General features: G+C 54.2%; 39 protein-coding genes. 14 read left to right on the top strand and 25 right to left on the bottom strand.

Going from position 1 to position 55,077, the window contains the following annotated elements:
- On the top strand, positions 1 to 389 hold a 389-nt coding region (locus IT781_RS12090; RefSeq protein ID WP_194970410.1), incomplete at its 5' end, for a response regulator.
- A gap of 72 nt (positions 390 to 461) precedes the next feature.
- Here the strand turns inward: IT781_RS12090 and IT781_RS12085 are convergent.
- From IT781_RS12085 to IT781_RS12065, 5 genes are all read right to left on the bottom strand, one after another.
- Positions 462 to 1,643 (bottom strand): phosphoglycerate dehydrogenase, encoded by a 1,182-nt coding sequence (locus tag IT781_RS12085; protein ID WP_228779109.1) that lies wholly within the window; start codon positions 1,641 to 1,643, stop codon positions 462 to 464.
- Between the two features lie 136 nt (positions 1,644 to 1,779).
- Positions 1,780 to 2,292 (bottom strand): CDP-diacylglycerol--serine O-phosphatidyltransferase, encoded by a 513-nt coding sequence (gene pssA / locus IT781_RS12080; RefSeq protein ID WP_194970409.1) that lies wholly within the window; start codon positions 2,290 to 2,292, stop codon positions 1,780 to 1,782.
- 399 nt (positions 2,293 to 2,691) lie between these two features.
- A complete protein-coding gene (locus tag IT781_RS12075; protein WP_194970408.1) occupies positions 2,692 to 3,930 on the bottom strand; it encodes a glycosyltransferase in 1,239 nt (412 codons plus the stop codon).
- 125 nt (positions 3,931 to 4,055) lie between these two features.
- Positions 4,056 to 5,324, bottom strand: a complete 1,269-nt coding sequence (lplT, locus tag IT781_RS12070; RefSeq protein ID WP_228779108.1) for a lysophospholipid transporter LplT — start codon at positions 5,322 to 5,324, stop codon at positions 4,056 to 4,058.
- A gap of 118 nt (positions 5,325 to 5,442) precedes the next feature.
- Positions 5,443 to 6,279, bottom strand: a complete 837-nt coding sequence (locus tag IT781_RS12065) for a UDP-2,3-diacylglucosamine diphosphatase (protein ID WP_194970407.1) — start codon at positions 6,277 to 6,279, stop codon at positions 5,443 to 5,445.
- 467 nt (positions 6,280 to 6,746) lie between these two features.
- Between IT781_RS12065 and uidA the strand changes: the two genes are divergently transcribed.
- A complete protein-coding gene (gene uidA / locus IT781_RS12060) occupies positions 6,747 to 8,594 on the top strand; it encodes a beta-glucuronidase (RefSeq protein ID WP_194970406.1) in 1,848 nt (615 codons plus the stop codon).
- A 24-nt stretch (positions 8,595 to 8,618) separates the two neighbouring features.
- Here uidA and IT781_RS12055 read toward each other — a convergent pair whose 3' ends face one another.
- The 10 genes from IT781_RS12055 to IT781_RS12010 form a co-directional block, all read right to left on the bottom strand.
- Complete coding sequence (locus IT781_RS12055) at positions 8,619 to 9,665, bottom strand: prepilin-type N-terminal cleavage/methylation domain-containing protein (RefSeq protein WP_194970405.1); 1,047 nt, start codon at positions 9,663 to 9,665, stop codon at positions 8,619 to 8,621.
- 12 nt (positions 9,666 to 9,677) lie between these two features.
- Positions 9,678 to 10,895 (bottom strand): PilX N-terminal domain-containing pilus assembly protein, encoded by a 1,218-nt coding sequence (locus IT781_RS12050; protein ID WP_194970404.1) that lies wholly within the window; start codon positions 10,893 to 10,895, stop codon positions 9,678 to 9,680.
- A gap of 24 nt (positions 10,896 to 10,919) precedes the next feature.
- A complete protein-coding gene (locus tag IT781_RS12045) occupies positions 10,920 to 11,744 on the bottom strand; it encodes a PilW family protein (RefSeq protein ID WP_194970403.1) in 825 nt (274 codons plus the stop codon).
- A complete protein-coding gene (locus IT781_RS12040; protein WP_194970402.1) occupies positions 11,735 to 12,226 on the bottom strand; it encodes a GspH/FimT family protein in 492 nt (163 codons plus the stop codon). The genes IT781_RS12045 and IT781_RS12040 overlap by 10 nt, the downstream gene beginning before the upstream one ends.
- 486 nt (positions 12,227 to 12,712) lie before the next feature.
- Positions 12,713 to 12,958 (bottom strand): hypothetical protein, encoded by a 246-nt coding sequence (locus IT781_RS12035; protein ID WP_194970401.1) that lies wholly within the window; start codon positions 12,956 to 12,958, stop codon positions 12,713 to 12,715.
- A gap of 197 nt (positions 12,959 to 13,155) precedes the next feature.
- A complete protein-coding gene (locus IT781_RS12030; RefSeq protein WP_194970400.1) occupies positions 13,156 to 14,592 on the bottom strand; it encodes an efflux transporter outer membrane subunit in 1,437 nt (478 codons plus the stop codon).
- Positions 14,582 to 20,497 carry a non-ribosomal peptide synthetase gene (locus tag IT781_RS12025; RefSeq protein WP_194970399.1) on the bottom strand — a complete coding sequence of 1,972 codons (5,916 nt, stop codon included), beginning with the start codon at positions 20,495 to 20,497 and terminating at the stop codon, positions 14,582 to 14,584. Before IT781_RS12025 ends, IT781_RS12030 begins: the two co-directional genes overlap by 11 nt.
- Before the next feature lie 279 nt (positions 20,498 to 20,776).
- The gene (locus tag IT781_RS12020) at positions 20,777 to 21,319 is read right to left on the bottom strand and encodes an FcoT family thioesterase (RefSeq protein ID WP_228779107.1); all 543 of its coding nucleotides are present in this window, start codon (positions 21,317 to 21,319) and stop codon (positions 20,777 to 20,779) included.
- A complete protein-coding gene (locus IT781_RS12015; RefSeq protein ID WP_194970398.1) occupies positions 21,316 to 22,221 on the bottom strand; it encodes a TauD/TfdA family dioxygenase in 906 nt (301 codons plus the stop codon). The genes IT781_RS12020 and IT781_RS12015 overlap by 4 nt, the downstream gene beginning before the upstream one ends.
- Positions 22,222 to 22,263: 42 nt before the next feature.
- Positions 22,264 to 23,838 (bottom strand): fatty acid--CoA ligase, encoded by a 1,575-nt coding sequence (locus IT781_RS12010; RefSeq protein ID WP_194970397.1) that lies wholly within the window; start codon positions 23,836 to 23,838, stop codon positions 22,264 to 22,266.
- A 1,013-nt stretch (positions 23,839 to 24,851) separates the two neighbouring features.
- Here IT781_RS12010 and IT781_RS12005 point away from each other — a divergent pair.
- The 6 genes from IT781_RS12005 to IT781_RS11980 all read left to right on the top strand — a co-directional run bounded on the left by IT781_RS12005 (position 24,852) and on the right by IT781_RS11980 (position 33,674).
- Positions 24,852 to 25,805: an HlyD family secretion protein gene (locus IT781_RS12005; RefSeq protein ID WP_228779106.1), complete on the top strand. Its 954-nt coding sequence runs from the start codon at positions 24,852 to 24,854 to the stop codon at positions 25,803 to 25,805.
- Positions 25,806 to 25,811: 6 nt separating this feature from the next.
- Positions 25,812 to 27,443, top strand: a complete 1,632-nt coding sequence (locus tag IT781_RS12000; RefSeq protein ID WP_194970395.1) for a DHA2 family efflux MFS transporter permease subunit — start codon at positions 25,812 to 25,814, stop codon at positions 27,441 to 27,443.
- A gap of 719 nt (positions 27,444 to 28,162) precedes the next feature.
- The gene (locus tag IT781_RS11995) at positions 28,163 to 30,106 is read left to right on the top strand and encodes a hypothetical protein (protein ID WP_194970394.1); all 1,944 of its coding nucleotides are present in this window, start codon (positions 28,163 to 28,165) and stop codon (positions 30,104 to 30,106) included.
- A gap of 20 nt (positions 30,107 to 30,126) precedes the next feature.
- Positions 30,127 to 31,980, top strand: a complete 1,854-nt coding sequence (locus IT781_RS22350; RefSeq protein WP_228779105.1) for a cytochrome P450 — start codon at positions 30,127 to 30,129, stop codon at positions 31,978 to 31,980.
- A gap of 67 nt (positions 31,981 to 32,047) precedes the next feature.
- A complete protein-coding gene (locus tag IT781_RS11985) occupies positions 32,048 to 33,061 on the top strand; it encodes an NAD-dependent epimerase/dehydratase family protein (protein ID WP_194970393.1) in 1,014 nt (337 codons plus the stop codon).
- A gap of 280 nt (positions 33,062 to 33,341) precedes the next feature.
- Positions 33,342 to 33,674, top strand: coding sequence for a hypothetical protein (locus IT781_RS11980; RefSeq protein WP_194970392.1), 333 nt, complete (start codon positions 33,342 to 33,344; stop codon positions 33,672 to 33,674).
- 155 nt (positions 33,675 to 33,829) lie between these two features.
- On the opposite strand, the gene IT781_RS11975 is transcribed toward IT781_RS11980, so the two are convergent.
- Positions 33,830 to 35,107: a glycosyltransferase gene (locus IT781_RS11975; RefSeq protein WP_228779111.1), complete on the bottom strand. Its 1,278-nt coding sequence runs from the start codon at positions 35,105 to 35,107 to the stop codon at positions 33,830 to 33,832.
- 8 nt (positions 35,108 to 35,115) lie between these two features.
- Positions 35,116 to 36,975 (bottom strand): hypothetical protein, encoded by a 1,860-nt coding sequence (locus IT781_RS11970; RefSeq protein WP_228779104.1) that lies wholly within the window; start codon positions 36,973 to 36,975, stop codon positions 35,116 to 35,118.
- Positions 36,976 to 38,377: 1,402 nt separating this feature from the next.
- Here IT781_RS11970 and IT781_RS11965 point away from each other — a divergent pair.
- On the top strand, positions 38,378 to 38,575 hold the full coding sequence (locus IT781_RS11965) for a hypothetical protein (RefSeq protein ID WP_194970390.1): 198 nt from the start codon (positions 38,378 to 38,380) through the stop codon (positions 38,573 to 38,575).
- 503 nt (positions 38,576 to 39,078) lie between these two features.
- On the opposite strand, the gene IT781_RS11960 is transcribed toward IT781_RS11965, so the two are convergent.
- Both IT781_RS11960 and IT781_RS11955 read right to left on the bottom strand, forming a co-directional pair.
- A complete protein-coding gene (locus IT781_RS11960; protein WP_194970389.1) occupies positions 39,079 to 40,761 on the bottom strand; it encodes a cation:proton antiporter family protein in 1,683 nt (560 codons plus the stop codon).
- A 262-nt stretch (positions 40,762 to 41,023) separates the two neighbouring features.
- The gene (locus tag IT781_RS11955; protein WP_194970388.1) at positions 41,024 to 41,287 is read right to left on the bottom strand and encodes a hypothetical protein; all 264 of its coding nucleotides are present in this window, start codon (positions 41,285 to 41,287) and stop codon (positions 41,024 to 41,026) included.
- A gap of 647 nt (positions 41,288 to 41,934) precedes the next feature.
- Here IT781_RS11955 and IT781_RS11950 point away from each other — a divergent pair.
- Complete coding sequence (locus IT781_RS11950; protein ID WP_228779103.1) at positions 41,935 to 42,270, top strand: DUF5132 domain-containing protein; 336 nt, start codon at positions 41,935 to 41,937, stop codon at positions 42,268 to 42,270.
- Entirely contained in the window at positions 42,267 to 42,809 is a 543-nt protein-coding gene (locus IT781_RS11945) for an HMA2 domain-containing protein (RefSeq protein WP_194970387.1), read from the top strand. Before IT781_RS11950 ends, IT781_RS11945 begins: the two co-directional genes overlap by 4 nt.
- A gap of 90 nt (positions 42,810 to 42,899) precedes the next feature.
- Here the strand turns inward: IT781_RS11945 and metK are convergent, their stop codons facing one another.
- The 3 genes from metK to IT781_RS11930 form a co-directional block, all read right to left on the bottom strand.
- A complete protein-coding gene (metK, locus tag IT781_RS11940) occupies positions 42,900 to 44,084 on the bottom strand; it encodes a methionine adenosyltransferase (RefSeq protein WP_194970386.1) in 1,185 nt (394 codons plus the stop codon).
- A complete protein-coding gene (locus IT781_RS11935) occupies positions 44,081 to 47,149 on the bottom strand; it encodes an HAD-IC family P-type ATPase (RefSeq protein ID WP_194970385.1) in 3,069 nt (1,022 codons plus the stop codon). The genes metK and IT781_RS11935 overlap by 4 nt, the downstream gene beginning before the upstream one ends.
- Positions 47,150 to 47,234: 85 nt before the next feature.
- Positions 47,235 to 47,645, bottom strand: a complete 411-nt coding sequence (locus tag IT781_RS11930) for an HMA2 domain-containing protein (protein WP_194970384.1) — start codon at positions 47,643 to 47,645, stop codon at positions 47,235 to 47,237.
- A 624-nt stretch (positions 47,646 to 48,269) separates the two neighbouring features.
- On the opposite strand from IT781_RS11930, the gene IT781_RS11925 reads away from it, so the two are divergent.
- Positions 48,270 to 48,767 carry a hypothetical protein gene (locus tag IT781_RS11925; protein ID WP_194970383.1) on the top strand — a complete coding sequence of 166 codons (498 nt, stop codon included), beginning with the start codon at positions 48,270 to 48,272 and terminating at the stop codon, positions 48,765 to 48,767.
- Positions 48,768 to 49,051: 284 nt separating this feature from the next.
- Here the strand turns inward: IT781_RS11925 and IT781_RS11920 are convergent, their stop codons facing one another.
- Together IT781_RS11920 and IT781_RS11915 are read right to left on the bottom strand one after the other, a co-directional pair.
- On the bottom strand, positions 49,052 to 49,405 hold the full coding sequence (locus tag IT781_RS11920; RefSeq protein ID WP_194970382.1) for a hypothetical protein: 354 nt from the start codon (positions 49,403 to 49,405) through the stop codon (positions 49,052 to 49,054).
- Entirely contained in the window at positions 49,381 to 49,614 is a 234-nt protein-coding gene (locus IT781_RS11915; RefSeq protein WP_194970381.1) for a hypothetical protein, read from the bottom strand. Before IT781_RS11915 ends, IT781_RS11920 begins: the two co-directional genes overlap by 25 nt.
- A gap of 665 nt (positions 49,615 to 50,279) precedes the next feature.
- Between IT781_RS11915 and IT781_RS11910 the strand changes: the two genes are divergently transcribed.
- The gene (locus tag IT781_RS11910; protein ID WP_194970380.1) at positions 50,280 to 50,741 is read left to right on the top strand and encodes a hypothetical protein; all 462 of its coding nucleotides are present in this window, start codon (positions 50,280 to 50,282) and stop codon (positions 50,739 to 50,741) included.
- A 47-nt stretch (positions 50,742 to 50,788) separates the two neighbouring features.
- Positions 50,789 to 53,662, top strand: a complete 2,874-nt coding sequence (locus tag IT781_RS22860) for a dockerin type I domain-containing protein (RefSeq protein WP_194970379.1) — start codon at positions 50,789 to 50,791, stop codon at positions 53,660 to 53,662.
- 132 nt (positions 53,663 to 53,794) lie between these two features.
- Here the strand turns inward: IT781_RS22860 and IT781_RS11900 are convergent, their stop codons facing one another.
- A complete protein-coding gene (locus IT781_RS11900) occupies positions 53,795 to 54,865 on the bottom strand; it encodes a Fic family protein (protein WP_228779102.1) in 1,071 nt (356 codons plus the stop codon).
- Between the last annotated feature and the right edge of the window lie 212 nt (positions 54,866 to 55,077).

Here is a 55,077-nt window from a genome sequence, read left to right as displayed (position 1 = left end):
ATGAAGGCCCGCTCCGCATTCTGGTAGTCGACGACAACCGCGATGCCGCCCAGAGCCTGTCCATGCTGCTGACCAGCGAAGGCCACGCTGTACGGTTGGCCTATGACGGTTACACGGCACTGGAAGTCGCTCTGGCTGAACGGCCGCAGATTATGCTGCTTGACATCGGCCTGCCCGGCATGGATGGCTACGCGGTCGCGCGGGCGCTCAGGCAAGATCCCGCCCTGAAAAGGATGCAACTGATCGCATTGAGCGGCTACGGGCGGCAAGGTGATCATGAACAGGCGAAAACAGCCGGATTCAACGGTTACCTGACCAAGCCGGTCGATTTTGACGAACTACAGGGCGCCTTGACCCAACCATCATTTCCCGACCATATACCCAGCTAAGTCCGTCTTTGCACCGCGAATGGATCACGGCAAAATCTTTAGGCAAAAAATTGAATATTTGCGCAAAACTTTTCAAATCGCCCGCACTGAAAGCACTCCCTGGATGGAACTTAGCCGAGCAAGGGCTTCCATCGGGACTTTATCGTTTATATCGAGCAACGAATAAGCATAATCCCCGCGAGACTTATTCAACATATCAACAATATTAATCCTGTTCTCTGCCAGAACCGCAGTAATCTGACTGACCATGCCGGGGACGTTTTTGTTAGCAATCGCAAGCCGAAAGCCATCGTTAAGAGGCAAATTGACATCCGGAAAATTGACCGAATTGCGAATATTGCCGTTTTCCAAGAAGTCACGCACCTGTTGAGAAACCATAACGGAGCAATTATCCTCTGCTTCAGCGGTCGATGCGCCCAGATGCGGCAATACGATTGTTCGCGGATGATTCAACAAGGCCCGCGATGGAAAATCCGAAACATAAGCATGAAGTTTAGAAGATTCCAGCGCCGCCAGGACGGCAGTTTCCTCGACTATTGCGGCTCGCGAGAAATTCAGCAAAGTCGCTTTGGGCTTCATCTTATCGATGCATAACTCATTAATAAGCTGTCGGGTATGATCATTCAGCGGTACGTGCAGACTGACAAAATCCGAGCCTGACAACAGCTCGTCCAAGCTGCCGGCAGGAATGGCATCTGCCGAGAGTCGCCATGCACTTTCCACAGTAATCTGGGGATCGAACCCCACTACTTTCAAACCGAGAGCCGTAGCGGCATTGCTCACTTTTACGCCAATGGCGCCCAGTCCCACTACGCCCAATGTCTTATCGGCCAACTCGAATCCGGAGAAGCGCTTCTTGCCTTGCTCAACTAATGCATCAAGTGATTCCCCATCTCCATCGAGATTTTTTGCGAAATACCAGGCCTCGGCAATATTGCGCGCCGCCAGCAACAGGCCGGCGATAGTCAGTTCAGTCACGGCATTTGCATTGGCGCCTGGTGTGTTGAATACGGGAATGCCTCGCTTTGAATATTCGGAAACAGGAATATTGTTAATGCCAGCACCCGCTCTGCCCACGGCTTTAACGGTCTCGGGTATGGGAACATCATACAGATCTTGAGAGCGCAGCAGAATCGCATCAGGACGTTCAATCTCCGGCCCGACTTCATAGCGTTCAGCCGGAAATTTTTCCAGACCGCTGCTTGACAAGGCGTTATAGGTTTTGATCTTGAATATGGGTGAATAGTGATTCATCGTAAAACCCTGCAAATACTATTGAACTCGGATATCGTTTATTGGAATCGGTCCGCACCTCAACCCCTGCACCCAATAATATTTCTTTAGCTAAATTATTTGCCCAGAAAAATAGGCAAAAACAGCCCTGCTCGCTTCAAAATATTCGAGAGACCTTAATGGTGGAAACCATTAATAAACCTTGGATCAATATAATGATTGGCCAAAAATTCAAGCTGACCGGATTATTGCTGTAAATCAAAAAAAGAATGGGGAACAAAACGCCATTGACAGTAATAGGCACGCCTTCGAAGCCGGGCGCATCGGAAACATTGTATCTGGCCAGTCTAAGCATGCCGCAAGTGATGAAAAACACTGATAAGGCAGATATCAATATTCCCGGCGTATTCAATGAATAAAAAAGCAGCATGGGCGCAAGGCCGAATGAAACCAAATCCGACATTGAATCGATTTGTCTTCCGAAAAGATTTTTCTGATGCAATAAACCGGCTATTTTTCCATCCAGTACATCGAAAATCACCGCTAAAAACAACAATGAAGCGCTTATATTGAAGTCGCCTTCGATCGACATCGTGATGGACAGTATTCCGCACGATAAATTGGCAATAGTGAAGATATCAGCTAGTTTCAACAGTTTTAATATGTTCATATCAACCTATAACATGCCCGACAAATAGCGCTACACTATTGCCTTTTGAATTGATTCACTGCGCCAGAAAAGTCGCCCTGATGCTGAACGGCTCAATAGCGGCGCCACCGGATTGTCTGAGAACTTATAAGCAATAGTAAATCGGCTTTGTGACAGTTTGATGAAGCATTCCCGACTTCCGGCCGGATTTTCATTTAAGGCGATGATTGAGATATGGTTGAATAACCTCAATTCGGTTTAAGCCTCATGAAGAAAGGGTAGTCGACCGATCCAATATGCGCGTAGGTGCGAATTCACTTGTGCCCTTTAGGGTATTCGCACTCAACAAAAACCTATTGCCTTTTGGGAAGCCTGCATGCGTCCCGGGTCGAATGAATTCGACCCTACAGTTGCATACCATCAGTTACGGAATTTGAAGCTATAGTAAGAAGCGAGGCCGGCAGCGTATGAACGGCGCTGACTGTCAGCTCCCGATGCCAGCGTAATTGCCGCCCACTGATTCTTGGTAAGCGATAAAGGCGGAAGACGGTCCTCGAGCAACGTATCGACAATCGTTGCCGAAGCAGCAGGTTGGGCAAAACGCAGGGCATTGGCTTTCATTCGGCTCAACCTGGCAGGGTCCTCCAGCAAGCGCTCCAGTTTGAAAGGCAGCGTCGTCAAATCGTTACACTTGACGGCAATACCTTCTTCCAGCAGATGATCGCTGTTTCTTTCCTCCTGTCCGGGAATGGGAGAAACCACGCACATGGGCAACCCGCAGGCGATAGCCTCGGAGGCCGTCATGCCGCCGGGCTTGCCGATAAAAATATCGGCCATCTTCATCAGCTTGTGCATTTCGCCGCTGTAACCCAGAACCTTGAATCTTGAGCTTCGGCTGTCGACCAATTGCAGAATACGCTGTTTCAGTTCGTCGTTGCGCCCACAGACGACCACTGTCTGCGCATCGCTATTCAGATTAAGCATCCGCTCCACCATGAACTCGGCCGGCCCCACGCCAAGGGCGCCCGCCGACAGGAGCAGAACCGGTTTTTCCGGGTTCAATCCGAAACGAAGCCTTTCTTCTTCGCGGTTGATGGGCAGCTGAAAAACGGGATCTATGGGTATGCCGGACACCGTAATCCTCTCACTGGGAATCCCGAGCATTTCAAGGTACGCCCTGGTTTCATCGATGGCGACAAAGTAGCGATGGAATGAGCGCGACAGCCACATGGCATGAAAATCGAAATCCGTGACCACAATGGATAAATGCGCCTGCAGCTGGTTGGTCGCGATCAAATGGGAAATGATGCCGGCTGGCATGTAATGCGTGCAGACCGTGATATGCGGATTGAATTCCCGGATAAACCGCACCAGCGGCTTGGTATTGAGCCGGTCTATCATATGGCGCATTCTGTCTGTGTACCAGGGTTCATCGCTGGTTTTGTACCACCAGCCGAGAAAATTGGGCGCGGACCGTACCAGCGATGTGTAAAAGCTGGAATAGAAATCCCGGAACAGCTTGTTGGTGTACTGCAGCGCATCGTTGCTGATGACTTCGGCGACCCGATCGTCAGCGGCAAAAGACTTCTCCAAGGCTTCGGCCGCTTTAATGTGACCGGTCCCCGCACCTGCCGACATAATCAAAACCCGTTTCTTCATTTGTGTATAACGTACCTGCTTGAGTTATTTGAAAACTGGACAAGGTTGTCAATCACACGCACGTCAATTCCAATTGCTTTCGGGACTCGGATACAGCCCTGCCTGAAACAGGTTGACGCGCCTTTTTATCTGTCCTGATCGTGGCCATGTTTTTTGGTAAGCCAAGCCATCGTAATCGATACAAACAGCCCAAACACGACCACGATCGTATTCACCGAAAGTCCGGCCTTGATCATCAGCGCATAAGCGCCAAGCATCAATAAAATGCTTAGATTTTCGTTGAAGTTCTGCACGGCGATGGAGTGCCCGGAGCCCATCAACTGGTGCCCGCGGTGCTGCAGCAATGCGTTCATCGGTATCAAAAAACTGCCGGCCAGGGTCCCGATCAGTATCAGCATCAGCACCGCCAGCCGCCAATCGGTCACCCATATCATCGCCAATACAACGAATCCCATGGCTATCCCCAAGGGCAATACTTTCACGGCATGCTCCAACGGCACAGCCTTGGCCGCCACCACAGAACCGATAGCAAGGCCTACCGCGACGACTGCCGTCAATTGCGTTGCCTGCTCCAGATCAAGCTGCAGCGCTGCCGCAGACCAGGCAAGAATGATGAAACGCAAGCTTGTTCCCGCACCCCAGAACAGGGAGGTTACCGCGAGAGATACCTGCCCCAGCGGATCTTTCCACAGAAGCAGAAAAGTCCGCCAGAAATCAGCCAACAGGAACCCTGGCGTTCGTTTCGATAAAGTATGCTCAATAGGCAGTTTGGGAATGTAATAATTGAGTATCGCCGCCGTCAGATAAAGACCCAGTATGACAAAAATCGCGAACTCCGGAGCGGTATCGATACCGCCATTGAACTCAAGCCCGCCCAGCCTCTGGACAACCTGATCCTCGACACGATGACCAATCAATAAACCGCCAAAAATAGCGCCCGAAATGATGGCCGCCACGGTCAGACCTTCCATCCAGCCGTTGGCCCATACCAGTTTATCGGCAGGAAGATACTCGGTCAGGATGCCGTACTTGGCCGGCGAGTACAGCGCCGCGCCAATGCCGACGAAACCGTAAGCGAGCAACGGATGCAACCCCAGCAGCATGGCAGTGCAGCCTACTATCTTGATACTGTTGCTGATGAACATGACCTGCCCCTTCGGCAGCGCATCGGAGAATGCGCCGACAAAAGGTGCGAGCACGATAAAGGCGCAGACGAAAAATTGCTGTAATACAGGCGTTTGCCAGGAAGGCGCATCCAGATCCTTGAGCAACGCGATAGCGGCAAAGAGAAGCGCGTTATCCGCCAGCGATGAAAAAAACTGTGCCGCAAGAATGGTGTTGAAACCGCGGCTTATGGAATTATCTGCGCTGCGCGACTTTACGGAAACCACCATTATTGTACCCTGAATGGTTGAAGATTTATTTCATTGAGTCCATCGGCTGCAAACTTGAACCGGAACAAGCGATAAAGCCTATCCATAAACTTGCTGACTGCATTGATATTTATTGAATTCATTGTCGTTTGATGTTGTCGCGTTTAGCCATTAACCAGTTTATCTGTTTAGGCATATCAGCTTCCTGAGCTTCATTATAAGCAAGGGCCAGTTGAGTCTTGTGCCACTTCACCAGTTCCAGAGCGCCATTGGCGTGTTCCACTATAGCCGTGCAGCTTTCCACGAAATCACCTGTGTTGATATACAGAAATCCGTCTATCTGCTTGATTTCGGCATGGTGTATATGTCCACAGATAACGCCGTCCAGGTTCTGGTCTCTGAGCGTGCTGACGATGCTTTCTTCGTAATCTGAAATAAACTGAACCAAATTCTTGACTTTGAACTTCACGAAGGCGGCAAGAGAGAAGTGCGACTGTATGCCGAACCAACGCCTGGCCATTCGTAAAAAGCGGTTGATTTCAAGCAGAAGGTCGTATCCCACGCTGCCCAGCTTGGCAATCCACTTATGGTATCTGGCGATCGTGTCGTATTCGTCGCCGTGGACCACCAGGAATTGCTTCCCTGCGGACGTAACATGAACATCCGAATTTTTCACGATGATGTCGCCGAAAACATAATCGTGGTAGTCCCTTACGTTTTCGTCGTGATTGCCGGGTATGTAAATAATCTGGGTGCCATGCCGCGCTTTTCTCAGTACCTTCTGGATTACCGTATTATGGTCCCTGGGCCAGTACGATTTCTTGGAAAGTGCCCAAAAATCGATAATGTCGCCGACCAGGTAAAGCTTTTCGCTGTCGTTGTGCTTTAGGAAATCCAGCAAAACATCCGCCTGGCACTGGGTAGAGCCAAGGTGGAGATCAGAAATCCAGATGGTGCGATAGGAATGATTGTCCATAATAAAAATGTCAATGTTATGAGGCGCTCTGAGACTGCCCGCTTAACCGTAGCTCACAGAATTACCGTGGCTCGCCAGACAATATGTTGAACTGTTTTACAAGGTCATGATCGTGCATAAATCATCTCCAAAGGCAATGTTAGGATCAGGCAACACTATTCTCCCTAGTGAATGAAGGGTTACCCCCAGAAAGGTCTACATCTATGGAATGCTAACAAAAGGAAATGAAATTTATGTTACAAACATTGTGATGGCATTATTTAATGCTGAAAACCGGTGCACGACTGCCCGCAGCCAAATGCCTGTTAAAGTAAAGAATAAAATTGACGCGCGCGGAATGGGGCGGAGATGATTTGAAGAGGTTCTTCGTAAATCAGCTGCCAATTTTTACTGAATTAGCGAGCATACGATGACACCTTCACCCCATCAAAACACCATCCTGGCATGAGGCAAACTAAGGAGACAAAATGAAGGATCCGCTTTCGCACGGCAACGATACCGACCATAAAAAAGCAGCGCACAAGCCCGCCATACCCGGCAGCGGCGGCTTGCTTTACCCGCAGCAGAACCTGCTGCGCAACGTGCTGGATATTTCCGGGCTTTGGCAGTTCCAGCTCGACCCGAAGGAAGAAGGCGAAGCGCAGGCGTGGTTCAATGCCCTGCCCTCGCCGCGCATGATTCCGGTGCCATGCAGTTGGAACGACCTGTTCGATGATGCACGGGACTACCTGGGCCTCGCCTGGTACCGGCATGAGGGATACGTTCCGTCCTTCTGGCGTGGACAACGCGTGTTTCTGCGCGTAGGCTCGGCGAATTATGCTGCCAAGGTGTGGGTCAACGGCATTGCCGCTGCCGAACATTTCGGTGGACACCTGCCTTTCGCTGTCGAGATCACTGATCAATTGCTATGGGATCGAAAAAACATCATCGCCATCTTCATCGAGAACAGACAATTGCCCGAGCGCGTGCCGCCTGGGCCTGCGGCAGTGGGAGCCGGAGCGTTCGGAAGCCTGCCCCCATTCCCGGCGACAACGTACGACTTCTTCCCGTATGCAGGGCTGCACCGACCCGTGCTGCTCTACTCTGTCCCAGCCGCCGCGCACATCGATGACGTCACGGTCGTTACGACGCTCGACGGCGAGGACGGCGTCGTCAAAGTCACGGTGTCCGCCGGCGGATATGCCGGCAAGGGAAAGTTGCTGTTGAACGATAGCGAAGCCGAACTGAACTTCTGCGCCGGTTCGGCTGAAGCCAGTTTGCGCGTACCCTCGGCGCGGTTCTGGTGCCCAAAAGATCCGTACCTTTACCTTCTAACCGTTACGCTCACCGACGAAGACCAAACTATCGATGCCTACTCGCTCGACATCGGCATCCGCACCATTGCGGTGTGCGGGGATCAGTTGCTGCTGAACGGGCAGCCGATCAAACTGACAGGGTTCGGCAAGCATGAGGATTTCCCGCTCAGCGGCCGCGGACAGAACCTGCCCATGTGGGTGCGGGACTACGAACTGCTCAAATGGATCGGCGCCAACTCGTACCGGACCTCGCATTATCCCTACGCGGAGGAGGCCATGATGCTAGCCGACCGGCTCGGCGTACTGGTGATCAACGAGATTCCCGCCGTCGGCCTGAACTTCGGGGATGGGGAGGCGCTGAGCGCCAGCCGCCTTGTGCAATGTCGGCAGCAGCTGTGCGAACTGATCCTACGCGACAAGAACCACCCGAGCACGATCATCTGGAGCGTAGCGAACGAACCGGTGACAGGATCGGCGCTTGACGTATCGATGCCGGAAGCTGTCGCGGCAGGCACATCCTTCTTTCGCCAGCTCTACGACGATGCGCACAGGCTCGACGGGACACGGCCTGTTACGCTCGTCGGCTTGCAAGGCGGACCGACCGAGTGGCTCGGGCTGTTCGACATTGTCAGCATCAACCGCTACTACGGCTGGTACACCATGCCGGGTCAGCTCGACCGGGCAAAGCAGGAGCTGGAGCGCGAGCTGGATGCACTGCACGAGTCGCTGGGCAAACCCATCATCATGACCGAGTTCGGCGCCGACACCCTTCCCGGTGCGCACAATACTCCGCCGGAGATGTGGACGGAGGAGTATCAGGTCAAGCTACTGAGGCACTATCTCGATGCCGTGGCGAACCGGCCTTTTGTAGCCGGCATGCACGTGTGGGCCTTCGCCGATTTCAAGACCGGCCAGAACGTCATCCGCGCGGCCGCGATGAACTTCAAGGGCGTGTTCACCCGCGACAGGCGCCCCAAAATGGCTGCACATTTCCTGCGTTCGAGGTGGGCAGAAAGCTGATGGAAATACCGTTACCGTGCTGTTCTATAGTTCCTTGATGGTGACATTATAATTTTTCTCATTCCCTGTTATTTTTATAGGCAGGGTGACGTTGGCTTTGACGCAGGCAAGATCAGGCGGCAGATTGAGCGGTTTCAACAATGAGTTCAATTGGCCGGCCAGGCCTGGCAGCGGGATATCGGATAGCGCCAGATTGACGCTTAAGTCGAGGGCTTTTCCGCCTACGTCCAGCGAGACAATCGCCGGGTCCAGATCCTGTAGGCTGCAAATGTACGTGCCTTTTTTCGCCGCCAGATCAAGTACGCTGTTAAGGGCGATGACGGTGCAGACAGCCAGCGGCTTGGTGCTAAGCTTAAATTGGCTCCCCAGGGTAAGCGACTGGGCGCTTTCAAAAGAGCCGGTGACAATCGCGGCTGTCACAAGGCCTGTGCAGGCACCGCCGGTAGGCGGGGAGGACGGTACGGGATCCGGTACCGGCTCCGTGACCGGGTCCGGTATTGGTTCGGGTTCCGGATGAGGGTCGGAGGCTGGGTCCGGTATTGTTTCGGGTTCGGGTTCCGGTTCCGGTTCCGTTCCTGCTCCCGATCCTGACGTATACAATGCCAATGCCATGCCGGATTTCACCGGTTCGACGCCGGTGATGTACGAAGTCAACTGCACGGTTTGCTCGGCGCCTCGCGGGTCCGTCCAGATGACTTGGGCGTTGACTTGCTTGTAATTGGATTCATTGTCATCAATGCTGCCATTGCCGTTGCTGTCGCAAGAGGGGGACAAGTTGGCGCAGCTCATGACGGTCCAGGTGCGGGTAAAGGTGCCGTTGGCGCCGGCGTGGGTATCGCTGCCTGAAGCCATGCCTAAGTAAGCATCCTGATTGGAGAAACTGCGCAGTTCTTCGATTTTGTCTTGCGCCAGATTCAGGGCGTGGGTCTTCATGCGGCTGTCCCCGCTTTCCAGCATGGTGAGGCCTTGCAGCCGGGCTACGCCCAGCATCGCCACCGCGACGACCAAGGCCGCAATCAAGGCTTCCAACAAGCTGAAGCCCTGTTGCCCAGCAGGCTGTGTTCTTCTCATCGTGAATCTCCTCTAAAAGTCTTTCCAGGTGCCGGGGATGCGCGTCGCATCGTCCATGCCGGTATTGAATATGGTATTCAGGTCGCCAGCGTCTTCATAATCCACCTCGATGAATTCCGAGTTGGCATTGGGTTTGTCAACGCTGCCCTCCCAGATGACCGAGCCGTATACGGTTGCGCCGCCCCAGCCGTTAGAGGCGCAGTCGGTCGTCGACTCGAAATAGATGATGCCGTAAATCGTGACGCCGCCATTGAATTTCGGGCAGCCATTGGCACTGGGGACAATCAGCAGCACCGGCTGATTGGGGGCGCCTATCGTGGTGGAATCAACGCCCGTGCCGGTACAGTAACCGGCGATGTCGGCGCTATTGATCGGGCCTCCGTTGTTGATCACATAAATGGCGGGCGCTGACGTTGCAGGGCCGCAGGGAATATCGCTGGCATAAACGTGGCCCGCGGCGGTAGCCCGCTCGATGGCGTCTTCCAAGGGCATTTGGAACACGTAATTCCAGGCGCAATGCGTACCGGGACAGCCGGGAAACGTGCCGCGGTTGAAGGTCGTTGGAGCCCCTTCCTCGCCCGCATCCTTGATGCCGTTGCCATTGTCGTCATGCCAGGTGGTCACGTCCAGGTGGCCTTGCGGCAAGCAGGCGGAATCGGCGGCAGTGCCGCTGATCACCGCGTTATTGGCGCCGTTGAGCACAAACGTATCGGGCGTGCCGGTGGCTGCGCTGGTAATGCAGCCGGCGATCACCCAGGGCGGCGGCATGACCATACCGACATCGAACAAGCCGACAGGCGTTTGCTTAACGAAGGTTTCCGAGGTGGCGGCAATACTGTTGTCAGCGGCGCCCCGTGCGCTCGAGGTGACTTTGACCGAGTCGGCGCCTTTCGTGTAAGTCAGGGTATAGACATAGCTCTCCCCGGTCGATGAGCCGGTGACCGTCGTCAAGACCGCAGGACACCCGGCCGGCAGTGAGCCTGAGGAACAGGTGACGGTAGCGGGAATGTTATTGTTTTGCGCCCAGGCCACCGCATACTCCAGCCCGGCCTCGGCCGCCTCCTGGGCTTCGCGGGCCCGCAGATCGTTGCCGGTCATTTTTTGTTCCATCAGGCCGGTGCGCGCGGTGGTCAGCGCGACAATGCCCATGATTAACGCCAGCACCAGCACCACCAGTAAGGTAGCGGCGCCTTGCTGGCGGGCTTTTAACTCGAAATGTGGAAATTTCATGATCAATTTTGCAGAACGGGACGGTTAAGGCAGGGCCGCCAAGTATTTGTCGTTGCGCACCCGCACCTGCTCGGTGATGGTTTGGGTGACGGTTTGGTCATCGCGCAAGCGGCCGGACAGCGAAATGGCAACGTCACGCACATACAGGCAGGCGGGATCGGGGCTGCCATCGCGCGTGCAGGTGTTGCAGCTTTCGCCGCTATCGCACAGGTTATTGCCGTAATTGCCGGTTTTGCACCCCGAATCCGCGGTGGCAGGGTCTTGATCATCGCCATCACGGCAGCCGTCGCCATCGGTATCGGTCATCATGCTGCTGACATTCAAGGCGGCGGTCGTTAAGGTGAAAGTCAGGCCGGTAATTTCCACTTCCGCTTCGGTAATGGACTGCCAGTCGCCGTTGTCGCAATCTTCGTTGGTGTCGCCGCTGCGGCGCATTTCCAGGTTGCCATTGTTCAGACGAAAGCCGGCACGTTCATTGCTGTCGACGAACGGCGGACTGTCGTTATCGCGGTTGTAGGCGTAGACTAGGCAGGCGCCGCCGTTATAAACGGTCAGTTCGGTGCTAGCGCCGCCGGTCGCGGCATCAAAAAAAGGGTTGTTTTGCAGCGCGGCCAGATTAGTCGTGGGGTCAGAGGTCACGAAGCCGGCCCGACGGATATCGCGTTCCATGAGGTCCATCATGGCCCGCATGTCCTGGTTCAGGCGGCTGAGCTTAATGTTGTCGGCCTGGCCTTTGAGCGAGGTGATGAAAACGCTGAGGCCGGCGGCAACCACAATCAAGCCGATCAGCATGCCGATCAGCAATTCGATCAGCGTGACGCCGGTTTGCCGTTTCTGGATTAGGGGCATGCTTCGTAGCCTCCCATTGAGCCGCAGATATGTACCCGCCCCAGAGGCCTGACGATAACGCCGGCGCTAAAATCAGAGGACGTGAGCATGACCGTGCCGTCATTAAGGGCGATGCCGCGTGTCGGGTCAAAAGTGGTATAGGCAACGTCGCCGGCAAAACTGGCTGTGGTCAGGGTTGTCGAGGCAAACTCGCTGCCGCTGACGGTCTTGAGCAGCGTGTTGCTGCCGGCGGGATCGGCATGCAAGGTATAACTCCATGTACTGCCGGTGGTGAAGGTGACTCTGACTGGCCTATTGCGCTTAATGGCCTCGGCCCGCGCCCAGCGCAGATCGGCCAACACGGCTTCCGCCGCGTGGGTGATGCGTTGCTTGTCGAGAGTGGTTCTGAATGAAGGCACGGCCAGCGCCGCCAGGATGGCAATGATGGCGATAACGATCATGAGCTCAAGCGCCGTGAAGCCCGAGAACTTTAATTTTTTCATAGGTCAATTTTTTGTTTTTATATTGACCTAAGCATAGACAAATATCGGTTTTTTGCCAGGGTGTCTCAAGAAATTCATGCACTCGTCGGCCTGAAAACGATCCATTAATTGGCGCCGATGGTGCGCCAGAGAGTTGCTGAAATCAGCGCTTATGTAGGGGCGAGTTCACTTGTGCCCCTTGCGGGTATTCGCCTAGAGCGCCTACTGTTGGTAGGCGAAGTCGCCCCCACACTGTTGCTGGTCAAAATTCAGGGAAATTATTTCTCGCCTTATCCTCAGTCCGTTCCTCTGCCCTGGCGCTGGAGCCAGGGCAATCGCGCTATATCTTTTTTCCGAAGATCAGTGCGACGCGACTACGGTCCAAACGCCGGACGGGATATTCATCCCGTCCGTAACGTTCGGGCATGTTCCAAAAAGGCAGGCTTGCCAGTTTGTCCAGAACGTTTCAAACCGATTTCATGGCTTCGGTAAAACGTTCGGACGGGTTTAAAAAACCCGTCCGGCGGAAGTTTCAACATAGCGCGACTGCCGCTGGAGCGCCTTCAACTTGACAAAGCGCACAGTATTCCGCCGGAGATGTGGATGGAGGAATATCAGGTCGAATTCCTGAGACACTATCTCGATGCCGTGACGAATCGGCCTTTTGTAGCCGGCATGCACGTGTGGGCTTTCGCCGTTTTTAAGACCGGCCAGAACGTCATCCGCGACCGGCGCCCCAAGATGGCTGCGCATTTCCTGAGATCGCGGCGGATAAAAAATGATGGAAAGGCAATGAATTGATAGGTGGCGCGGTGGAAATCCGTTTCCACCAGATGATGTTCCTTAGCTCCCGCACCAAAACTGATTTTCAGGCCGCTGTTGTTTGCCTTGATATTTTCCTGGCTGAGAGCCAAGGCCTGACGACGATCGGCAACAGTCAGGCCATTTGCTTATGATGTCCCCTGAGCGATTTCTTCTAATGCCGATGCTGAGTTCGCGCCGCCTCCCAGCGCCTTGTAAAAGGCGATCAGATTCGTGGAAGTCTCTGCTTCGGAGCGAGCCAGCTCGATTTCGGCGGCGTAGAGGGCGCGCTGGGCATCCAGCACGTCCAAAAAGGTAATGACCCCTTCCTGATAACGCAGCTGGGACAGCCGGACAGATTCGCGCTGATCTGCCACGGCGCGGGCCAGGGTTTGCCGCCGCACCTCCTCCTTCAAATAGCGGGTCAGAGTAATTTCGGTCTCGCTCAGCGCTTCGAGCACGGTCTTTTCGTAGATCAGATAGGCTTCCTGCTGCTGCGCCTTGGTCAGATCGATGCCGGCCTGGATGCGGCCGAAATTGAGCAGCGGCTGTAGCAAATTGGCAGCCGTGCTGTAGGAAAAGGCCGCTGACTTGAACAGGGTTTCAACGTCGGTGCTGCGCAGCCCCAAAAAGGCTGACAGCGAGATTTTCGGGAACAATTCGGCAATAGCCGCGCCTTGCAGGGCAGTCGCAGCCGCGAGCCGGCGTTCGGCGACGTGAACGTCAGGCCGCCAGCGAATGGTTTCGGCCGGCGAAGTCAGCAGTTTTTGCGCCGATGCAACCGGCAGTGCGGCGGTTGCCTGCAACTCGCCGTCCAGCGTGCCGGGTTGCCTGCCGATCAGCACTTCCAGCTGCCTGAGTGTGGCAGTCACCCCGGCTTCCAGTGTGGGCAGCTGCGCCTCGGTGTTCTCGGCCTGGGCACGCGCCCTGACCACGTCATGTCGCGTGCCGACGCCTTCATTGAATAGTCTTTCGGTCAGCTTCAGCGTGTGCCGTTGCGCTTCCAGGTTCGAGCGCGTGATCCGCAGCTGGTTCTGCAGGTTGCGGTATTCCACGTAAGAACGCGCCAGTTCCGCCGTGAGCGTCACCAGCGCCTGGGCGTGCTCCTCCTCCGCCGCTTCCAGATCGGCGCTGGCTGCCTCCAGCTGACGCTGCAGGCGCCCGAACAAGTCGACTTCCCACAGGGCGTCGAAACCCAGCTCGAATATATTGAAACGGACGCCGCGCGCGTAGATGGGAGAGAGGTTCTGGTGACGCTGGCCGCCCGCTTTTATGCCAATCTGCGGAAACAGCTCCGCCCGGACCGAGCGCCGGTCGGCGCGGGCCTGATCGATGCGTGTCAATGCCATCTTGAGGTCCAGATTGTCGGTCAGCGCCAGTTCCATCAGCCGGTCAAGCTGGGGATCGCCGAAGCTCTTCCACCAGGTTCTCAGTTTTTCCGAGGTTGTGAATTTCAGATTCGGGCCGGTGTCCTTTTCGGCCTGCCAATGACCCGGTACGGCGAGCGAAGGCGGCCGGTAATCGGGCCCCATGGTGCATCCCGCCAGACTGCACAGCAGCAATAAATAGCCGGCCTTAAGCGCCATAGTAGTGCCCTTCCAGATGTTCCGGACCTAAACGGCATCCAGGCTTCAGTTCTTTCAGCCATTTCGAGCAATAAGGCTCGGCGACGACGGAGTAATGCCCGCCGCCGGCATGGATGATCCTGACCTCGTCGTAGTAGGCGTTCCAGCAGTCCGGTTCCAGCCAGCGCTCGCTCTCCTCGGCGATGATCAGCGTCGGCCGGTGCGGCAGTTTGCCGTGCGGATAGCGGTAATCGACGGCCAGCGACGTCTCGACCACATGCCACAGATCCAGAAAATAGTCGGCGGCAATGCCCATCGCCGCGTGCAGCAACTTTGCCAGTTCGGTTTTCCAGAGCGGATAAGGCTTGTCTTCCAGAATGGCTGTGATGAACGCCTCCTGGCCGGCCGGATCGATGCCGGCATTTTCGAGAATCATCCTGCAGAAGGCGATGACCGAAAGTTTGTCCATTTGCTTCGGCCAACTGGCAACGCCGCTGTCTATCAGCACCACATCTTCGACCACAATCCCGCTGTCTTGCAGCTGCCTGAGCATTTCGTAGACCACGGTTCCGCCGTAGCTGTGGGCATAAAGCCTGATTGCGCCGCGCGGCTTAATGCTTCTGATCTGCTCGATGTTGTGAGCGGCCATTTCCTCTACCGATCCGGCCGGCGCGCTGCCGGCGTAGCCTTTCATCTGCAGGCCGTACACTGGGCCGCAATCGCCGATCCGCGCCGCCAGCTGATGGTAACCGTCGCTTAAGCCCGGCATGCCCGGAATGATGAAGGTCGGAATGCTGTCGCGCAGACTGACGACATAAGGCGAGCCTGCCGGCTTGCCGTCGGCGTTGCCGATGCGATCGGCCAGTTCCCCCACGGTCGGGCATTGGATGATGTCGGCAATGCCGATGCGCGAGGACGGCAGCTGTTGATTGATTTTGTTCGCCAACTGTATCGACAGCAGGGAATGGCCGCCGAGTTCGAAAAAGTTGTCGTTGAGCCCGACGCGCGCAAGCCCCAGCACGTCTTCCCAGATGCCCGCCAGTTGCCTTTCGGCCGGGGTCTGCGGTGCGGCATAGTGCTCGCCGGCGTCGAATTCCACCGGCATCTGTTCCAGCTGCTTGCGGTCGATTTTGCCGTTGGCGGTCAGCGGCAGCGTGTCCAGACGGACGAATGCGGCCGGCACCATATAATCGGGCAGGCGGCGGCGCAATTGCTCGCGCAGTCCGTCGGCATCGATGGCTTCCAAATTGGTCGTGTAATAGGCCACCAGACGTTCGCCGCCGGTGCGGGGCCTTGCCACTATCGCGGCGGCGCTTTTTACCTCCGGCAGCGCGGCCAGCGCATTTTCGATCTCGCCCAGCTCGACCCGGAAGCCGCGAATTTTGACCTGATGGTCGGTTCTGCCCACATAGGCGACAGTGCCGTCCGGCAGCCAGCGCGCCAGATCGCCGGTTTTGTACAGCTTGCCGGGGGCGTAGGGGTTGTCGATAAACTTCTCGGCGGTCAGTTCCGGATTGTTCAGATAGCCCAGTGCCAGCCCCTCGCCGGCGATATGCAGTTCACCGGCCACGCCTATCGGCAGCAGCTCGAGGTATCTGCCCAGCACATACAGGCGGGTGTTGGCGATCGGTTTGCCGATGGTCAGGCGCTGCCCGGCGCCAAGCTCGGCGATCGCGGCATTGACGGTGTATTCGGTCGGGCCGTAGGCGTTGAATATCCGGACGCCGCGGTCCTGCACGGCTTGCAGCGTCGTCTCCGGCAAGGCCTCGCCGCCGAAGGAGATCAGGCGCAGCTGGCTGAACAGTTGCTGTTGCCGCTCCGGTTCCAGCGCGGCGATCACGCCGTAGAACTGCGGCGGGAGATTGAGTATCGTGACGCCGTTGTCGACGACGACCCGATAGAAACTGTCCACTTCGATATCGGCGTCTTGACGGATCACGATGCCGGCACCGGTCAGCAGGTAAGGAAAGATTTCCTCCACCGACATGTCGAAGCTCAATGAGGCAAACTGCAGGATTCTGTCCTGCTCGGTAATGCCGTATTTTACGGTCATCGCATGGCAAAGATTCACCAGCGACCGGTGAGCGATCACTACGCCCTTCGGGTTGCCGGTGCTGCCGGACGTGTAGATCACATAAGCCGGATGTTGCGGACCGGCCTCGCGGCGCAGTTCGGTGTTACGGGATACCTGGTCGGTCCAGGCGGGATCGTCCACGGCCACGGTCCGGCAGCCGCAGTCAGCCAATAAGCCGGACAGCCGCGGCTGCAGATGGGATTGGGTCAGCAAGAGGCTGACGCCGCCGTCGGTCAGCATGTAGCGGATTCTGTCCTCGCCGTTATGCGGATCGATGGGCAGGTAAGCGGCGCCGGCGCCCAGCACGCCCAGCACCGCAATAACCATGTCCGCGGATCGGTCCATGCATACCGCGACCAGCCGATCCGGCCCCATGCCTTGGGCCTGCAGATAGATCGCCAGACGCCGGCTGCGTTCCGCCAGGGCGCCATAGGACATTGGCCGGCCGGCGAAAATCAGGGCCGTGCTGTCCGGCGCCAGGGCCGCCCGGGCTTCGAACAGTTCATGGACGCAATGCGCTTTGGGAAATTCCTCGGCGGTATCGTTGAAGCCGTCCAGCAACAGGCTTATCTCCTGCTCCGGCAGGCAATCGTATTCATCGATGCGTCGGCCGGGATCTTCGATGATAGCCGTTATCAGGGTTTCCAGATAGCCGAGGTGGCGGCGGATCGTGGCGGCGTCGAACAGATTGCGCTGGTATTTCAGGTGCAGTTCCACCTTGTCGCGGAAATCGTAGACTTCCAGCATGTAGCTGTCCATCGTTTCCTGATACACGTCGTAGCTCAGCTCGACGTCGCCCAGCCGCTCTTCGGCTCCTAGTATGCCGTCGAAGATGTTCTGGTAGGTGAACGACACCGAAAACGGCACTTCGCTCGGGTTGAGCAGCGTGAGCCTCAACTCGCGCATTAACCGGATAAACGGGTAATTGGCGTGATCGAGTGCTTCGGCAAGGTTTGCGCCAATCTGTTTTACCAGTTGCAGAAAAGTATCGTCCGGGCGGACTTGGTTTCTGACGATCATCAGGTTGATGTAGCAGCCGATGGTGTTTTCATGGCGCTGCAAGGGCCTGCCGGCCACCGGCATGTTCACGGCGATATCGTCTTCCGCGCTCAGCCGGTGGATCAGGATATTGAAGACGCCCAGCAATAACGCCGACAAGTTCTGGTTCAGCATGGAGCCGAGATATTTCAGCGCGGACAGGGTTGCGCTGTTCAGCGTCAGCGTTTCGCAGCCCAGCCCTAAATCGGGCAAATCGGGTTGCGGCAGGGTATCGTAAGGCATGGCGATGGTCGCCGGCACGCCGGCCAGGCGGCTTTTCCACCAGGCCAGGTCGTCTTCGGCGCGCGCGCAGCTCAGATAGGCGCGCTCCCAGGCGATGAAGTCGAAAAAGGCCGTGTCGGGCGCCTGCGCGGCCGGATGACCGCCGGCGGCCAGGATCTGGTATTTGCCCCAGAGCTCGTTGGCAAACAACATGCCGGAAAACCCGTCGATGACGATGTGGTGTATGACGAAGAACACATAGTAGCGCTGGTCCGCCGGGCATTCTACGGTATACAACCGCAGCGGCGGATCGGTTTTCAGATTGAACGGCTGCTGCAGCAATTGGCGCAGGAACGGCGCCGCCTGTTCGCTTTCCGGCAGGGTCAGGTGCTCGATGACAAGGTTGTCGGCGGCTCTGCCTACCCTCTGGACGATGTCTTCGCCCGCTGCGTCCTTTTGGCATTCAAAGCGGCAGCGCAGCAACGGCCGCTCTTCCAGCACCGCGAGCAGAGCCATTCGCAAACAGTCGTGGTCCGCTGGGGCTTTGAGCCGGAAAATCAGCGGGACGTTGAAACCGGTGGACTCGGGAAAGGTTTCCTGAATATACCACAGGCCTTTCTGGGTTTCCGACAAGGGTTGCGGCGTCGTCGGCACGCTCGCCGCCGTTTGCGGCATTTCAGGCGCACTAGTGTCCGAGCTGCGCGTTTGCCGCGCCAGCATATCGAAAAATTCGCCGAAGTTTTTGGCGCCCATCGCCTGGGCGACCTTGATGTTCAAGCCCAGCCGTTCGTTCAGGCGCTTGATGAATTGCACCACCTGAATCGAATCGAAACCGTAATGGACGGGCGATAGCGAACGGTCGATGGCCGACAGCTCCTTGCCGAACACCTCGGCGACCAGACTCGCCAGCGCCGCCTCTGTATCGTCGTTCAAAGCGGCGGCTTGCATTGCCTGAGCGTTAGCCGCACTTGCTGATGGCTGAGTAAAAGCGGCGCCGGCATCGGCCGCCTGCTGTCCGCAATATTCTTCCAGCACAATGTGCGCATTGACGCCGCCGATCGCGTAACTGTTGAGCGCTACCCGGCGTGGCGCGGAGCCGTTTTGCCAATGGGTGGACTGGCTCTGCAGAATCAGGGTATGATCGGCCGGCAATTCGCGATTGAGCTCTCCGAGCCCGGCTATGCCCGGTATGGCCTGATGCTCCAGGGCCTTGACGGCCTTGATCAGCGAAGCCATGCCCGATGCGACCTCCGGATGGCCGATGCTGGGCTTGATGCTGCTGACAAACCAGTTTTTGCCGGGATTCGCGCTCAACAGCTGATAAGCGTCGCTGATTGCGGTCAGTTCCAGGGCATCGGCCAGCGTATTGCCGATGCCGTGGGCTTCCACATAATCTATCGTATCGGTGCCGACGCCGGTCTGGGCTATGCTGGCTGTTATGGCGTGCCTTAGCCCCTGCACGTTGGGGGCTTCCAGCGAATAGCCGCGACCGCCGTGGTGCACGGCGCTGCCTTTGATGATCGCCAGAATCCGGTTGCCGTCCGCCAGCGCCTGCTCCAGCGGTTTGAGAATGGCGACGCCCGCGCCTTCGCTGCGGACGAAACCGTCGGCTTCGTCACTGAAACTGCGCGTCCGGTTGCGGCTGCTCAGGAGTTGATCGTAAAGGCCATGCATGGCCATGGACGCGAATTCGCCGGCATCTATGAGGTTGACGGCGCCTACGATGGCCTGTTCGCATTCGCCGGAGCGGATGCTTTGCACGGCGCGGTGCAGCGCGACGTGGACGCTGGTGCAAAAGGTATTGATGACTTCGCTGGGTCCTTTCAAGTCGAATTGAAAGGATAGCTGGTTGGCGATGGGAACCCGATAGGGCTGGCCGCCGTTATCGCAGCAACCCAGGCGATCGACGAACGATTGGGCGGCTATGAAAACGCCGGTCATGGGCTCCGAGAGCATCCGCCCGGTAATTTCGTATTCGTTCTGTAGTTGCGCAATGAGCCGCTTCAGAAGTTGCAGTTGGCGGTCGGCAAGGTCGTTAGCCTCGGTATCTTCGGGCGGACTGCTTTCGTCGATGCGGCCGTATCCGAACGCAACTGCCGGCACGTATGGGTCCGGCTGCAGGCATTCGCCGGCCATGACTTTTTCCCATAACAATTCCGCGTTATCGGCGCCGGGAAATAATCCGGCCAATCCGACAATGGCTATCGGCTGCATCCGGCCAACGGACAGCGGGGCGCTGCCGATGCGCGGCGGCGCCGCCAAGGCGGCGTCCGGCGTTTCTTCCGGCGACATCGGCTCTAGCGGCAATACCTCGTCGATCAGATAATCGACCAGCAAATCCATCCTGGGATGATCGAATAACAAGGTCGTGCGCAGCGAACAAACCAGATTCGATTCCAGCCTGGACTTGAATCCCACCGCTTGCAGAGAATCCGTGCCCAGTTCGATAAAGCTTTGATTGGGTGTTATGTCTTCCGCACTGTCCATGCCGATAAAATTCGCCAGTAACTCGCGAATATAGGCGTTCAATATCGGCTTTCTTTGGGCTGGCTGGGCTTGTTGTAACGTAGTGATGATCGGGCTGGGATACATAACGGTTGCTGGTCTATTGAACTGGAAAACTAAGGCGTTGAAGGAACATAGAAAGTCGAGAACCCGCAAACGAACGAGGCCTACGCATAGCCGAAGACCCGGTGTTTTATCGCAGTTGCGGTGCAGGCGGCCGTCCTTCGACAAGCTCAGGACGAGCCCAGGACAAGCTCAGGACGAATGCGCCGCCGCAACAACAATCGTCGCCCGTTTTCCGCTCCTGAAATCGGGAGGGGACGAACCTGTTTCAGGTTTCGCGGAAAGCAGGCGATACTTCGGACTTTATGGCGCCATTACTGCGAGTGTCACTTCTCCTTTGCTTCTGCCGTTGGCGTCATCATGAAAACGGCAATAGGTTTTGATGAATGTGCATGTCGACGTCTTCTTGATGCTATTAATGCCGTAAGTACCGTAAAAATGCTTGGCGTTCAGCTGGCTTTGATAGCTCGAAGTGAGTTTTGCGATCAAGACGTTCGGCAGCTGCTTCTCGAAGAACGTGTCCATATCGTAATCATCCGATAATTCCGGTATCAACGCGTTTTTAATGCAATGTGCCAAATGCACATAACAAATCTGGTTGAAGCAGATATTGAACTCAACGGCGTTAAAATGCCCGGTGTCGTCGATATAACAGGACTCGGGAATCGAGAATTCTCCGTTCATGATCAGGCCTTGCGGATCAGAGCTGTCCGATTGCATAAACCAGGCCTGTTTCAGATAACGACTGTGGTTGAAATAAGGCTTTAACACCTCGGCCATAAAACCATCATCGATATCTGTAACGGTGACATTCTCCAGAGGGTCGACCATCCTTAACATGTTCATTGTTCTATCCCTACATAAAATGGCAGATCGTCGTAGATGCCGATGCGGTACATTCTGCTGTATTCGCCTGGCTTGGCCTTGGAACCTTTATGAACCAACGAACGGTTGTCCCAGATAATCATGTCGCCTTCCTCCCAGAAATGCGTATGCATGAATTTCGGCTGCTCGGCGAATTCGAACAGGGCCTTCATCACCCGCTGATTTTCTTCATAGGACAGTCCAACCAATCCGCTGGTAAAACCGCTGCTGATATAGAGGATTTTTTCGCCGGTCACCGGATGTTCAATGACGGCAGGGTGGGCTTGCGGCGGACATTCGGCTTTGAAGTTGGCGATGAGTTCGTCAATCGAACGGTCGAGATCACATGCCTGTACTTTGTAACGCGGCCAGGCTTCCTGCATCGCCATCCTGCCGTCCACATAGCGCCTCAAATCATCGGGGAGTTCGCGGTAGACGCGCGCCATATCGATATAAGAGGTTTCCCTAGCCGATTTAGGGAAGAATATAGGGCGTACCGAAGTAAAGGGCAGAGGATGTTTCTCGAAAGAACAATCCGTATGCCAATAGCGTCCTGTGCCGGAAACGCCGAATTTTTTGCCGTCTTCGTTGAGGTTGTTGGAAACGAAAATCTCGGGATAATCGGGGTGGTGATAATTCGCTTGGAAATAAACTTGAGGCCGGCCTACCGCTCTGGCGAAGTTGACTTGTTCCTGTTCGGTCATGTCAAGGCGCTGGCCGCGCATGACGACCACTTTATTACGGTAGATCAATTGCCGGAGCATTTCCGCTTCGGGACAGCCCGGGGTAAAGGTCGTAACATCCCATCCCCTGACTTCGGCGCCGATTTTCCCTGGTGCTGCTTCGGTGATGGTTACTCGATTTTCAGATACCACTGCATTCATGATTTATTATTCCTTTTATGATCTATATTGTGAATTTACTTACTAACTAACCTGCCTGTCCTGATCTTGCCAAAACGGCGCCCTCAGCACCCGTTTAAGGACTTTACCGCTTGGATTTCTCGGCAAGGCATCGACAAACGTAACCGATTTAGGCACTTTGAAATCCGCGATCCGGCTTCTGGCAAAATCGATCAACTCCCGTTGCTTGATTTCGCCGCCCTGGCGCGGCACGACAAAGGCTTTTACAACCTCCCCCCATTTCTCATCGGGAATCCCGATGACAGCGACTTCGGCGACCGCCTCATGCTCGCTGAGCACGGCTTCAATTTCGGCGGGGAACAGGTTTTCTCCCGCGTAGATGATCATGTCCTTGATCCTGTCGCAGACATAAACGTAGCCCTCCTCATCCCTATAGCCCACGTCGCCGGTATGTACCCAGCCACCGACCAGCGTTTGCGCGGTGGCGGATTCATTCTTCCAATAGCCCAGCATGTTGCTGGGCGATTTAATGCAGATTTCGCCGCTGCGTCCTGCCGGCAATAGCCGGCCTTGCCCGTCAATGATCTTGATCTCGACGCCGGGCAAAGGCCGGCCTGCGGCTTTCATCCTTGGACTGCCTTCCGGGCAATGATCGTCAGGACGCAGACACACGGCCATATTGCCGGTCTCGGTCAGCCCGTATATCTGGAAGAAGTCGCAGCCGAAGATTTCCATGGCCTTGCGCAGCAGCGGCGGGGCGATCGGCGAGCCGCCATAGAGCAGTCCTTTGAACGACGATAAATCGGTTTGCGCGCAGCTGGGTTCTTCCAGCATCAGTTGGATCATCGACGGCACCAGCACGGCTTTGGTGACTTGATGCCGCTCGATCAGCTGCAGGGCCTGCCAGGCGACGAAGGTGTCAACGATGACGCCGGCAGCGCCGACTGCATAACCCTGTATGGCCCACCAGAGCCCGCCTATGTGAAACTGCGGCAGAGCCAGCAGCAGGGTGTCGGCCGGATTCAGCGACATCCATGTATCGCCGGCCGCCCGCATGCCTTGCATCAGCCTGAAAAAGCTGTAATTCGCGAGCTGTACGCCTTTAGGCCGTCCTGTCGTGCCGCTGGAATACATTTGCACGGCCGCATCGTCGGCGCTGTATTCGCAATCAAATGGCGTGGCCGGTTTCGCGGTTTTCCAGTCCTCGTAAGCCGGCCAATCCGGATACCCTTCATTCAGGGCGATTATCGTCCGTATAGTGGTCAGCTGCGACGTCAGCGACTGCACTAACGGGAAAAACTCCTTCGCCACGAACAGCACTTCGGTTTCGCTGTCGTTCAGGATATAAAGTATCTCGGGCGAAGCCAGCCGCCAGTTCAGGTCGACCAGCACCGCTTTGATCTTGGCGCAGCCGAACAGAATCTCATAGTGAGCAATAGTATCCTTGCCGATTATCGCCACCCTGGAGCCAGGCTTGACGCCGGCTGCGATCAAGCCGTGGCCGACTTGATTACTGCTTAGATCAAGCTGCTGAAACGTCTGTCGATTGCTGCCCGCTATAAAGGCAACGGCATCCGGCCGCGCTTGGGCCTGTTGGATGCACATCTCGGCAAGGGTTTGAAACTCACTGGATTTCATGGATTAAAGACTCCTTCTTATCGGCCCGTACTGATGGGAAATTGACACTGTCTTCCAGATTGCAATTGCTATGCCAACCGATAATCCAACCCCGGCTGGCGAGACGGAAAAATAAGCCGCGTTCCAGGTTTGGCGGGGCTCGGCTCGATCTTATGCATTTCCTTCCGAGCATGAGCTGCGTAACTTCATCCAGAAGATTTTTGGCGTATTCATCGATTTCTATCGATATTCATCGATTTTTAGCCAAAAATTATGTTATATACCGCACTTGATATATGGGATTTGACCGATTAAATAATAATTATTATAAAAAACAATAAGTTATTATTTTACTAATATTCTGTATTGTGTTATTTGACCTGTTTCGCGGCTGACTTGGCCTATAGTAGAATGATGCCCGCTTCGGGTACGCGTAGATTCGCCGTTAAGGAAGCTTTCATATAAGGAATTGAGTTCGTCGCTTGCATCCCTTAACCCTCTGCATATTTCTACGTGTTGGCTGGTTGAATACCGAGTCGTTTCCGTTTTTACCCAAGTATTCTCAAAGCCGGAAATCAACCGGCTCGGGTTTGTCAGCCCCGGAATGTTTTCATCGAATGGCATGGTACTTGCAGGAGATCTATGTTATCTGACAGGTGCGCAACTTATCGGGTTGTTGTCGTCATTACAGTCAGGCAGCCTCTCCTCCGGGAGTTATTTGGGGACTTTGGATTTCTCTAAGTGCGCTTAAAACAACTTATAAATCTTTCAAAACGCAGGAAAAAACAGTGCAAAAAATGGGATTAAAAAATACGACCTCGGCAGAATGTCCGGCACCGGTTCAGGAGGCTTTATCCGCTTAATCGGCGGATAACTACTGTCGGCCAGGCATCCGTTTGCCGGGACTGGCCTATTGCTGTTTTTTGAACTACACACACCGTTTGATAAGGCACTGAAAGAACATGCGCTTTTCCCTTTTTCCGAGAACCCTCCTGATCCTCCTGATAATTGTGTCCGCTATTGCGGGCGGCACAATGTACTGGCTCAAAGCGATCCATCCCTTCGAAACCACCGACAACACCTACCTCAAATCGCACCTGAGCCTGGTCAGCCCCAAGGAGACGGGCTACGTCAAGGAAGTCCTGTTCGAGGACAATCAGAAAGTGATGCCGGGCGATCTGCTCGTTGTGATCGACGACCATGATTTCCAGGCCAAAGTCGCTCAGGCGGAAGCGCAAGTGTTGATAGAAACGGCGCACATCCATACGCTGGAAACCGAGAAACGCACGCAGAGCGCCAAAATCCGTCAGCAGGAAGCCAATATCGCCGCCGCGGAAGCCGATCTGGAGCGCGCCGCGAAAGATACGAAACGCTTCGGCAACCTGGCGGCGGAGGGAGCTGTTTCAGCCCAAACCCGCGATGCCGCCGAATCCGCCCTCAAGCAGGCGGCGGCTCAACGGGAGAAAACTCTCTCGGCACGGCTGGAAGCGGAGAGCGAACTGGCCTCATTGGAAGCGCGCATCGACGAAACCCGGGCCAAACTGAAGGCAGCCCAATCAGCCCTGGAGCTAGCCCGCATCGACCTGGCGAACACGCGCATAGTCGCCCCCATCGCCGGCGTCATCGGCAATCGCAGCGTGCAGGTCGGGCAACTGGTCAAGCCCGGCAGCGTGCTGGCCTACCTGATTCCGACCGACGGCCTGTTCGTGGAGGCCAATTTCAAGGAAACTCAAATCGGGCGCATGCAACCGGGCCAGCCGGTAGACATCCTGATCGACGCTTATCCCGACAGCCGGTTCGAAGGCATGGTGGACAGCTTCGCACCTGCTTCCGGTTCCGAATTCAGCTTGCTGCCGCCGGAAAACGCCACCGGCAATTTCACCAAGATCGTGCGGCGCGTGCCGGTCAAGATCCGCTTCAAACCCGGCACCGATCTGGGCCGCCTGAGGCCCGGCCTGTCCACGGTGGTCAAAGTCAGGGTCGGGTAAGCGATCATGGCAGCGGTAGTAAAGCCCTCCCCGCCCCAGTCGACGAGCGCCGGCGAAAAACTGCCTGAGATCGTCGCGGCCCCGGTCAACGTCGACGAGAAGACGGTCAGTCCCCAGCAATGGATAGGCTTTTTCGCCATGGTCCTGGGGATGTTCCTGGCGGTCCTGGATATCCAGATCGTCGCCAGTTCCCTGGAACAGATCCAGGCTGCGCTGTCGGCGACTCAAGATGAGATCACCTGGGTGCAGACCGCCTATCTGGTGGCGGAAGTGGTCATCATTCCGTTATCCGGCTGGCTCGGGCGGGCGCTGTCCATGCGCTACCTGTTCGCCCTGTCCAGCGGTGGCTTCACCGTGATGAGCCTCTTGTGCGCGTTCGCTTGGAACCTGCCGTCCATGATAGCGTTCCGCGCACTCCAGGGATTTTTCGGAGGCGCGATGATTCCATCGGTGTTCGCCGTCACCTACACCTTGTTTCCGCGCCGTCTTCAGCCCACGATGACAATCGTCGTCGCCATGGTGGTGACGGTCGCGCCCACGGCGGGCCCGGTGCTGGGCGGCTATCTCACCGAAGTGGCGTCCTGGAACACGATGTTCCTGATCAACCTGGTGCCGGGCATCCTGGTATCCGTGGCTACCGGGATGTTTCTGCGCGTGGACGAGCCGGACTGGGCGCTGCTGAAGCGGATCGACTTCCGCGGCATCCTGTATATCGTCGTGTTCCTCGGCAGCACGGAATTCGTGCTGGAGGAAGGCGTGCGCGAGGAATGGTTCGACAGTCGCGAGATCGTGTTCTTCACCTTAGTTGCGGCCGTCTCCGGCATCGCCATGTTCTATCGGGAACTGACCATCGAACACCCGATCGTGGACCTGTGGGCGTTCCGCAACCGCAATTTCGCCATAGGCTGCCTGTTCAGCTTCATTCTCGGCATCGGGCTTTACTCCATCATTTTCCTGATGCCGACCTATCTGACCACTGTCAAAGGGCTGAACAGCCTGCAGGTCGGCCAGTACATCATGGTCACCGGACTGTTTCAGTTCGCCTCCGCCTTCATCGCCGGCCGGGTTGCCAAAAAGCTTGGCCCGCGCCTGACGTTGGCCCTTGGGCTGTTCGGTTTCGGCCTCGGCACCCTGATAAACAGCAACCTGACCCATGAAGCCGGATACTGGGAATTCTTCTGGCCGCAGGCGCTCCGGGGCTTCTGCCTGATGTTCTGCTTCCTGCCCATCAATTACCTGACTTTCGGCACGCTGCCGCCGGAAGAAGTGAAAAACGCCAGCGGACTGTACAATCTCATGCGAAATCTGGGCGGAGCCATCGGCCTAGCACTCGCCAACACCCTCATGATCCGGCTGAACAAGGAACATTACGCCATATTGCGCGAAGCGGTGAAGCCCGGTTCGGCAACAGCTCAGGCCCTGTTGGGCAGTTTGCAGGAACGATTCAGCTATGCGTCACTGCCCGACAGTGATCTCGCCGCGCTGAAGCAGGTTTACGGTCTGGTGAGACGCGAAGCGGAAGTGCTTACCATCAATACCCTGTTCAATATCCTGGCCTTGATCTTCTTCCTGGCCTTATTGCTGATACCGCTGATTAGAACAGCGCCGGCGGCTTCTGGCGGCGCGGGCCGCCGTTGACCCTTCATCAGAAAAATAAGGAGATGCCTTTTATCCCGGCGTCATGGGCGCCCAGCCAGGAAAGTTATCATCCTGAAAAGCCCGCATAAAAACGATTCACTTCACCAATCGCTCAACATGGTTTGATGCGCAAGCCCTGGCGCATACTAAGGATCTGGTTAAAAAATAACTTTCCGATTTATTGATAAAATCAGTTCTTATGTAGGGGCGAATTCATTCACCTATGGCGACTCGTCAAAATTCAGGGAAGTTATTTCTCGCCGTATCCTAAACGAAACGTCTCCCTCCAAAGAGCCGGAATCTAAACCTGACATGCCCGGCAACTCTGTTGATCCAGCAGATATGCCAGGTCTTCAGGCTGGCCGATGATGTAAAAGTGTTGACAATGCGCCACATCAATTGTAAAAAACAACCTACGCCAATTCTATGTAGCTCCATTACTTTACTGTTCCGGCAAAGCGCCGGAGTGAAGGTGGCAATAAAAACAATAAATCAGTCATAAATCGTCTTAACTATACGCTTTAAATTGTATGTTGCGACAATGGGCTTCACTTTTGCCGAGAATGACATTGTCATTGAAAAACTGGAAAATCATATCCGCATAACCGGGTATTTTCTCCATTAATACAATCTAAGACCCCGTCGGGCGGCGCTTACCATCATCACCGCATTGCGAAGGACTGGCGTATTTGTAGAGTATTTACATAGCAGGAGGAGTGATGAGGTCGTATTTCAATTTATTCAGCGCGGGCACACTAGCGGTTACACTGACCGCTTTAAGCGCCTGTACAGAAACCGATTATTCGCGCGAAGCACCCGAAGCGAAGAAAAAACACAACTGGGCGCAAGAGAAAAAACTGCGTGAACAACAACAGGCGTCCTACTTAAACGATACAACAATCAGATCCATATCCACCGACGACGCCACCCGCGAACCCTGGTACAGCAATCGCCTGGGGTATGCCTGGTTTACTGACAGCCCTTTGGGTTTGAACGGAACCCCTTACGTATTATTGCGAGCCCTCATTGAGCTGTATCCGGAAATCTGGCACGGCGAAGGTTCGCTCGGAAACCTCGGCTTCGGGCCGCATCCGGACGACTATGATCCAACCACGGGAAAACTCTTGCCGGCCGAGCAGCGCCATCCTTTACCCTATGGACTGGTTACCGCCCAGGATCCAAACCTGCCTGAGGAGGAGAGAACCGACAATGTATTTTTCTCCTGCGCCGCCTGCCATACCGGACGGGTCTACGTAAAAGGCCGGGTTCGGCATTACGTCGGGGCGCCCAATACCGAAATTGAAGCGCAAGCTTATGCAGGCTTAATCTACAAGACAGGAAAAGCGATCCTGAAAATCGATAACTCCACCACGCCGGTGCAAGTGCAGGTCAACCCCGCAGAGGCTGTCAAAATTGCCGATTTTCTAAAGAACAAGATAGCGGCGGATCCCGCCTGGTTTTACGGCGGACGGACGGACGAAGAGCGTCATGCCAACATAGAGAAGGCCACGGTGCAGGTGGGCCGCGTTCTCAAGAACTTCAACAGGGCGCTTGGGACGTTGGCGCAATCTTCCGCCAAAACCGAACTCATGTATATTACGCTTGCCTCCAAATTATCTTATACAGAGAAAAACGGCCAGCAATCGCCAGGCATTTTCGGTCCGCGTCCCGGACGCATGGATGCTTTTGGCCTCGCGACGGGATTGGTGGCGCTGCATGCCAAGCGGGAAAGTTTCTTTGAACGCTTGCCCGGCAATCATCCGTTCTTTGAAGGATTGGAGAATCTCGAGGGCAGCGCCAAATACCAGGCGGCCGGCCAGAGACTGTTTGAAACCGCACCGCAATGGATGCCTCACGATCCCGCCCCCTCCGACATCAAAGCGCTTTGGAATCTGCATGACAACGCCTATGCGAATTGGGATGGAAACCAGGCAGAGGAAGCTCGGGTTATAGCCTCCGGAGTCTCCTCCGTCGGCGATCCATCCAAAGTCGATATTCGTATTCATGAAGCCATGAATCCTCTCATTAACGATTTGCCCCCTTCGCCCTACCCCTTCAATGTCAATCTCAAGCTGGCGGATCAAGGCAAACCCCTGTTTGAGAAAGAATGCGCGAGCGCTTGCCATTTCGCCGACAATCCCAAGATCTATAACGTCACAACCGATATGAATCGTGCGGCACAGATCTCTCCCACTGCCCGTCTCGGATTGCTGGAGCTCACCCGGGAAGCTTGTGAACGTTATGTGGAACAGGGGGGCAGTGACTGGTGCCGACCTAAACAGGGCAGCCGGGAAGCGGATGATGAGGCGTATTTCGTCACGCCTCGCGGCGACAAGGCCGGTTATAAGGCCAATGTGCTGCATGGCATCTGGGCCCAGGCACCCTACCTGCACAACGGCTCCGTGCCGACCCTCTGGCACCTTATGCGCCCGGCAGAACGGCCGACAACATTCATCCGGGGCAATATAAAATATGATGAAGCCCGTGTCGGCTTTGTCTGGAATAAAACTCCGAAGCCGGATGAATACGGCGAGGGCGACGCCGTACATTATGCCGAACATGACGCCAGCCTGCGTGGCAACTCGAATCAGGGGCATACCTTCGGCAGCCAATGGACCGATGACCAGGTACGGGCGGTCATCGAATATATGAAAACACTCTAGGCGCTGGCAAGGAGAACACTATGGCTCTTTGGAATTGGCATACGCTGATAAACAGCCCCGCCGCGTTTTTTAACACGGTAATTACGCTGGCAAAACGGATATGCACGGGAATAAGCTCTGCTGAAATGGGGAAAACGCCTGCGCAAACCGACGATAAGCCGGAAAATATCCCGACCGCGGGTTTTTTGGGAAAAATTGCCGCAGCGGAACAAAAAACCCCTTTAGTTCCCATGCCTGATCCGAATGATCCCCGCTACGATGCTGACCGCGCCGCTTATGAAGCGGACAAAAAAGCCTATGAAGCTGCACTCCAGGCGCGCGGCGCCGCAGTCGCCGGTATCATTGCCGCTGGCTTGAGAACCCAGCCTTATGACATGCTGCAGGAATTGCTGGACCAGCCAAAGGACGCGATGCCGTTTTTCAAGCCGGCTGTCGGTCCGGCCGTAGTGGTACGCCATGCTCACGTGATCAAATGCCTGGAACGCACGGATTTATTTACTGTGGATCCCTATGTCTTGGAGATGGTCAAGGCCAATGACGATAACGCCAGAAATCCCGAACTTTCGCCTCCCTTCATGCTGGGCACGGACAAAGATGAATGGTATCTCCCGGACGACGTTCTGTTGAGACGGGTCGTCTCCCGCCAGGATGAAAAAATCCTGACCGCGCTGGCAAGGCAGGAGGCGGAATACTGGACGCAGCGGGCGAAAGAAGAAGGCCGAGGCGAAATCGACATTGTACCGACCCTTGCGCGCTTCGTCCCCTTGCGCATCGTCAGCGATTATCTGGGGGTTCATTATTATTCCGCCGGCGAGCCTTCCTGCCTGCCCGGCCTGCGAGGCGGGGACACGTTTCATCTGGATGACGAACTGCGGCAGGTCTTCACCTTTCAGCAGATTCAGGAAGGCATCGTACCGACAGGCGACAATCTGTTCAACTGGGTGAAAGACGCCTTCCGCAATATCTTTAACAACTTCAACCCCGTAGACCCTTTGTTTGCCCAGTTTCGCCAGCAAGGCCTGCAAGCCACCGAATACCTGACCGCCTATATCCACGAACTGCTCAAATTCTACAAGGAGAAACTTCAGCGAGGCGAGCCGGTTCCCGACACCATGCTGACCCGTCTCCTGCAATTACAGTTGAATTTAGCCAGCGGTCAGGATACGGCGCTGGAGCAGGAAGTGCAGGACGCGCTTGGGTCTCTCCTGCCCTCCGGCGAATTAGGCAGACGGTTGTCCGACTCGCAGATCCGCGCCAATGTCTTCGGCACGGTTGTCGGCGGCGTCGTCAATCCGGAGGAAGCCAGCGCAAGGGTCATCGACGCGATCCTGTCCCTGAAGGATGGCAAGTATCCGGTGTTAAACGGCTCCACCTATCAGCGGGCGCTGGAAATGGCTCAAGTACCGGCGGGCAGCCCGCGGGAAACTGAAAGCCTCGGCATCCTGCGCAAGTATGCCCTGGAAGGGTTGCGCCTTGAACCGCAAGGGGAAGTGTTGATCAGGCGCTGCATCAAGGACAATACGGAACTTGACGGCATACCCATCCGCAAGGGAACTCTAGTTTTCGTCTCTCACGCGGCGGCGATGCGGGACCCGGAAGCCGTGCCCGATCCCCTGGCTTTTGATATTACCCGGGACGAGCGTCTTGCCGCTTACCATAAAGATCGGACGCGGGGCGACGAGGCGCCGCAAAGCACTCTTTATCTCCAGCACGGCTTTGGGCGGCATAAATGCCTCGGCCGCTACGCTTCGGAAATTACCCTCCAGGAAACGCTGCGGGCCATGCTGCGCTTAGGCAATCTGGAACGGCTTGGCCATCTGCAGATGGATGATCGAAACCTTTATGCTGTCAGTTTACGCGTGGGTTTTAGTTAACGATGAAGCGCTTACATTTATTGTTATTCAATCCTTTGACAATTAAACGCTCACAGGGAATTTCGACATGAATATACTTGTTACCGGAGCGACTGGCTTCCTTGGGTATCACGTTGTTAAGCTGCTTAACATCCGCAAGGAACGACCCCGCGTATTACTGCCTGCCGACATTGATCCCAATTTGCCGGCCCTGAAAGCCCTGAAAAAGCTCGACATTGAAGTGATTGAAGGCAACACGCATGACATGGCTTCACTGCAGGCCGCCTGTGCAGGCATCGATACGGCCTTGCATCTGGAATTTGCGATTGCGTTGGGCAGCGGCGAGCAGGCAGAACGGACTTTGTACGAAAAAAATGTAGTCGGCATGCGCAATTTGCTGGATGCCGCCGCACGTGCCGGTGTAGCGAATGTCGTAGTGAGCAGCAGTGTGCTTACCGTAGGCCTGAACCACAATCCGCTTCCGCTCGATGAGGGAGCCGATTGGGATCGTTACGCCATCTCCCTGCCCTATGCCCTGTCCCGACGTCAGGCCGAGCAGGAGGCGCTGGCTCGCTTCCCCGAGGGCATGCCCAAGGTTGTCGTGGTTAATCCTGCCTTTACATTAGGTCCCGAAGACTGGGTCGGAGCACCGGCAAACAAACTGATAATGAAAATGGCTAAACCCGGATTCCGCATTACCGCGCCGATCGGTTTCGGCATTCTCGACGTTCGCGATTACGCCGATGGCGTGCTGCGCGCCGCTGAGCGCGGTACCTCCGGCCAGCGCTACATTCTCAGCGGAGAGAATATGATGCCTGATCCGCTCGTAAGAAAAGTCGCAGAAACGGCCGGGATAAAACCGCCTGCCTGGCTGTTCTCCCTGCGCGCCTGGATGATTCGTCCCATTATCTCAGCATTGGCGCTATGGAGCAGACTCAGGGGCAAACCGGTCAAAGTAGCTCCCAGCCTGCTTGACCTATGGGGACGCTATGCCTGGTATGACGCCAGCCGCGCGCACGATGAACTCGGCTGGAAACCCCGCCCGTTGCAGGAATCGCTGCGCGATACCATTCAATGGATGAATGAGAACAGACCTGCATGAATATGCCCGCCTCGCCAGGTGTGCCCGGACTGTCCCTTTCCATTCTGTCGCGTTAGCCGAAAGGCGCCTGACTCAAGCAAGGCATTTCTCCGTCAAACGGATCGCAATGATCGGCTTCAAAGGATCATTAAAGCAACAAGAAATGGATTTGTCTTCGCATCGGATTACGTTAGAATTTTTCTATTCTTGCTGATAGTATTTTTATACGATCAACCCTCGCCCACTGCATTAACAGGCGAACTTAACTATTCCATAACGACAATCAATAATAAGGAATGAAATGAATAAGAAAATTTTAGTAATCACAGCGTCTTTATGCATCGGCTTATCGGCATGCAGTGGAGAGAAAGGCGATGAATATAAAGTTAAGTCCGCTTTTATCAATAGTTGCGTAAAACAGGAGAGTTCCTCACGTTCTGAAGAACAGGCCCAATCCTACTGTGATTGCGTAGCCGATTCGGTTTTCAGCAACAGGGACATTTCCGATGAAACCAAAAAGCTTATGTCGACTATGAGCGATAAGGACAGCAAGCTATATAAACAAAATGATGCGGCAATGGTCAGGGGCGCGCTTATGTCTTGCTACACCGCTAACTTTTACAAGAAAAAATAAGACTTAATATCTGATTTGCATATCCGGCCAGTACGCGCTGGGCCGCTATCTGCTGGTCCAATAACTGAGACACAGGCAGTGAAGCGAACACCGAGCTGGCCGGCTTTCCCGGGACAGGCATGATGCATGCTGCAAACGGTCCTCGAAACAACAAATCATACAGCCCCCCGACCCTGCGCTTCCGGGCTGCCGAGTGCGGCCACGGCGGCGCCTGTCAAACCTTTGAGAATGTTCCATTCGGCCTCGACAAGATGCACCACCTGCTCCCATTGCTCATCTTCTGCAGTATGATCGGCCAATACCCGCGCACGTAATGTCTCGTAACAGGCCAGTGCCGTAGCCGTCGAGCGCGGCATGGAAAACTCCTCAGCCGTATCAAGGGCGCGCTGCTTGAGCGCTTGTCTTTCAGTCTGGACCAGACCGGCGACCCATTGCAACGCAGAAACGAAAGCCGAGGCGCTCTCCTCACGCAGCAGCAGCCCGTTGCGCCGGTCCTTGACTATTTCCCGCACGCCGGGCGCATCCAGACCCACCACCGGCACGCCCGCGGCCATAGCCTCGGCCAGTACCATGCCCTGGGTTTCGCTCTTGGAAGAGAAAGCGAACACATCCATGGCGTGGTAGGCATCTGCCAATTGCCGGGATTCCAGGATGCCTGCCACATACAGGCGCGCGCTCAAGCCCTCGCGCTCGAAAATCGCCCGCACATCCGCTTCCGATGGGCCGGTGCCAACCAGCAGGAAACGGGCGCGAGGCTCCAGCTTAAGAAAGGCCGCTGCCGCCTCGGCCAGAAACACCAGATTCTTCTCCGGCGCCAGCCGACCCACATGTCCGACCACAAAGGCATTTTCGGGGATGCCCAGATTCTTGCGGAAGCCAGTCCCATCCCCCTGCGCGAAGTGCTCCACGTCTACACCGGTGGGCACTACAGCGATGGGCGTCTCGACGCCGCGCTCGCGCAGCAGTTCGGCGATGCTTTCGCTCGGACTGAACACCTGATCGCACAGGTTTGCGTAGCGGGTGGCCAGCTCGATGATAAAACGCCGCAAAGCCGGCGAGTTGCCGGGTACGTAATGGGTATACTGTTCGTACAATGTGTGGTGGGTGAAGACCAGCGGCAGTTTCCGGTAGCGCGCCACGCGCAGCGCCGTCATGCCCAGCAGGAATGAATGGTGGGCATGCACAAGGTCTGGCTGGAAGGCGTCCAGGGCCTCGGTAAGCAAACCCGGAACCGGCAGCGCGACGGAAAAATCGCTGCCGTTGAAGTTCTGGATGGCCGGCACGCGAACGACATCCGTCTCGTTCTGCGGCATGCCGTCGAACGCTGGCGCCACCACCAGCACGCGATGGCCGCAACGCCGGTACTCGGCGGTGAAAGCCTCTACCGAGCGAGCCACCCCGCCCACATGCGGCGTGTAGGTATTGGTCAGCATGACGATATTCATGCGCTCGCCTTTTCCAGTTCGACGGACACTGCGCCCGGTTCGGCAGTATAGGGAAGGAATCCGGGCATGCGCACCTGAATGGTTGGCGCCGCGCCATGCCAGGCGGCTTGCCAGGCGACGCTTACCCGCCCGGTATCTGCACTGCGCTCGACGCTGATTGAAACCGGGCCGAATGCTGTCGGCGCAGAGCCGAACGTCACCGGCGCGGTTCCGGCAAGCCATCGTTCCGGCACGCCCTGGCACAGGATCAGCGTTTCGCCCTCCTCGCGCACGAAGCAATGGCGCAGCATCAGCACCCAATCCGCCGCCGCCCAGACATGCTGGCCATCGCCCATGCAGCCGCCGCCCGTGCGCGGATGGATGGCCTCCGGCCACTGGCCGGTGGGCGAAGCTAACTTTGCGACTGCGTCCATCAGCGCCAGGTATCGCGGATCGCCGTTGCGCAGCAGTATCTGGGCCAGATGCAGAGTCAGGTAGGCATTGATGCCCGAATGGATCATGTCCTGAAAGAAGCCGCCCCTGACCAAGCAATTAGCCAGCAGGAATTCGACCGTATCGAGCAGGCGCACATCGTCCGGCGCGCAAAGTTGCGTCGGGTAGCCCACGGCAATCGAACCGATAGCCCCCGCATCCAGCCGGCGGTAGGGCGAGGCCGGTATGGCCGCCTGCCCCAACCGTCCGGCCACCTCGGCAAGGCTGCGGTCGACCGCCTCTTGGAATCGCTCCGCTTCGCTCAGAAACGTCGCGCGCCAGGACGCTTCACCCGTCAAGCCGCACAGTACCGCCGCTGAGCGCAAGCCGGCGATGCTCCAGAAATCGTCCCAATAGTAGTAGTCGTTGGGGCCCAGATGCTCGGCGGAAAAGCCTGCCGGCATCAGGCCCGCGTGCGGAGCATCCAGATTCTCGGACAAGCGCTTATGCACGATCCAGCGGGCGCCTTCCACGATGGACTTGCTCCATTCCGGCTTGGGCGCGCGGCCCGTGAATTCACAGAAACGGCGCATGATCCACAGCGCTTCGCCGTTGGAATCCCATTCCCCTTCCTGGGAACGGAAATAGCCCAGCACGGTTTGGCGGAGCGGAAAACGGTCCAGCGCGCGCTCGGCATGCTCGGTCAGGCCGGCACACAACAGCCCGTGAATAATGAAAGCGGCATCGCGGAACCAGAAGCGCTTGTAGGTATACGGGCCGGGATAAACGTCATCGATCGAGTGCAGGATCAGCGTGCGCAACGCCGCATCGTAAAGGAACTGAAAATGCGCATCGGGAATATGCAGCCGGCAATGACCGTGCAAGCTTTTTTCCCAAGTGTCGCCAGCTGAGCTTGCGATTTTCTGGGCGCTCTTCAGCGGCACACGGGCTCGGACAGTGCGCGGCCGGCCGGCTTCCAGCCTGAACAAAGCCGCCGCCGTGGCCATGCCCACCTTGCACGCGCCGCTTTGCTGATCCTCGATGTCTTGCAGATGGATATGCACATCGCCGGCCCGGTAGTCGGAGACATGATGCCGTTCAGCCGGGGCGTCGAATTCGACAGCGTGCTGGCCCTCGATGCTCCATACGGTGCGCTCGGGCGACAGATTGACTTTATGGATAAAGCTGATTCCCTCGGGATTGTACGGACGCAGGGCCAGCACCAGCCAGCCGCCGCTGTCTGACTGCGCGGTCAGCGATAATTCGCAGACCGGCTGAGCGGAACCCTGTGTGACCGCAGCATTGCTGATCAGCTCCAGCCCCGTTGCGCGGCTGGTCGTGACCACGGAGACGCCGTCGCTCAAGTCGAGGCGCTGCACGGTCACGCCTGCATCCTCGGCGCTAAGCCTTTCCTGACCGACATGGCCATCCGTGCGTGAAGGCAACAGCCAGCGCCCGTCGTCGGTCTCGATCCAGCCTTCCAGCGACCAGCCATCAAGCAGGGGCGTAAGCAGACCGCGCGGGTCGACGATAGGCAGGTCCGGGCAATCGGGCCGGCCGACAGCGGTCCAGTTCCGGTGCGTGAGATTGATATGGGTAATGGAAAACGCCCGCGGCACGAAGGCGTCGTCATGGGGATCGAACTGGCGTTCGATCCAGTAGGGCCACACCCAGTCCAGATTGTGCTGGATCACCCGGCTGTTGATAAGGCCGCGGGCATGGAACACCACCCCTGCCCGCAGCAGTTCGATGGGCTCGCCCACCTCTGAAGGCTGGGCAAAGCCGTGCAGGCGCGCCCACACGCTCATCGGGTCGAGAAAACCGCGGGAGCGAGCCGCGCGGCTGATCAAATAGCGCCAGGGCAACCATTTCAACCACATCAGTTACCTCCTTACCTTCATTGTTTGCATATACTTGGCCGAGGCTTGGCGGGCCAAACGATATTGATATAACCTGAATTTGGGATAAGGAAAGCGGACGGTTTTTGCAAAAACAGAAAAACGGATTCCGAAATCCATCTATTCCTCAAAAACCTCTCTTTATGAAGTTAACACACACTTTTGCGATGTAGATCATTTTTGCCAGATTTTATTCCGGCCTGGCAAGAAAAATAGCTATAGATTCGGTAATATGAAGTTTTAACTCCGTTTGGACTGCTAACGCCATAGCTCGCGGAGAATATGTTAAAACTTCAAGGGACAGGAGCAATCAGGAACGATGACAGCGTAGATTTACGCCCCGAAAGTACGCCGGATCAAGGTCAACGAGAATCAAGCCTCTATAGGTATGACGCGTCGATAGAATCAAGCAGAAGCCGACAACTAAGCCTCGGGGTTAACCAAACGATTAAGGCAACCCGGGCAATCTCGGCGTTTGCTTTCCCAAAATTCCCGAGGGCAGTCTCTTACCCGATGCCGATAACATAACACACAGCGATTTAACCGACGCTGATAACGGCAATACGCCCACCTCACCAGATAATCAAGACGATCAAATCGGGCTTTGTTTTCGATGGATTGCGCATATTGCTCGACATGTAATACAGCATAAAGACGCCGTGCTTGATCGATGAGAGTGTCATTGTCCATTTCTGATTACCTTCGAGTTTTTACTGACCATCCCTCTTGAGGAATGCGTATGATTGGCGGATTAAACAGGCTTACATGATCTTTATAACTCAAATATATTAAAAAAAATTGATTGTAAAATGACAGTTTTATGAACTAGCCAATTCTATTCTTAATCTTAATAGGATATTTCTAACAGAACGAACTCTTTACATTGAAAGAGTAAGTTTGCACATTGAAACAACTCAGACATTTTTAGTTTTATATTTAGGAGACAACAATGGCTGAAAAGACCTCTCACAAAGCCACTGAAAAAGCGACAGTTGATAATGCATCGGCAACTGGCGCTGGTAAAGAAGCCAGTATGGCATTGGCTGGCGTTAAAAAAGGCGCGGCAGCCGCTAAACAAGCAGTAAGTACAATTGCTTCATCACCTTCCAGGATATTGGATAGCACCGTTTATGGCGTCAGCTATTGACTCTCCTATGGAGCGGTATTTAGCGCTTTGATGGTTGTAAAAATGCTGCCTGCCGATGGCTTAGCGATCAAAGGTTTTCATGAAGGGGCGAAAGCGGCCCGCAAGGATTTCAAAACGCACGAGTATAAACATGCTGCTGAAAAAACAGTGTCGGAAAGCTAAACCCGAGTAAATCTTAAACACCTTATTCCCTGCCTGTTGGATACAGGCTGGGGATAAGATGATACTGTTATATTGACGAGGTAGATTTTAGCTTGGGCTTAAAATTAAATAACCTTAAACCCATTTTGGCGACAAATTGCCCGGCCCGCGTTTCGATTGCTTCCGTGCGATATTCTTTAACTGATGTTACGCAGTTGTAGGATCGAATGTACTTGTGCCCTTGGGTATTTGGCCCGGGATAAGCGCCCGTATGCCGACTTATGCAGTGCGAATAAACTCACAACTACACCGCATCGCTGTTCTATTTTGCTGCAAGCCGTCTTCTCATGCCCCTGGTTAGCTCATTCTCGATGAATAACGGCTTTTTCCGCCGCTTCCCGCTCCTGCAGCAGGGCTTCTTCCTCACCGTGGGCGAGGGCTATCATGTCAATGCCGGCCATGGGTGTGTGCGCGCTCTCGAGCATCTGCCAGTCCTCGACGGTATTGGCTTCGGGCTGGTTGCCCACTATTTGCCGGGCTAGCTGATTCCCGGCCTCAATCAGCGGATGAATGATAAAATCCGCGCCGAGCTGCTTCAATTGCTGTTCCTCTTCGGGGAGATACCCAATCGTGCCGATCTGCCCGGTATAGCCGTTTTTTCGGAGCTGGCGCACAGCCGAGCATCGGGCATCGAATTCAGGCAGGGTCAGAATGACGCCTTTCACTCTGTCCAACGGCAGTCCCGACCATAGCTCGGGGTCTTCGGAATCCCCGTAAATCACGCGTTTGCCCTTGGCCAGCAGGCTTTCCAAAACGGTCGGGTCGGCATCCAGGCCGACGACCCGCTTGTCCCGCTGAGACAAAGACAGATAGGCGGAAAGTCCGGTACGCCCCATGCCCACGACCAGCCATTCCGCCAGTCCGATGGACTCGGGCAGTCGGTCCGGGTGCCCGGATTTTTTCTCGAAGCGAATCAGTACAGGCTCAAGCCAGGAAAACAAACGATGAGAATACCGGTTCAACGGCGCGGCAATGGCAAGCGATCCGGCGACTGCCAGGGCAATGGTGGCGTTCCACTCCGGCGCCAGCAGTCCCGCATGCACAACCGAGCCGGTCGTAATCAGGGCGAATTCGCTGTAGGTCATCAAGGCCAGCGACGAGATAAAGGCGGTGCGCGCACGTAATTTGGCCAGCAAAAACAGCGCAAAGAACAACAGTCCCTGCAGCGGCAAGAGTCCCAGCAAGCCGAGCGCCTGAATGATTTGATCGCGATTGGGCAAGTCGGCCAGGCCGATTTGCAGAAAAAAGGCCACCAGAAAAACTTCCTTGAGACTCCAGAGCTTATCGGAAAGATCATCGATTTGCGGGTGAGTCGCCAGCATCACGCCCGTCAGCAAGGCACCGATATCCGGTGAAATGCCGACGCTTTCAGAGGTGACCCCGCCGGCGAGCGCCAGAGAGACGCCCATCAGCAGCCTCAGCTCATCGGTACGGCTGGCTGTGAGCAAACGATGCGCCAGCGGGCGCAGCAAAGGCAACAGCAATAAAGCCAAGGCCCAATACGAGGGCTGTCTGCCGTCGGCCAAGGCCAACAGCGCGATCGCGACGATATCCTGCAGAATCAGGATACTGAGCACATCCCGGCCATGCAAGGACGACAGCTCGCCATTGTCGTCCAGGACCTTGATCGCGAGCACGGTACTGGAGAAAGCCAGGCTCGCCCCCAAAACCAGTCCGCCAATTGTATGCTCGCCCAGCACCAGAAAAACCAGCCCGGAAAAGCCGGTGACCACTGCCAAATGCAGGCCGCCGACGCTGACCACTTCCCGCCGCAGCAGGGAGCTCAATTTAAGCTTCAAGCCTACCGTGAACAATAATAACTCGATGCCGATTTCAGCCAGATGAGTCAAGGTTTGTGCAGACTCCACGCCCAGGGCGTGCAGCATATAGCCGGCGGCCAAATAGCCGACCAGCGGCGGAAAAGATAAACGGCTTGCGATCAGGCCGACCAGATAAGCCGTGCCGACCCAAACTAATTCTGTCATGGATGAGTTCCTGTTTTATTCAAGCAATCTATATAGTATAGAAGCGGGTGTGGGTTAGTAAGAAGCGCACAGGCTATTCTGAATTATATCGCGATGTTTTATAATCCTCATCGGCTATTTCGTACTTGGGTTACAAAAGCCCTGATCAGCATGAAGCAGAAATGGCGCAACTACAAAATGTCGCTTAACGGAGCTGGTCGATTTTTCTCGACCACCTCAATGCGGTTAACCAACTATGACAAACATGAAGCGAGACAATAATTTATCTTGGGTCCATATTCACTAAAGCCCTTACCTTTTCTTCTACTGTCGTCCACGGCAGGAAGGCGGGTTTACGAAAAACGGTAATAGTCAGAACATTTTCCTGAAAAAGATAGTCCGCTTTAAATCCAAAACCTTTTATTACGCCCTGATCAGTATCGCCCAGGAAATGCACACCGTATTTTTGGGCAGTTTCCTTCGCTTTGGTAATCAGTTCATCCGGATGATCAAAAATCTCTATCTGTATTGATTTTGGTGTTTTCATTGTGTGTACCCAGAAAATAGTGATGTCATAGCAACTGTTTAGATAGGTTCTTTGCTTTGGTGTTTTCTAATTGGGCATAGTCGATGCTAAAAATGATTGTAAGTTTGTGACAGGCCTGTCGAGTTTGGGCTGTTTCTTGCCCGGATTTCAAGATATTCGGTAGCCAGGAAGTTTTATTAACTGATGTTATGCAGTTGTAGAGTCGAATTCATTTGACCCGGCGCAAACGCCCGGGTACCGGCCTAGGCAGTGCGACGCCCCGCAAGGGGCACAAGTAGATTCGCACCTGCACGGCATAGACATCCGTGCCGCCGCCAGGATACCCTCACTCAAGTGCCGGAATGACTGCCTGCAGCGATCAGCTTCATCACCGTCCAAAATAAAAAGTGAAACTGCTCATGGCTATTACTGTCAAAAAATTGCATTACACGAATTTAAAATAAGCACTGCCATATCTATGGCCGTGTAACTTTAGAGCTATGAAGATTGCTGATCTATTGATGCCGGGCTATTCCGTTGGCAATTATCATTTTCAAACGGAAGGGACGGGCATCTGCTGGCTAATTGCAATAAACCGGACATATTGGCGGCGTCATCAGTAAACGTTGAGACCCTCTCGGGCGCTGATTCTTTCGACTGCTGTCTGTATGCGTATCGAGGACAAGCTGAATATGAAAATAGACGACTTATATAAGAACGGCGTCCCGCTTGGAATCGCCATTGGTGTCGGCGCAACAATTTTAGCTAAAGCCGTAATACCCCTGTTGCCTGACCTTGTCAGAGCGGCCCGCCCTGGCGCGCGCGAGGCGCTCAAGTCAGGGATATTGCTTATGGAACAGGGACGGGAAATCCTCGCCGAAATCAGCGAAGAAGTTGAAGATATATTGGCGGAAGCCCGATCCGATCTTCAGCAAAAATATGACGTAAGCCCATCCGAAACTCCTGAATCCAGTGAAGCCGCCTCCGACCAGGGTGAATCATGACCGATGACGAAATTCAGCCTTCCGCTTTCATTAAGCATCAATTGCCGGGACGAGTCAGACTGAAAATACCGCAAAAACGCGGCGATATTAATTATTTTAATCGTCTTGAAGAACTGTTTTCCCATTTTCTCGGCATCAATGAATTGAAATTGAATCCATCGACGGCAAGCATTGTGATCAACCACGAAGCCGATGTCCCTTTCCAGGATATTGCCGAATTTGCCAAAACAGAAAACCTCTTCAACTTAGTAAAAGAGGCTGAAGATCATGATGAAACAGTTCCGAATTTGTATATTAAAGCGCTGGCCTTGAACGGGTTCGATCGGTTTGACAAAGCGCTGCTGGATTACAGTAAAGGCCGGCTCGATGCCCGCTCATTTGTATTTTTGACCTTGATCGGATTAGCGATTCATCAAGCGGCGCGGGGTAACGTGTTGGCGCCTGCGTCCACCTTTCTGGTGTATGCGTTTCAGTTGCTGGGTGTGAAAGACATAAATCAGATTGAGTACGAACAAAAAGCCGATTCCGAAGGTGAGTGAACATTTGGGCAGTTCAACAAAATAAATCGCCACATCAACCACAAGCTTGGCTCAGCCTTTGACAGCAGCCCCACAATCCCACTCATTTTCTTATTCAGCCAGTAACTCGGCCTTGTCAGTCTTTTCCCAAGGTAAAAGCGAACCCTCTGAACCAAAATGCCCGTTAACAGGCAATTTCTGATAAAAAACGCCATCATGTTTCCGCGTCAGTTCGCGCAACGCCAAATCCCTGATAATGGCTCCCAGGCGAAAATCAAAATGTCTGAGCAGGCGTTTGCGGATCTCATGGTCGTCGATGATGCCCGTGCCTTTGGTCGTCAGATTGACGCTGACCGGCCCGGGAAAACCGATGGTATAACTGAGCTGCACTTCGCATTGCTCTGCCAGCCCCGCAGCGACGACATTTTTGGCGGCATAACGCGCCGCATAGGCGCCGACTCTGTCGATGCGCGACGGCCCTTTGCCGCTTAAAGCCGCCCCGCAATGCCTGGCGTAACTTCCGTAAGTATCGCCATCTGTTTTCCGGCCGGTCATGCCGGAGTGGACTGCCGGACCGCTGCGCATAAAAGGCCCTTCGGGATTGATAATCACCCGGGTCATAGTATCCGGTTTGATAGCGGCATTCTGAAAAACCGGATTGATGACATGCTGCCAAAGATCTTCTTCAATCTGCTCAAAGGCTGGCATTGAATCCGGGCTATTGCAGCCGGTGATGAGCGTCATGCTGTGGATCCGGTCGGGAAAATCGTTGACGAATCCAATGCCTACTTGCGTAGTGCAATCGGGGGACAGGTATTCGATACTGCGCTGTCTCCGGGCTTCGGACAGCTGCCTCGAAAGCCGATTCGCCAGGGTAATGGGCAGCGGCATCAATTCCGGCGTATGACGGCAAGCGTACCCGAAGACCGTGGCCTGGTGCGAAACGGTGATACGATCCAGTTCGTCGTCCATTGAAAAGTTTGTTTCCCTGACCGTCTTTGCTTGTTCTATCAGACTCGTGACAACGGCGCATTCATCGGCGTTGAAGTCCCTGGGCCAATAGCCAACCTCTTTGATGACGGAACGCGCAATTTCCGGAATATCGACAACGGCCTCGCTCGCGTATCGTGCGGCAAGAAACAACACATTTTTCGATATCGCGCATTCCGCCGTGATGCGGGCAGTCGGGTCCTGCCGCAGATAGGCGTCGACGATCGCATCGCTGATGGTGTCGCAAAGCCTATCGGGATGTCCTTCCGTGACAGATTGGGAGGTAAACACATAGTCAGTGATCATGGCTTATCATCCTTATGAAAGGTATTTTTGCCGATGCCTTTTATCGCTTCATTGGCAATCAGCGGCAACCCTGCTCCCGCCAGGATGGCCACTATATCAATTGCGCCCACCGGACTCAGCCTTAACAGCCTGCGCAGAGGCGGCAGGAACGCCGCCAAAACCTGCAGCATGCCTGACAAGCCAACCGCGGCATCGAGATAGCGGTTGGAAGGGCGATTTTCCGAACGAAAAATAGAGGTTCTCCCCGAGCGGCAATGATAGGCATGCAACAATTGCGCAAGCGTCAATGACATAAAAGCATGGGTGCCGGCGTTCTGGCCCGGCCCGTAACGCAGCAAACCATACCCATAAACGCCTAGAGCGCCCGCTGTGATGATGCCCGACTCCCGGATCAATTCAGCATAATCGCCGCGGTCTACGATCGCAGCCTGCGGATCGCGCGGCGGCCGCTTCAGGACATCCTCTTCAGGAGGCTCCAACGCCAGCGCCAGCGCCGGAAAAATGTCGGTGATCAGATTGATCCACAACAGCTGTATCGGATTGAGTATCTCGGTACGCCCGATCATGGCGCTGAACAGCATCACTTCGATTTCGCTGAGATTGGTCGACAGCAAGAAGTGCAGGCTTTTACGGATATTGTCATAGATAGCGCGCCCTTCGCGTATCGCCGTCACCATGGTTTTCAGATCGTCTTCCTGCAGAATCATATCGGCTACCGAGCGCGCCAAGTCAGTGCCTTTCTCGCCCAGCGTGATGCCGATATCGGCCGCTTTAAGCGCAGGGCCGTCATTGATGCCGTCGCCGGTCATCGCGACAACCTTGCCGTTTTGCTGCAAGGCTTTAACAATGCGCAGCTTGTGAGCGGGACTGACGCGGGAAAAAATGGTGGTGTGATCGATCAAACCGGCGAGCACGGAAGGATGCAATTTATCCAAATGCTCGGAATCGATAATTTCCAGCGATTTACCGTACCTGCCATTCAAGCCCAGCCTTTTCCCTACTGAAAAAGCGGTGGAGCTTTGATCGCCGGTAATCATGACGGTCTCAATGCCGGCGTCATGGAACTCGGCCATGAGCGCTTCCATGCCCGGCCGGATCACATCTTCCATGCCCACCAGTCCCAGCCAAATGAGCCCTTGCCGTTTATAATCGGCTGCATCCCCGGTCATGCAATAAGCCACGCCCAACACACGCAACGCATCGGCGCCAAGCCTTTCGTTCCAGATCAAAATCGATTGCCGGTCGTCTTCCGACAAAGCCTTTAAATGGCCGTTATTGCTGCATTGCCGGCAAAGTTCCAGGACCGCCGCCGGACTTCCTTTGACAGCTGTGAAAAACCGCCCGTCCTCGAGCTGGTGCACCGTCGTCATGTAGGGACGGGCTTCGGCGCGGTAGTCCACCTTTGCCAAAGGCCGGCGCGCTCTTAATGCAGCGACATCTTCACCCGCATCGATAGCCGCCTGAAGCAATGCGTTCTCGGTAGGCGATCCCTGCAAATCTTGGCTGCCTTCCTTGGCAATTGTCGATTCATTGCAAAGCACCAGCACTTCCATCATGCGCTGCAATGCCCCGTCAGCCTGATAAAGATCGATATCAGCCTCGCCGTCGAAAAAACGGCCTTCTTTTACACTAATAGCCGATTGCACGGTCTTTAGCGCAACGACGCTCATCTGGTTCAACGTCAACGTGCCGGTTTTATCAAGGCAAATGACCTGAACCGATCCCAGATTTTCAACGGCCGGCAATTGACGGATCAGTACCTTGTTCCGCTGCATGTCTTTGATGCCAAGCGCCAGCGTAGTAGTCGCCACAGCCGGCAAGCCTTCCGGGACTGCCGCTACGGCCAGCGAAATAGCCGACATGAGCATTTCCGGCAAAGGCCTGCCGCGCAGCAATCCCACAAAGAATACCAGCGCGCAGATCCCTGAGCTGAACAAGGCCAATTGCAGGCCCATCTCATTGATCTGCTTTTGCATCGGCGTTTCGGGCGTGACCGTTTCACCCACCATGCTTTGAATCTTGCCGATTTCGGTATGGCGGCCGGTAGCCACGACAATGGCGCGGCCGTCACCGCCTATTACCGTTGTGCCCCTATAAATCATATTGTGCCTGTCTGCCAAGGCTGTTTGAGCTTTTCCCAGGAAAGCATGCCTTTTGCTGGCGGGAAGGCTTTCCCCGGTCAAAAGCGATTCATCTATACTCAACCGACTGCTTTTTAACAAGCGAGCATCAGCGGGAATATAAGTTCCCGGCGCAAGCACCAGAATATCGCCGATTACTACATCCGTTAAGGCAATATCCGTTTTTTTGCCGTCTCGAATAACGGCTGCGATTCCGGGCGCCGACTGGCCCAGAGCATTAATGGTTTTTTCAGCCGATTTCTCGGTTGCATAGCCGATAACCGAATTGATCAGCACAACGCCTGCAATGACAAACGCATCGGCCACGCCTCCGGTAGCCAATGAAATGCCTGCCGATAATCCGAGCAGGGCCACGGGAGCGGACACAAACTGTTGTAGAAAGATCTGTAGAGAAGAACGTCCGCGATGTTCGGATAAAACATTAGGGCCGTATTCAGCCAGCCGTTGATGAGCGCTTTCGTTGGTCAATCCCTCCTCTTCGCCCTCGACGAGCTTGATGATTCGGGAACCGGCAAGCGTGTGCCACAAATGGTAAGGCGGCTTCCGGTATCTCGTCGCCGCAGGCGCGCGTTTTTTTTCTTTGGTTTTGAACGCCCTGGGTTTGGGCGAAGGCCTGTGAACATGCTCGTGGATAATCGAACAGCCGGTTACCGCTTCCAGCACGCCCGCTATGCTGGCGGGCATAGCCTCATCATCTCGGGAAACCGCATATTGGATTAACAAATTACCGGTCAGGGTATTGGCGCGGACGAACTTCAATTCGGCCAAGGCGGTTAATTTCGATTCCAAGCTGGCGCGCAAAGACTCGTTGCGATATAAGCCGGGCACATGAAAACGCGTCCTGCCGGCTACGCTGTTATGGATGACCAATACACAATAGCGCGGTTTATGTTCGTATGAACCGGTATCTGTTATCGAAGCCATTGAATTAAATTTCAGAATTCGATTTCACGGTCGCACGTCTAGCCGGCTCGGGCCGGACGGGGCATGTTGCGCCGTCTGCTTATTTTCAACGTGTGGCCATAACGGCCACCAAGACGCCTGCGATGACATTTCCGGCGATATTGACCAGGAGCTCCCGGGTAAAAAAGGCGCCTGGGGCCATTTTGCCCAACTTAGGGTTCTTGTGTTTCTCAGTAATCTCGATCTTTCCCTTGCGCAGTTTACTGACGGCTCTCATGACCAGTTGAACCACTTCCTCCTCGCTATGGTAAGCCGGGTGATATTTAACGAGCAGGGTTCCCGTCACAATATTGGGCTCTGCATGATAAATGCCCTTTGCCTTTTCATCACTGAGCAGGTCATGCTTGAGTAAGTTGGCGTAGGTCTGCTTATGTTTGATCGACGGCACCCGGATGCGAATCCTGTTCGGAACCTTGTTGTGGATTACGGTGATCAGGTCTTGCGCCGCGTCTTTCATTGCTTCAATGAGTAGTCAATTTCTCATAAATTTCAGTAGTTTTTAATAAACTGCAACTGCCGCAACCGATGCACGGATTGCCAAAGATCGCTTATCGCTGGATTATCAATTTATATTTTAGATAAATCGGATTCCAGAAGTTCATTGATTAGTTTGGAATCATTCACTCTGGTTTCAAATTCCTTACTGATGTTACGCATCGGTTGAACTGAGACGGGTTTAAAAAATAACGCCAGCGCGACGGTAACTGTAGGGTCGAATTCATTCGACCCGAAACGCTGCTATTTTTTTAAAGATGGTTAAGTGCGAATACCCGCAAGGGGCACAAGTGAATTCGCACCTACGCACGCATCACGATTCAGGCGGCAAGGTGCGGCGAGTTGACTGAAGATCGGTTTCATGACCTGCCGCCAGCGCGGCTAACAGGATAAAAAACGGCCCATGCGTAACCTCAGTTTATAACTCAGACAAACCAAGCAATATTGCTCGTAAAACTACATTTTTGTGAACTTGCCAGCGTTATTTTTATCCTAACAGGAGGTTTCGGACAGTCTATAAAACATAAGTTTGCCTATCGAAACACCCCACGTAAATATTTTTTAATTTGATGTTCGGGAGATAACAATGGCTACAAAAACCTCTCGCAAACCCGATGAAACATCGACAGTCGATGATGCAACAGAAACTGACAATCAACCCGGCATGGTAGTGGCTGGAGTCAAAAAAGGCGCTTTAGCGGCCAAACAAGCGGCAAGCAAAATTGTCTCGGCGCCATCCAAGCTATTGGACAACACTGTCTATGGCGTCTGTTACGGACTATCCTATGGAGCCGTGTTCAGCTCTTTGATGGTCACAAAAATGCTGCCCGCCAATGGTTCGGTCATCAAAGGTTTTCATGAGGGAGCAAAGGTGGCGCATAAGGATTTCAAAACGCAAAAGCAAGAGCCTGTTGCCACCGAAAAGCACGAACCTAAACACGCTGCAGCAAAAAAGCCTGAGCCTAAACATGCTGCAGCCAAAAAACCTGAGCCCAAACGCGCTGCCGCCGAAAAGCACGAGCCTAAACACGCTGCCATCGAAAAACCTGCGCCTAAACACGCTGCCGCCGAAAAGCGCGAGTAAAAACAATAAGGCGATTGATTTGTCGGAAAAATGCAGCCGCTCCACATCGTCAAGCAGATCAACACCCCCACTGCCGTCAGTTCCGGCAAAAAGTCTCGGAGCATCCGGCGATGGCGCGTTAATATGAGAGGTACTGATAAACGAAGCGGCGGAAATCGCTGCGGAATTGGAATCGCTGCCATAGCCATTTTTTAAAACGAGGGCCATGCGATCCGTACTGAGAAAGCTGTTGTTTTCTGCAACCGTTGCACCGCTGCTGCTATCCCTATTCTCAACCGCAGGAGTCATCTGCTCGGCAAAAGCGTTTTTTTGATATAGACCGAGACATTATTATTTGTAGCGGTAGAGATACCTCCGGACAGATAGAAGATATTTCTTTCAATATGAGCATCCGCTATGGGATAACCGAGGCCCAGACAGGGCATGTAGTTGGTGTAACTGACTATTGAATCGGTTAGGGTAACGGAACCATAGCCTGCCCCACTGAGATAAGAAGATGCACCGATGATATTCGCATAGGCGATATTGATCCGCCCTTCATTGATGGCGAGAGGATCATTGTTCGCCATGGCAATAGATACATCCCGAAAATAAACTAACGCATCAGGTGCGCCTACCGCATTAAGCGCGCCGAACACCTCGAAGCGCCCGTTTTTAATCTTGCTCCCTTTTCAATCGTCAGCGTGGCCCCGTTTGCAATTTGAACTGTCACATCAGTGAGGTCATACTCTTCACCGGCATGCCATGTCGCATCGTTTGAGAGAATCAGATTGGAGGCATCTGCCTCAATGGTTAAGGCTGCCAGGATGATAGCCGGATTACGGATTGTCAAAGTCGCTTGGCTCATAGCGAAAATGTCCCTGTTATTGATTATTATGAGGAGGCTATTTTGAGGCAAAACCCGTTAAAATGGCTAGCAAGCTTGGGCCGACTTCACTGGACTATTGGATGTTTCGGAGGCTAGATTTTTCTGTAAGTTCCAGTCCTTTAGAATCCCGCCAAAGTGTTGTGATTTATTGCTGTTTTTTATCTTGAAGTATTCCACTACTGACAAATCAATGTTCAATGTCGCTCATACATACCAGTTCTAAACTATCACTGCCTTCTCCAAAGCAGGAGCCGCTAAAAGAGAAATCACGCTTCTACTCGAAAAAGCCCCGAATCAGAATAGGCCACCAGTATAGTGCATGCAGAATCTATCCCAGCAATGACAACTGTATCCCACTCAATCATCTCATTATTAATCATACGACTGGATTTTTTTATATGAACTCCATCACACTTTCATAAATTCAATTTGACACAAATCATAATCCCTATAACTTTAAGCTTAATATTTGCTTAAGAATTATGTTTGTCTTAAAAAGACAGCACTTCCAAGAATAATAAGATAAATCCACTCATCAAGAAGCAAGGAATTTTACGATAGCGTGATATCGGGCTTTTATTTGCGCTATTTCCGTTTCCTCATTTTAGGACGATAGCTTTAGTTGACCTATGGAGATAAAGGACTTGAATTTTTTACGCTTATTAAGAACTGTTTGCCTGTCTGCTGCGATATTCATCAGCGAAGGTTGTGCGAGCGCCAATTCCCATCATGCCGGCACATCCCAACGCGAAGTTGAAATACGCGAACTGCTACATGACAACCTATCCTGGGCGTTTGGCACCCATTCCCTCACTAAACCTTATAAATGGCCGGATGAAGAAGATGTTATCGAGGTTTTCAAGCAGCTCACCGACGATGATATTCCGGTACTGATCAACATTATCCGCGCCGATGTAGCGCAAGGAAAAGGGCTTTTGAATGCGGAAACCAATTCCGCTATCTGGGTGCTGTCTTTTTTTAAAGACAAAGCTAAAGCGCCGGTATTACGGCTTTACCATGATCCATCGATCTCACAGGCTGAAAGAGCAATATGGAAAGATGAGCTGGATGCAATCAAGGCAAGGTCGACAACAAATTGGCGGTAGTTTATCGCCAGTCATTCGCAGTAAATATCATTAAGAAGGAGATACTTGTGATACATAAGCCATTATATTTTAGCCGGCTCTCTATTGTTATAACGATCTGGGGAACAACACTACTTCCGGCGGATGTCGGAGCCTTTGTTCCCGGCGGTCTTAAAGGTGCAGCGACGGGTGGAAAAAGCCATAAACAGATGACTCGGGATGCGCTCGACGTGTTCTATGCCGAATATGGTTATGGCGCCGATGCCACGCCACTCACCAAAACCATGAATTATGCACGAGAACAGATCGCAGACGCCAACGCCTCGGTGGATAATAATTATCCCTCGACAAGCGCACGGCATTGCGATGCGGAAAATTTACAGGCCTGTAGCGACCTGATCAAAGACTTATACCAGGAAACCGTCGATTCACTCAAAAACGAAGATGCGGATTCTGCCCGAAAAATGCTTGGTGAAGCTTTTCATACCTTGCAGGATTTTTATTCACACAGTACCTGGATAGAACTAGGAAATTCATCGCCCAATCCGGACCTTGGAAAAGGCTCTATCGCTAATGTTGCGCCACAGGATGCACAGACATGCACCGACGCCCCTGCGCTGGATCTTTGCTTTACGGACAATTTGACGTCTTCATACCTGACCAGCGGCTATTTCTCTAACCAGGACAGGACACATTTATATCAGGCTGGTAGAAAATGTGCCCACGGCGGTTCCTTTGACCATACCGGCGGCTATGGCGGTATCAACAAGGACTCAAGCACCTGTTTTGTAATGGCCGGGCCAGTTCCCGTTGGTGTGTCTCCTCATGCCGATGATAACCCGGCTGCGACCCTTGTGGCGCAAGATGCCACCGTCGAAGCGCTGCGTGCGATCAAGGAGCAAGTCAGTGAGCATGAGTTCAAAAGTCTGCTTGGAATTGGCCCTTCATTGGCATTTGCTGTAGATACAACGGGCAGCATGGGTTCAGTAATCAATGGTGTACAAACAGACATTCGTAATATTTTGAATTCGCGGTATGGTACGCCGGATGAACCGACACGCTATATCCTGTCGCCGTTTAACGATCCTTCTACGGGACCTTTGACCTCTACAAACGATGCCGACCGCTTCCTGAATGCAGTGGATAGTCTGTCTCCATGGGGAGGCGGTGATTGTCCAGAGCTGTCGATGAAAGGCGAATATGATGCATTGTCGGCCTCAGAAACCGGAGGAGAACTCTTCATGTACACAGATGCGAGCGCCAAAGATGCTTATTTGGAAGGGCAAGTGAAAACGGTTGCGCAACAGAAGGATGTCAAAGTTTTTAATGGCCTTTATGGACACTGCTCTCCTTATGATCCGGCATACTTCGATATCTCCAATAGTTCTGGAGGGCAAACATTTATCCTGCAACCAGGCAAAACCGCAGGCTTTTCGCAACTAGCGAATCTCCTGGCGCGCAGTAATGCTGCTGATATTTTGGCCGTTGCCGGACCATTGGGCACTACTGTAGTCGATCACCACTTCCCTGTAGACCTTCAAACCAGCCGAATCACTGTTTCAGTAACCAGTACCGGCGTTTCCAGTATTTCTGTTATCCGCCCGGACGGCAGTATCGTCTCTGCTAATGATACTGGCGTAATGCAACCGACTATCCCGACGGCAGCAGGATCTGCAAAAGTGTACTCAATCGATGCGCCCCAACCTGGCGATTGGCGCATTTCTATCCAAGGCAGCGGAGATTATTCGGCTCTGGTCAATGGCGACAGCAATCTGCTGTTCAATGCCTTCCGGTTTGTCGAGCCGGGAGGACGCCCGGGACATGAGGGATATTTCCCCATTTCCGGCTTCCCTATTGTAGGCAAAACCCAAGAGGCAATCGCACGTATGTCAGGTAAGCCGCAATCCGTCTCTTTCGAACTTCGGACGCGGAACGGGCAAGTCATACAGTCTTTCAACCTGGACTCGCCTGATGCTGATGTTGGCGAACTGCTGGGAAAATTGACCATTCCTACACAAGAATTTGTAGTCTATGCCGTGGGCAATGATGCGAGTGGGCAACCTTTCCAACGTGTGCGCGCATCCCAATTCTCACCGCAGTCGTTTGCCATTTTTCCGCCCGTAGCAGTAAATATGAGCCGAGATCAGGATACTTCTTATATTTTTCAGATAAAGAATTATGGGAATGATGCAAAATTTAACTTTTCAGCACTGGATGATAAAAACTATCAGGTGAGTCTGACGTCAGGCTCGGTAAGTATCCCGGCAAACGGCAGCGCCAATGTCAAAGTGGTCATGCATCCGCCATTATCGACGCCGATCGGTACTCCGGATACACTGACGTTCACCGTGATCCAGGCAGACAATCCCAAGGCAATCAATTATGCCGTGGTTAAAAGCAATGTGGTTAATCCAATTCTCCCTGGCGATACCAATCGCGATGGCGTAGTGAATTGCGACGATTTTGCATTGGTCAAAATCTCACTCGGAAGCAGAGTGGGCGATGCCGCATTCAATCCGGCAGTGGATATGAATAGTGATGGATTGGTGGACGAGCAGGATCTGGCTGCAATCAAAGCGGCAGACAATGAGCCGCCTACGATCAATGGTCTGGAAGCCGCGCCCGATGTTTTATGGCCGGTTAACCATAAAATGGTTGCAGTAACAATAAAGGCAAACACGACGGACTGGTGCAGCGTACAGCCTCCAGTGTGCAAAATTGTTTCTGTCAGCAGTAACGAGACAGTCAATGGTCTTGGCGATGGCAACACCGATGCTGACTGGAAGATCAATGGCAATCTTGAAATGCTACTGCGGGCTGAACGTTCCGGCCAAGGCAGCGGTCGGGTATATACAGCCAATGTTCAGTGTACCGATGCAGCAGGAAATGCCGCTACTGATTCAGTGACTATCACAGTCCCGCACTCTTCTGCGGCTCCCTGACCACCTGCTGCAAAACACAGTGTTTTAACCCGGCCTGTACCGTTTTAATTGATGAAAAACGCAAGGTGAAAGTTGATTTCACCTTGCATCTTATGTGCTTCTATTACGCTAATTTTCGATAGGCACAGTCGACTATGTGAACGTTCCCGCCAATTTTCGGCCTTGCTCCGTGAGGCGATATTGCTGCAATCGACTGTTGGGTTTGTCGGGAATGGTCATTTCGATCAGCCCCATATCCAATACCGGTTTCAGGTAGCACTCGCGGAATGATTCCCTGTCTTTTAGTGTTAGATCGGTTTGCAATTCGTTTCGAGTCAGCGGCTTATCAACTCTAAAAAGCGCTTTTATCAATGCCTCGACTTGCGGGGTAACTTGCTGGCCGACTTGCTGGGTGTTGTTTCCGGCAGTGCTTTGAACGGTTTCTAAAATCACGCCCAGCATAAACTCGACAAAAGGCGCGGAATCGGTCTTTTGCGTGCTCAGGTTGATCGCCTGGTAATACTCGCTTTGATGCGCGTGCACCATGCTTTCAACGGGTAGCTGAGCGAGCAACGGCTTCCACTGGCTCAGGATCAGTATTTGCCATAAGCGCCCCATACGCCCGTTGCCATCGGCGAACGGGTGAATGAACTCGAATTCGTAGTGGAATACCGAACGGGTGATTAACGGGTGTTGATCACTGGCGGCCAGCCAGCTAAACAAATCGCCCATGAGCTTTTTAACGCGACTGGCAGGCGGTGCCATGTGCACCACCGCTTCGCCATTCATCACGCCGACGTTGCCCTTGCGATAGCGGCCAGCATCGTCAATCAAACCAGCCATTAACACCTGATGTGCCTGCAATAACTGTTTTTCGTTGGCCGGTTGCCAGCTTTCAAATTGTTCGTAGGCTTTAATGGCATTGCGGGCTTTCTGAATTTCCTTGGGTGGAGCGATAACCCGCTTGCCTTCCAAAATGGCGGTGATCTGGTCTTCGCTCAAGGTGTTGCCCTCAATGGCAAGTGAGCCTTGAATGGTGCGAATGCGGTTTATACGGCGAAGACGGAGGTTTTTTTCACCCTCCAACACTGATAATCGCCCGAGCTGTTCGCTGATGTCGGAGATCAGGCGAATGATGGAAGGCGTAATGGTATAGGGTGGTTGGTAGCTTTTAGCCATCGCGTGGACCACGGTAGTCGGCCAGCCGTAAGGCGTTATCAGCATTGGCCGTTGCCATACTGGCGTGTGGGAACGATGAAAACAGTTTAGCCTTCATGGCCTGCTCAAGAGGGGCATGCCAGCGCGTAGGATGCCGTGAATAGCGTGAAGCGCACTCGTGCCCTTTGGGTATCGATCGCGGCCGATCCGCTTCGCTTTTCGCTCAGCACATATATGGACTCCTCCGTTTTGCAAGCTTTTTCTCTTCGATCGCAACG

The sequence above is a fragment of the Methylobacter sp. BlB1 genome (assembly GCF_015476545.1).
Classification (GTDB): Bacteria; Pseudomonadota; Gammaproteobacteria; order Methylococcales; family Methylomonadaceae; genus Methylobacter.
The sequence above is the reverse complement of the archived record's forward strand: the minus strand, read 5'-3'. Positions and strand labels throughout refer to the sequence as shown.

Excerpts from the sequence above, each read along its gene's own strand:
- IT781_RS12010 (WP_194970397.1), bottom strand. The coding sequence starts at position 23,838 with ATGAAATCCAGTGAGTTTCAAACCCTTGCCGAGATGTGCATCCAACAG.
- uidA (WP_194970406.1), top strand. The coding sequence starts at position 6,747 with ATGAAGGATCCGCTTTCGCACGGCAACGATACCGACCATAAAAAAGCA.
- IT781_RS12015 (WP_194970398.1), bottom strand. The coding sequence starts at position 22,221 with ATGAATGCAGTGGTATCTGAAAATCGAGTAACCATCACCGAAGCAGCA.
- IT781_RS12000 (WP_194970395.1), top strand. The coding sequence starts at position 25,812 with ATGGCAGCGGTAGTAAAGCCCTCCCCGCCCCAGTCGACGAGCGCCGGC.
- pssA (WP_194970409.1), bottom strand. The coding sequence starts at position 2,292 with ATGAACATATTAAAACTGTTGAAACTAGCTGATATCTTCACTATTGCC.
- metK (WP_194970386.1), bottom strand. The coding sequence starts at position 44,084 with ATGATCACTGACTATGTGTTTACCTCCCAATCTGTCACGGAAGGACAT.
- IT781_RS11915 (WP_194970381.1), bottom strand. The coding sequence starts at position 49,614 with ATGAGCCAAGCGACTTTGACAATCCGTAATCCGGCTATCATCCTGGCA.
- IT781_RS12025 (WP_194970399.1), bottom strand. The coding sequence starts at position 20,497 with ATGTATCCCAGCCCGATCATCACTACGTTACAACAAGCCCAGCCAGCC.
- IT781_RS11965 (WP_194970390.1), top strand. The coding sequence starts at position 38,378 with ATGGCTGAAAAGACCTCTCACAAAGCCACTGAAAAAGCGACAGTTGAT.
- IT781_RS11980 (WP_194970392.1), top strand. The coding sequence starts at position 33,342 with ATGAATAAGAAAATTTTAGTAATCACAGCGTCTTTATGCATCGGCTTA.
- IT781_RS12040 (WP_194970402.1), bottom strand. The coding sequence starts at position 12,226 with ATGAAAAAATTAAAGTTCTCGGGCTTCACGGCGCTTGAGCTCATGATC.
- IT781_RS12045 (WP_194970403.1), bottom strand. The coding sequence starts at position 11,744 with ATGCCCCTAATCCAGAAACGGCAAACCGGCGTCACGCTGATCGAATTG.
- IT781_RS12075 (WP_194970408.1), bottom strand. The coding sequence starts at position 3,930 with ATGAAGAAACGGGTTTTGATTATGTCGGCAGGTGCGGGGACCGGTCAC.
- IT781_RS22350 (WP_228779105.1), top strand. The coding sequence starts at position 30,127 with ATGGCTCTTTGGAATTGGCATACGCTGATAAACAGCCCCGCCGCGTTT.
- lplT (WP_228779108.1), bottom strand. The coding sequence starts at position 5,324 with ATGGTGGTTTCCGTAAAGTCGCGCAGCGCAGATAATTCCATAAGCCGC.
- IT781_RS12005 (WP_228779106.1), top strand. The coding sequence starts at position 24,852 with ATGTACTGGCTCAAAGCGATCCATCCCTTCGAAACCACCGACAACACC.
- IT781_RS11900 (WP_228779102.1), bottom strand. The coding sequence starts at position 54,865 with ATGCTGATAACGCCTTACGGCTGGCCGACTACCGTGGTCCACGCGATG.
- IT781_RS12050 (WP_194970404.1), bottom strand. The coding sequence starts at position 10,895 with ATGAAATTTCCACATTTCGAGTTAAAAGCCCGCCAGCAAGGCGCCGCT.
- IT781_RS12055 (WP_194970405.1), bottom strand. The coding sequence starts at position 9,665 with ATGAGAAGAACACAGCCTGCTGGGCAACAGGGCTTCAGCTTGTTGGAA.
- IT781_RS11935 (WP_194970385.1), bottom strand. The coding sequence starts at position 47,149 with ATGGCTTCGATAACAGATACCGGTTCATACGAACATAAACCGCGCTAT.
- IT781_RS12065 (WP_194970407.1), bottom strand. The coding sequence starts at position 6,279 with ATGGACAATCATTCCTATCGCACCATCTGGATTTCTGATCTCCACCTT.
- IT781_RS12035 (WP_194970401.1), bottom strand. The coding sequence starts at position 12,958 with ATGCGCAGCCATCTTGGGGCGCCGGTCGCGGATGACGTTCTGGCCGGT.
- IT781_RS11950 (WP_228779103.1), top strand. The coding sequence starts at position 41,935 with ATGCGTATCGAGGACAAGCTGAATATGAAAATAGACGACTTATATAAG.
- IT781_RS11995 (WP_194970394.1), top strand. The coding sequence starts at position 28,163 with ATGAGGTCGTATTTCAATTTATTCAGCGCGGGCACACTAGCGGTTACA.
- IT781_RS11945 (WP_194970387.1), top strand. The coding sequence starts at position 42,267 with ATGACCGATGACGAAATTCAGCCTTCCGCTTTCATTAAGCATCAATTG.
- IT781_RS11930 (WP_194970384.1), bottom strand. The coding sequence starts at position 47,645 with ATGAAAGACGCGGCGCAAGACCTGATCACCGTAATCCACAACAAGGTT.
- IT781_RS12085 (WP_228779109.1), bottom strand. The coding sequence starts at position 1,643 with ATGAATCACTATTCACCCATATTCAAGATCAAAACCTATAACGCCTTG.
- IT781_RS11925 (WP_194970383.1), top strand. The coding sequence starts at position 48,270 with ATGGCTACAAAAACCTCTCGCAAACCCGATGAAACATCGACAGTCGAT.
- IT781_RS12020 (WP_228779107.1), bottom strand. The coding sequence starts at position 21,319 with ATGAACATGTTAAGGATGGTCGACCCTCTGGAGAATGTCACCGTTACA.
- IT781_RS11985 (WP_194970393.1), top strand. The coding sequence starts at position 32,048 with ATGAATATACTTGTTACCGGAGCGACTGGCTTCCTTGGGTATCACGTT.
- IT781_RS11960 (WP_194970389.1), bottom strand. The coding sequence starts at position 40,761 with ATGACAGAATTAGTTTGGGTCGGCACGGCTTATCTGGTCGGCCTGATC.
- IT781_RS11975 (WP_228779111.1), bottom strand. The coding sequence starts at position 35,107 with ATGCTGACCAATACCTACACGCCGCATGTGGGCGGGGTGGCTCGCTCG.
- IT781_RS12030 (WP_194970400.1), bottom strand. The coding sequence starts at position 14,592 with ATGGCGCTTAAGGCCGGCTATTTATTGCTGCTGTGCAGTCTGGCGGGA.
- IT781_RS11955 (WP_194970388.1), bottom strand. The coding sequence starts at position 41,287 with ATGAAAACACCAAAATCAATACAGATAGAGATTTTTGATCATCCGGAT.